The sequence below is a fragment of the Mesorhizobium sp. P2_E9 genome (assembly GCF_056403815.1).
Genome location: NZ_JBFUET010000019.1, coordinates 113,797 through 156,821, shown reverse-complemented (window position 1 = coordinate 156,821; position 43,025 = coordinate 113,797). Strand labels below are relative to the sequence as shown.

The following is a 43,025-nucleotide window of genomic DNA, read 5'->3' as shown; positions in this document are numbered from 1 at the left end:
AACGAGGTTGGAAAGGGCGGACAGGAGCTAATGCACAAAGCCGGTTGAAACCGCCGGATCAGGAAAACCCACTGGGGCCGTGCACTATAAGTGCGAGCTTTCGATCGGGACCTGAAACGCGCGAATGGCATTATGGCCAGCGGCACATGAAAGGCCGCACCTACAGGTCGGATACATGGCCGCACCAACCAGCAACTGCAAAAGCTCACAAATCCCTTGCCAACGGAGAGCCGTCCATACACGGCCCCATTCCTGACATCAGCAACCAGTCGATTTGAGCCCACCCCCTTCCTCCTCAAGTCACCCGCACCCTGCCCCCAAAACTCCGCATCAGCCTCTTCGGCAGAAACAGCATCGCCAGGATAATGGTCAGCCCCGAAATCACCGGGTGATAATTCGGGACCACTATCCGCGCCAGGTCGAACACCGCTACATCACGAAGGCACCCAGGATCGGCCCCTACACAGATTGCCGCCCGAAAACCCGGGCGCAGTGCACCGTCGCTCCATCGGTATCGCGGAGCCGCGAATCTATGCTAAGCCGCCGCCCAATCAACCAACAAGAGGACGACACCTGTGAGCGAACTGACCGTGGCCGAGGCGACCGAAAATATCTATGCCTCGCTCCGAGCGGACAATGCCGACCTCGACGCCCATATCGCGGCACTTAAGGCGGCGCTGGCACGCGAGGGGATAAAACAGGCGGTGTTCGATCCGACCAAGTTGGCGCAGGGCAACCGCTCGGGCCGCAAGTTGATGCAGGCTTATTTTCGCCAGCGCGGCGTGAGCGTGAGTTTTTCGGAGTAGGAGAAGCCCGCGCGCGATCTCGAGCCATTTGGGAATGAGCAGTGGCGGGGATCAAGGGCGTGCCGATAATGCGCTCCTGCTGGAGCGAGCCACCAAGGACTGGCGCAAGGTTGCACGGGTCGTCGCCGAGACCATGGGACACAATAGGGAGCCGTATATCCAGGTCGGCGACTTGATGTTGCTGAGCCGTATCGTGGCTCTTGTCGATCAGGGAAAGCTCATGGCCCACGGTGATCCCTGGCTGATGCGAAAATGCGAAGTACGGCTGCCTGAGGCGATACACCCGCCGTCTCAGCGACCCTGAAAGCCTTGTCGAAAAGGCGCGCCCGGCCGCCTCAGGACTTATTTTACCAAGTTTTGTCGCCTCATGCGCGAGTGCTAACAAATCAACCGCCCGTAAACCAACGCTCCGTCATATCCGTAGCAGTCGAGGGGTGGGTCATGGTCATCAATAGGTTCTGGCGGTCGGAAGCCGGCAATTTCGCCTTGTTGTTTGCGTTGGCGGCGCCTGCAATCCTGGCGGCTGTCGGTTTCGCAGTGGACGTATCCACCGTCATGCGAGCAAAGGTCAATCTGCAGAACTCTCTGGACGCTGCGACGCTATCCTCGTCGCACCTGTCAGACGGCGAAGCGAACCGCAGACTTGCATTTGATGGCTATTTTCAAGCCAACGTCGCAAATCACCCTGAACTCTCCAATGCGAAAGTGACCTTGTCCGTCGACAAGGGCTTCAACTACGTCAAGACCAGGGCCGTCGCTTCCGCGGACGTGAACCTCAATTTTGCTTTCCTGTTCGGTGACAACCAGCACATCGAAGTGGATTCCGGTGGCGTGGAGGCGACGAACAACCTCGAAGTCGTGCTCGTGCTGGACAACACCGGCTCGATGGCCGGCGCCAAGATCAAGGCTCTCAGGGACGCCACCAAAGCGCTCCTCGATAATCTGGATGGAGCAAAGTCACCCGATCGCAAGGTGACCGCGGCTATTGTGCCGTTCGTCACCGCCGTTAACGTGAATGGCGATGAATTTGACCCTTCTTGGATAGACATGGAAGGCAAATCGCCGAACAACGGCGCGAATTTCCCTCTGCTGCCCGATGGCAAGCGCGTAAATCACATGGACCTGTTCAAGGACCTGGCACAGGGGACCGGTTGGAAAGGCACGGGATGGAAGGGCTGCGTGGAGGCACGCCCTGGAAGCGCTGCCATTTCTGACGTAGCGCCGGACCAGGCTGACGGTAACACCTTGTTCGTGCCTTACTTCGCTCCGGACGACCCCGGCGATGCGACCGGCCCATCCGCGAGCTATGGCAACGACGCCAAGGTCTATAACAACTCATATCTTTCCGATGACGTTATGGACGGCGCGGACACGAAGGGAAAAGATAAGAAGATCGCGAAATACGAGAACCCCAAGGCGAAAAAGATCAACGACAAATATGCGCCCCTGACGGTCGGCCCAAACCGGGCCTGCCCGACTCCAGTGGTGCCGTTGACCACTGATTTGGACAAGTTGCGCACGGCCGCCGCTCAGATGCAGGAGTGGAACGGATCTGGCACCAATGTCTCCGAAGGGCTCTCTTGGGGCATGCGGGTGCTTTCACCAGACGCGCCCTACACCGACGGCGCCCCCTGGAAGACCCCGAATACGAGCAAGATCGTCGTTCTGCTTACCGATGGCGAGAATGTCGTTTATGGCGCGAGCGCCGAACCGGAAAAGTCGGATTACACGTCCTATGGCTACCTCGCTTCCGGCCGGTTCGGCACGAGCAACCAGACGGACGCCGCGCGCGCCGTGGATCGATGGACGCTTGACGTTTGCGATAAATTAAAGGCGCAGCAGGTTCAAATCTACACCATCACGCTGCAATCCGACACGGCCGCGAACCGGACACTCTACGGCAAATGCGCGACGAACCCGACCGACTACTACGCTGTCAACGATCCCAGCAAATTGCCGAACGTGTTCCAGACAATCGCTGGAAAGTTCACGACACTCCACCTGGTTAACTAGGTGGGGATCAGAACCCTGAAGAATGCACGGGAATTTAGCGGTCATTCGCACGGCCTTTGGCGACGACGACTCTGGCGACCTCGGATGCGCTAAATCCTCAAGCTGTCCTTGCCCTGCCGCGGAAACTCCGCATCAGCCCCTTCGGCAAGAACAGCATCGCCAGGATGATCGTCAGCCCCGAAATGACAGGGTGATAATCCGGCACCACGATCCGTGCCAGATCAAACACCGCATACATCACCAAGGCGCCGAGGATCGGGCCGAGCAGCGTGCCGGTGCCGCCGACCACGGTCATCATCAGGGGCAACAGCATCCAGTCGAGGTCGAACACCGAGTCCGGACCGACATGGAAGATGTAGTAGGTGTAGAGGCTGCCGGCGATGCCGGCGATGAAGGCGCTGCCGGCGAAGGCGGCGACCTTGACCTTGAGCACGTCGATGCCGTTGGCCGACGCCGCCATCTCGTCGTCGCGCACCGCGATCAGCGCCAGCCCGTAGCGCGAGCGCATCAGCAAGTGGATGGCAAATGCGGTGCCCACCATCAGGCCGAGGCCGACCAGATAGTGCGGCAACAGCGTGTCGAAGGTGCCGGCGGGGGCGACGACGCCGAAGGCGCCGCCGGTGAAGTCGCCGCCATTGATAAACATCACCTTGACGATCTCGCCGAAGCCCAGCGTGCCCAGCGCGAAATAGTCGCCGCGCAGTTTGGACAAAAGCGGCAGGCCGATGATGATGGCGGCGACCGCCGCGACCAGCCCGCCCAGCACCATCGTCACCGGATCGAAATAATAGATGCGCGGATACACATCATAGAGCGAGCCCCAGAGATAGTTGCCGCTCCACAGGATGGCGGTGGTGTAGGCGCCGAGGCCGAAGAAAGCGTGATTGCCGAGGCTGATCTGGCCGCCGAAACCGGCCACCAGGTTCCAGCCCTGCGCCATGATGGCGTAGATGAAGACGAAGAACAGGAAGGAGAAGGCGTAGCTGTCGATCGCGCCGGGCAGCAGCGGCAGCAGCGCGAGGGCTGCTACGACAGCGACGGCTATCCATGCCCAGCCTTGTTTCGGCCAGGCCCATTCCAAAAATTCTTGCTTCACCATGGTGCTCAAGCCTTCTTGTACGGCCGGCTGAACAGGCCTTCCGGCTTGAACATCAGCACCGCCAGGAACACGCCGTAAGCGATGGCGTTGGTCCAGCCGCCGGAGATGAAATACTGCACATAGGCTTCGATCAGGCCGAGGATGATGCCGCCGGCGAGCGCGCCCGCGACATTGCCGATGCCGCCCAGCGCTAGCGCCACCAGCGCCTTCAGGCTGAAGATGAAGCCGGCGAAGGGATTGAACGGGAAGGTGGTCGCCACCGCCACGCCGGCGGCTCCCGCCAGCGCGATGCCGATGGCGAAAGCGATCGCGTTGACGCGGTGCGGGCTGATGCCCATCAGCGTCGCCGCTTCCATGTCCTCGGAGGCAGCGCGCACCGCCTTGCCGACAATCGTCTTGCGCAAAAACAGCACCACCAGCCCGGTGCCGGCGAGCGCGATCAAAAAGCCCATCGAGCGCGTGAACGAAGTGCGCACGCCCAAAATCTCGATGCCGCTTGCCGTGTAGGAGGTGACGATCGCCGCGGTGTTGCCGCCCCAGATAACCGTCATCAAATTCTGGACCAGGAACATCAGGCCGACCGCGATCAAGAGCGAGATGTTGCGGTCCTCGGCGGCCGCCGCGCGGCGGAACAGGCCCTGGTAGATCAGCCAGCCAACGACGAGCCCGACCGGAATGACGATCAGCAGCGACAGGAACGGGTCGATGCCCAGCCCGTAGAACAGCGCCCGTACGAAATAGGCGGCGAGGATGATCATGGCGCCCTGCGCCAGGAAGATCAGCCGCATGGTGCCGAAGATGAGGCTCAAGCCCACGGCGGCGACGCCATACATGGCGCCGCCCAGCGCGCCATTGAGCGACAGCTGCAGCAGGATTTCGGGAGGCGGAATGGCCTGCATTATTGCACCTCCAACACGCCCATATAGGCCTTCTGGATTTCGGGGTCGGCGATGAGCTCGGCGCCAGTGCCTTGCATGGCAAGCTCGCCGGTCTTCAGCACGAAGCCATAGTCGGCAACCTTCAGCGCCTGGTGGATGTTCTGCTCGACCAGAAGGATGGTGACGCCCTGTTTGTACAGCGTCTCGATCAGCGCGAACATCTGCTGCACCACGATCGGGCTGAGGCCCAGCGACGGCTCGTCGAGGATGAGCAGCGATGGCTCCGACATGGTGGCGCGCGCGATGGCCAGCATCTGCTGCTCGCCGCCGGAGAGCGAGCCGGCCTTCTGCCCTGCCCGCTCCTGCAGCCGCGGAAACAGCGTGTAGGCTTTCTCCAGCGACTGCTTGAAGTGTTTTCGCACCTTGGGCCGGTAGGCGCCGAGCTCGAGGTTTTCCAGCACCGTCATCTGCCGAAACAGGCCGCGCCCCTCCGGCACATGCGCGATGCCCATGCCGGCGATCTCCTCCGGCGCCTTGCCGGCCAGCGGCACGCCCGAGAGAAAGATCTCGCCGCGCTTCGGCTTCAGCAGGCCGGAGATCGTCTTCAAAAGCGTCGTCTTGCCGGCGCCATTGGCGCCGACGATGGCGACGATGCTGCCGGGGTCGACATGGATCGACACGCCCCACAGCGCGCCGACATCGCCATAGGCGACTTCGAGATTGGTGACTTCAAGCAGCCGGTTCGCCAAGATAGGCCTCGATCACTTTGCGGTTGGCGACGATTTCGCGCGGGCTGCCGTCGGCGATCTTCTCGCCATGGTCGAGCACGATCACCCGGCTACAGACTTTCATGATGGCATCGACCTTGTGCTCAACCCACAGGATCGAGACGCCACGTTCACTGCGCACCCGGCGGATGACATCGACCATGCGCTGGATCTCGGTCGGGTTCAGCCCGGCCATCGGCTCGTCGAGCAAAAGCAGCGCCGGGCTGGAGGCGACGGCCCGGGCGATCTCCAGGAGGCGTCGGTCGGATAGCGTCATATGCGCGGTGCGGACATCGCGCTTGGCGGTCAGCCCGACCAGCTCAAGCGCTTCCTCGGCGGCAGCCGTCGCATGCCTGACACGCCCGCCCGAGCCATAGACGGCGCCGACCATGATGTTCTCGAACGCGGTCATGGTGAGGAAGGTGCGCACCAGCTGGAAGGTGCGCGCAATGCCGAGCCGGCAGATACGGTGCGGTGCCGTGCCGGTGATGTCCTGGCCCCGGAAGTGAATGCGCCCTTGCGTCGGCGTGTAGAGCGCGGTGATGAGGTTGAACAGCGTCGACTTGCCGGCGCCGTTCGGGCCGATCAGCCCGATCAGCTCATTGGTGCCGACGGCGACGTCGATATTGTCCAGCACGACAAGCCCGCCGAACCGCTTCTGGACCGCCTCGAGGCGAAGCAGGGTTTCGTCAGGCTGCATCGTGTTTCCGTTTCTCCGATCAGGTTTCGCAGGTCGGCAGGCGGGCGCCCGGCTTCGCAATCAGGCGTCCGCCTCCCCCGCCCGCTGTTTTCAGCCGCTCAGCGCTTGTCCCAGGCCGGCGCCGGTCTGTATGTCCAGTTGCCGTCCGGGAAGATCAGCTGGTGCTTGCCTTGCCACCATTGCGTGGCGACGCTGGGGATGAGCGCAAAGCCGGTCTGGTCGAATTTCAGATCGCCGACCACGGTATCCCTGAACTCCTGGCCGAAGATCGCGTCATGCAGCGCGCCGGCATCGGTAGAGCCCGCCTTCTCGATCGCCTGCGCCAACACCTGTGCATTGGCGTAGAAGGCGCCGACGGTCACCGAGTCCTTCTTGAACTCGGCCTCGTAGCGGTCGCCGAGTTCCTTGGCGCCCTTATAGGGATAGCTCGCCGACCAGAAACCGTCGGTCAGGATGTAGTCGGAATCCGCCCCGAGCGCTTCGTGGAACTCGCCCGTCCAGGTGCCCTTCCAGCCATGCAGGTAAGGCACGGAGAAACCGAGCTCCTTCATTTGGCGCAGCAGCGTCACCGTATCGGCCGGCGAGCCGAACACCAGCATGGCGTCGACATCTGCCGCCTTGAGCTTGGTGATCAGCGCCGAGTAATCGGTGGCGCCGATGGCCCAGGGATCGTCGACGGCGAAGGTGTAGCCATACTTCTTGGCCGCCGCCTCGAAGGCGCCGCCAAAGCCCTTGCCGTCCGGCGAATCCTCGGAGACCAGCGCCGGGTTCTTCGGCTTCTCATTGGCCGGCAGCTTATCCCAGATCTCGAACGGCACTTCCGCGCCCGGCCCCGGATGGAAGAAGAACAGCGCCGAATATTTCAGCTTCAACGGCTGCCATTCGAACGGGAAGGCCGTCGTGATCATGTAGAATTTCTTGTATTTTTCCGCGACGATGGCACCCGCTATGTTCATCGGTCCGGAATGGGTCGACAGCAGCGCGTCGACCTTCTGCACCTTGATCAGGTTTTCCAGCGCCGACGCCACTTTGCCTTCGGAGCTTTCGTCGTCGGCGACGACGAGGCGCACCGGCAGCTTCTTGCCGGCCGCCTTGACCATGATGCCGCCGGCCTTGTTGATGTCGGCGACCGCCTGCTCATAGGCCCATTTCTGCTCCTTGCCGTCGCCGGCCAACGGCCCGGTCAAGGAGATCGGCGCGCCGATGACGATCTCGGTATCGCCGGCATTCGCCATACCGGTGCCGGCCGCGAACGCGGCCGACAGGGCCAGACCCGCCAGCATTGCCTTCAGACTGTTTCCCATTTCATCCTCCCAGGTTTTTCGATCGAGCGGGCGGTGCCCGCGGGCATGCCTCAGACCGTCGCTGCCGCGACCAGCCTGGTGTCGGTGAACTGCTCGAAACTGAGCGCCTTGCCGTCCTCCATTTCCCAGACATGGACGACACGCGCCGACATCGCCTTGCCGGTCTTTTTGTAGGTGCCCGAATAGGTGCCGATGCCGACAATGGTGGCGCCGCCATCGACCAGTTTTTCCAGCTTCAAGGCGTAACCGTCCCACTCCTCGCCGATGCGCTTGAAGACGCCTTCGATGATGGCTTCCGGGCCGACATAGGTGCCGGCATAGGGAAAGCCCGCCATCTCGGTCCAGGCCGTGCGGCTGGTAACCGGCGCCATCATCGCCGAGAGATCCTTGGTGTCGGAGCCGGCGTAGTGCGCCTTGATCGCTTCGTAGTTCTTGCCCATAGCGTTCTCCCGCGCGGTCAGACCGGCGCCTTGCCTTCGTCGTAGACGGTTCTGGATTTCTTCTCGATGTGAGCGCCGGCCGGCTTGTTCTCGATCTTGCCCTGGCTGGTGACGCCGAGGAATTTCCCCGTCGAGCGCATGACGTCCCAATTGTAGAAGAACAGCGAGGCGACCGGGATGATGAACTCGCGGAAGCCGAACACATACTGGTTGTCGGCGAACTTCCAGGTCGTCGCCAGGTCGACGTCGCCATGGCCGCGCTGGATGCCGACGAGGTTCTGCCAGGCATAGCGCTCGGAGGAGAGATAGATGTGCTCGTAGACGTGATTGGGGCTGTATGTGTAGTGCGCGGTGAGCCCGATCAGATCGCGGGTCGGCGCCGGCGCGATGCCGGTCGGCGCGACCGAGGGATCGCCGAGCACGCCGGCCGACCAGGTCTGCGCCACGCGCGGCTCGCCGGGCGCTTCACTGGCATCACGCACCTTTTCGCGCACCGACAGAACGCGGCGCGTGCTGGTGTTGACGATGAAGGCCTCGTCCTCGTTCAGTCGGGCCGAGAAAATCATGTTGATGAAGTACACGCTGGAGGCGATTTCCAGCGCCTCGTACCAGTCGGCACCCGCTTCCGTGCCTTCGCTCCACGCCACCGTGTCGAGCGATGTGAAGGCGAGGTCGATGGTACGGCCGGTGTCGAGCGTGATCTTGAAGGTCTGGCCGCGTAGCGCATCCGTCGTCGCCAGCCGGTTGGTGGCGATGCCGGCGGCGAAATCGTCAAAATGCTTCCAGTCCGCCGGTCTGTTCTGGTCGTTCATCGCACTCTCCACATCAATCGACAAAAGCTCCAATCAATCCACGAAGGCCAATGTCGGCAGGTCGACGACGGTGGCGCCGCCATCGACTGTCAGGATCGAACCGTTCATCATCGCCGCCTCGCCGGAGGCGACGAAGCAGATGACGTTGGACACTTCTTCCGGTGTCGCCGGCCGCCCGAGCGGCACGTCCTTGGTGACCAGCCGGTAGGCCTCGTCGATCGAGCCAAGCCCATGCTTTTCGACGATCACCTCCATCTGCTCGTCGGCCATGTCGGTCGACACCCAGCCCGGGCAGATGATGTTGGTGCGCACGCCCTTGCGGCCATAGTCGCGCGCCAGCGATTTGCCGAAGCCGATGCAGGCATGTTTCATGGTGACGTAGCCGGCCGCGTCCGGCCCGGCGAACAGGCCGGCGATCGAGGCGACGACGACGATGTTGCCCTTTTGCGCAATCAGATCCGGCAGGCATTCGCGGGCGCAGACGAAGGCGGTATCGAGATTGCTGCGTGTCGCGAGAGCCCATGTCTCGTCGCTCATCGAGATCGTCGGGCCGACGCCATGGCCGCCGGCATTGGCGACGAGAATGTCGACCGGTCCGATCTTGTCATGCACTTCGGCCAGCGCCGCACGCACCGCCTGGGGATCAGCGGCATCGCCCTGCACCACCAGCCCGCCAATGTCTTTGGTCACCGCTTCCAGCGGCTCGCGCCGCCGGCCCATCAGCACCACCTTGGCGCCGTCGGCCGCCATGCGCCTGGCGACCGCCGCACCGATGCCGGTGCCGCCGCCGGTGATGAAAGCCGTCTTTCCAAGAAATCGCATGGTTCCATCCCGATTACTGAGCGCGCCGGCTATGCGCCGATCTTCGCTGGGGATAGTGCGGCATCGGCCATTTCGCGTCTTGTCCGAGCGGGAACTTTGTTTTGACTGAGCGCGCACTTTGCGCCTTCGGTAGAAGTGCCGCGCGACCCTTGCGAGCCACGCGGCGACCGCCAAGCCCCCGTACTGCCGGCGACCTATTTCTTCATTGCTTCGAGATCGATGACGATGTCGACATCCGGGCCGAGGCCGAAGCCGGCGGCGGCCTTGGCCATCGGGAAGTCCGCGGTGCTCACCTTTCCCGTGGCGGTGAACGCCGCCTTGGTCAGCGTCGCGTCCCAGGGTGCGGGCGCTTCGTTGACCAGCGTCACGTCGAGCGTGATCTCCTTGGACACGCCGCTGATGGTGAGATTGCCCGTGACCTTGCCGGTCTTGTCGCTGACCTTCTCGACCTTGGTGCTTTCGAACGAGATCGCCGGGAATTCGGCGGCGTTGAAGAAGTCGGGGCCTTTCAGATCGCTGTCGCGCTGGTCATAGGCGGTGTGCACCGAGCCGACATCGAGCTCGGCCTTGACGCTGCTCTTCGACGGATCGGCCTTGTCCATCACGATGGCGCCCTTCACGGCATCGAACTGGCCATGCGCGGTGCCGTAGATGCCGTGCTTGATGGTGAAGGTAACCCAGGCGTGCTGGCCGTCGATCTCGTAATTATCGGCGTATGCCGCCGATGCGAAGGCGCACATCGAGGCAAAGGCAAGGGCGGCCGTCAGTTTTCTCATCGTCACGTAACTCTCCCCATTGTTGGTTGTCGTTCCCTGGCTCAGGAAAAGCCAAGCGCGGCTCCGTGCGGCGCAAACAGGATCGCCGTCAGGATGGCCAATATCGCCGGACTGGCGATCAGCAGGCCGGCAACCAGCGGCCGCAACGGCCGGGCACCGGGAACAAGGCCCTGCAACGGACCGGGCATCAAAGCAGCCACGGCAAGCGGCAAGGGCGAAAGCATAAGCGCTAACGGATTGGCCTTCGGCGCCAGCAGCGCCACCTGGATCAGCACCGTGGCGGCGGCGTAGGTGAGGATCAACTCGGTGCCCTTGCTCCAGGCAGTGGCCGATCCGCCGCGCAGCACCACGATGTACTGGACGAGGCACCAGCCGCCGGCGAGCGCGGCAAGCGATCCCAGCAACTGCCCGGTGACGATCGAGGCGCCGAGCACCGAGATGATGGCGCCGGCCAGGCATAGAGCGAGCATGGCCGCCGGCACCAGGAACGGCTCCTCTGCCGAAGGCGATGGCGAAGCTTTCAGGGACAGCAGCATCGCGGCGCCGACGATCGCCAGCAGGCCGGCGATGAGGGCGGCGATCATCTGCAGGTCGAGCGAGCCGCCGGCGATACGACGCCAGCCGAGCCACAGCAGCGCCGCCGCAAGAGCGGCAGCGACAAGCCTGCCCGCGACCGCAGCGCTGAGCAGGCGCTCCGGCAACAGGCCCGCGACAATCCCGGCAAAGGCGAGATAGATCAGCTTCTGACTGGCGGCGACGGGCGGCACCGCCGGCGGGCCAAGCGTTTCCCAATAGAAGAACAGCAGCAGCGCGGCCGACACCAGCGAAAGCACGGGCGAGAACGGCGGCAGGACAACCCTTGCCAGCAGCGCCATCACCATACCGAGCACAAGCGGTAGCGCCGCCGTGGTGACCATCGGATTGCCCAGCAATGCGCTCAATGGCCAACACCTCTTCGACGTCAGGGAGACTCGCGCAAAACGCGCGGCTCGATGCGATCCTGATCTTGGCCAGCCGATCGCGGGACGTCTTGTCCGAGCGGGAACTTTGTTTTGACTGAGCGCGCACTCGCGCCTTGGGTGGCTTGAAGCTCGCCGATGCGCTCCATAACCCTCGCTGCACAATGCTCATCAGCAATCGAGGAGGATGGCGTGAACGAGAGAACCGTGCCGCCGATCAGCGCCGCTGCAGCCGCCTTCCTGGCACGTTCGCATCGGCCCTTCATCAATGGCCGCTTCGTCGATGGTCTTGCTGGTGAAGGCCTTGCCGTCGACGATTCCGCTTCCGGCGAGATCGTCGCCCGTGTCCCCGAAAGCGGCCCCGAACTGGTCGACCAGGCGGTGCGCGCGGCGCGTGCAGCCCTTGAAGGCCCCTGGGCGTCGATGCGGCCGGTCGATCGCCAGAACCTGATGCTGAAACTCGCCGACGCGATCGAGGCCGACGCCGACCTCTTGGCCGAGATCGAAAGCATCGAGAACGGCAAATCGCTCGGCGTCGCCCGTATGCTGAGTGCCGGCGGCACTGTCGACTGGCTGCGTTATTACGCCGGCTGGGCGACCAAGATCGAGGGCTCGACCTTCCAGGTGTCCATCCCCGTGCCGCCGGGCGCCAAACACCAGGCGATGACGGTGATGGAACCGGTCGGCGTCGTCGGCGCCATCGTGCCGTGGAATTTTCCGCTGCTGATCGGCATGTGGAAGATCGCGCCGGCGCTGGCGTGCGGCTGCACGGTGGTGCTGAAGCCGCCGCAGGAAACGCCGCTCGGCCTGCTCCGGCTCGCCGAACTGATCGAGGCATCAGGCTTCCCGCCCGGCGTCGTCAACATCGTCACCGGCAGCGGGTCAGTCACCGGCGAAGCGTTGATCCGCCATCCCGGCATCGACAAGCTGACCTTCACCGGCTCGACGGAGGTCGGCAAGCGCGTCGGTCATGCGGCCGTCGACCGCGTCGCCCGCTTCACGCTGGAGCTTGGCTCGAAATCGCCGATGATCCTGCTTGCCGACATGGAGGAAGGCATCGAGCCGCTCATCGCCGGGCTCGGCATGTTCTTCAACCAGGGCCAGGTCTGCACCTCGGCCTCCAGGCTCTTGATCGAGAAGTCGATCTACGACCGCACGCTTTCGCGGCTGGCCGAGATCGCCGACGGCATGACGCTGGGCGCCGGCCGCGATGCGGCCGCACAGATCAATCCGCTGGTCTCGGCCAAGCACCGAAGAAGCGTCGAAGGTTTCGTCGAGCGCAGTCTGGCGGCCGGCGGCGAACGGGTCAGCGGCGCGCGGCCGGTGCCGGCCAGGGGGCATTATGTGGCACCGACCATCCTGCACAATGTCAGCCCCGACATGGAAATCGCCAGCGAGGAGGTGTTCGGCCCGGTGGTGGCGGCAATGCCGGTCGCCGATCTCGACGAGGCGATCCGCATCGCCAACGACACGCGCTACGGCCTGTCGGCCTCGATCTGGACCCGCGACATGGGCAAGGCGATGACCGCCATCCATGGCCTCAAGGCCGGCACGGTATGGGTCAATTCGCACAACACGCTCGACCCTGCGGCACCGTTCGGCGGCTTCAAGCAGTCCGGCATCGGCCGCGAGCATGGCCGTGCCGCCATCGACGGCTACCTCGAGACCAAGACCGTCATCATGCGCTACGCCTGACATGAGTGCTGCGTTCGACTACATCATCGCCGGCGCCGGCTCGGCCGGCTGCGCGCTGGCCAACCGGCTGGTCAATGCCGGCAAGCGCGTGCTGGTCGTCGAGGCCGGTCCGGCCGACAACACGCGCCTCATCGACATGCCGGCCACCTTTGCCAAGGTGATCGGCACGGCACGCAGCTGGATCTACGAATCCGAGCCGGAGCCGAGCGTCGGCGGCCGCCGGCTGCCGGTGCCGCAGGGCCGCACGCTGGGCGGCGGCTCGTCGATCAACGCCATGCTCTACATCAGGGGCCAGCCGCAGGATTACGACGGCTGGCGCGACCTCGGCTGCCCCGGCTGGGGTTGGGACGAGGTGCTGCCGGTGTTCCGGCGGCTGGAGCGCAATGAGCGCCTTGCCAGCGAGTGCCACGGCACCGAGGGACCGCTGCCGGTCTCCGATCCGCGCCATCGCCACCCGCTGTCACTGGCCTATATCAAGGCCGCGCAGCAGGCCGGCTACCGCTACAATGACGACTTCAACGGCGCCGCGCAGGAAGGCGTCGGCTTCTATCAGACGACGACTGCCAACGGCGAACGCCAGTCGGCGGCAAAAGTCTTCCTGCGACCGCTGGCCGGCAATGCCAACCTCACCGTGATCACCGATGCGCTGGTCACCGGCGTGACCCTGGAAAACGGGGCGGCGAGCGGCCTCGCCTACACCACCTCGGATGGCCAGAACCATGCGGCGACGGCAAAGGCCGAGGTGATCCTCGCCGCCGGTGCGCTGGCGACGCCGAAGCTGATGATGCTGTCGGGCCTGGGGCTAGCCGAACACCTGACCGAACTCGGCATTCCCGTCATCCGCGACATGCCCGCGGTCGGCCGCGACCTGCAGGACCATGTCGCCGCCCCCGTCTATGCGCTGACACGCCAGCCGATCTCGTTGCTGGGCGAAGATCGCGGCTTGCGAGCGTTGCGCCACGGCCTGCAATACCTGATGTTCCGGACCGGCCTGCTCACCTCCAACGTCGTCGAGAGCGGTGGCTTCTTCGACACCGATGGCGACGGCCGGCCCGATATCCAGTTCCACGTCCTGCCGGTGATGATCGAAAGCGCCGAGCACGGCTCGATCGAGCGCCACGGCATGGAGCTCAACCCTTGTGTGCTGCGGCCAAAATCGCGCGGCACGGTCGGCCTGCGCTCGCGCGACGCCGCCGACCCGATTCGCTTCACCACCGGCTTCCTGTCCGACCCGGACGATCTCGCTTTGCTGCTCGCCGGTATGAAGATCGCCCGCAATATCCTGCGCCAGCCGGCGCTGCGGGCGGTGATCGCCGAGGAGCTATCGCCGGGCGAAGACGCCGATCTTTCCGATCAATCCATCGTCGACCACATCCTCGAACACGCCAAGACCGTCTATCACCCCTGCGGCACCTGCCGGATGGGCAGCGACGACGATGCGGTTGTCGATCCGCAGCTGCGTGTGTGCGGCGTCCCGCGCCTGCGCATCTGCGATGCCTCGATCATGCCACGCCTGATCAGCGGCAACACCAACGCCCCGGTGATCATGATCGCCGACCGCTGCGCAGATTTTATTCTAGGGGTGTAGCGCCCGGCTGTTCATTCCTTGGCGTCGGCCGCCTGCGCCAGACCGCTGAGCAACTGGCCACACGCCAGCTGGCGCTCCGATGGCCGCCGCCAGCCTGCTGTCCTTGGTGCCGGTCATAGTGCTAAGCCTGCTCGCGCAGCGCTTCATCGTCGATGCGCCGCGCGAAAAAGCAGGGACCATGAACACAGTCATCGTTGTCGGCCATGTCAACTACGACCAGGTCTGGTCGCTGTCCTCACCCCTCGCCTCGGGCGCGCGCATTGTCTATTCCAACCGCAACGTCAGGCTCGGCGGCGGCGGCTTCCACACCGGCACCCAGTTGGCCAGGCTCGGCAACCATGTCCGGCTGGTCGGCAATCTGCTGGACGACGACCATGGCCGGGCAGCGCTTGCCACATTGCAGGCGAGCGGCATCGATACCGGCTACGTCACCATCTGGGCCGGCGAAACCCGGTTCACCGAAATCCTGCTCGAGCCCAATGGCGAGCGCACCATTTTGAACCCCGGCGGCCAGATGCGCCCGCCCTTCGCCGCATCGGAGCCTGTTTCCGGCGATGCCGCCTATCTCAACGCCCTGGTGCTCGATGCCGGCCTCGTCGCCTCGCTGCGGACGATCCCGCTGGTGATTTCGCAATTTCCGCTGCGCAGCGCCTCGCCGCGCCCGGCCGACGTCGTCATCGGATCGCGCGCCGACTTTCCCGGCGAGGACACGCGAGCGATCTGGGAGCGAGCAACAGGGATCGCCGGGCCTCGTCTGAGGACGCTGGTACTGACCGACGGAACACGCCCGATCTCGCTCTATGACGGCAAGGTGCTGAACCACGTCACGCCGTTGAGGCAGGTTTCCGTGCCCGACACGATCGGCGCCGGCGACTGTTTCACCGGGATATTCCTGCACGGCCTGCTGCAGGGACTGAGCCTCGAGCTCTCCGCCGAACAGGCAAGCCAGCAGACCGCCGAATGGCTGTCGGAACGATCCCGCACCGGCTGAATCATACGCTGCGGCAAGGCGGGCTTTCATGAAAATGTCATAAAAATCAAATGGAAACCGACGTTCGAGTGAACTAGAAAAACGTCCGAATGTCTTGGAGAAATCAGGATCGAGGCGACGGCAGGCCGGCGCATCATGATTCCAGTCTTTCATCACCCCGACGATGTCGCCGGCCTTGTCGACCGCGACTTGAAACCGCTTCCTTGCAAGAGACCTGTCATGTGGCTGAGTGAATTCGAAATTGTCCTGCGCGACCGCGTCATCCCGAACGGCGCGATCAGGATCGAGAACGGCCGGATTGCCGAAATCCGCGACAAGCCTGTCGAGAATGCCGATATCGAAGGCGGCGGCCGTCTGCTGCTGCCCGGCTTCATCGACATGCATGGCGACATGGTGGAGAGGGAAGTCGAGCCGCGCACCGGCGTCCACGTGCCGATGCGGATCGGCATCGCCGAGCTCGACAAGAAGCTCGCCTCCTGCGGCGTCACCACGGCCTATGCCGCGCTTTCCTTCATCGGCGCCAGCGTCACCAGCGGCGTGCTGCGCTCGGAAGATCATACGACTGCGATCATCGACACCATTGCCGGCATGAAGGACGACCTTTTGGTCGATCACCGCATCCATGCCCGCTTCGAAGTGACCTTCACCCCGGCGATTCCCAAGCTGCAGAAGTTGATGGACGCCGGCAGGCTGCATTTGATCTCGCTGATGGATCATACGCCTGGCCAGGGGCAGTACCGCGACGTCGAGCTCTACATCGCCCGCATCGCCAAGGAGCGCGGCATGTCGGTCGCGGACGCATCCGAAGTCGTCGGCAAGCGCATGGCCGGCCGCAACGGCCAGGGTGATGTGCTGAACGCCCTGCAGGACCTGTCGGCCCGTGCGCAGGCCGCCGGCATCGTGCTTGCCTCGCATGACGACGACACGCTGGAGAAGGTGGAACTGGTCCATGGCCTCGGTGCCGCCCTCTCAGAATTCCCGGTGACCCTGGAAGCCGCGCAGGAAGCCCGCAGGCTCGGCATGCACACCGCCATGGGTGCGCCCAACGCACTGCGCGGCGAATCCTATTCGGGCAATCTTTCCGCCCGCCAGGCCTACGAGGCCGGGCTGCTCGACATGCTGGCCAGCGACTACCATCCGGCCTCGATCCTGCCGGCCGTGCTCGGTCTGTCGGAGCTCCGCGACGGCGGCTTGGTGGCAGCGGTGGCACTGACGGGCGCCAACCCGGCCCGCGCCCTGGGGCTCACCGATCGCGGCGCTATCGAGACCGGCTTTCTGGCCGATCTCGTCGTCGCCGACCGCCATCCCGTGCCACGTGTGCGTGCCACCTTCCGCGCCGGTCGCATGATCTACGGCGACGGCACACTGAGGCTGGCAGGGAAAGTAGAACGCCCTGCCCCGGCCGTGGCTGAACGGCTACCGGCTGCCTCCCGGGAAAGCGCGTAGCGCTTTCCGTTGCGATTTGCGTCAAAACCGTCAAAACAAAGAGTTAAAGCAGCTCGTCGTTTCCGTGAAACGGTCAGCTGCCCTAGACGTCGAGCGCGACCATCATGCCGCGCACTTCGGCCATTTCCAACAGCATGTCCTGCAGTGTTTCGACGGCCAGCGTCGCACCGGTTATGGCCAGTAGCTCGGTGATACTCTCTCTCATGGAAATGACCGCCATTCCGGTTTTCTCGGAAAGCAGCCGGCCGATGGCCGCTCGGATAAGGGCATTCTGGTCAGACATGATTCCCCCTTCATGCTGGATGACGATCTAAGTTTTCTCCAACGGTATGCTTTTTGCGCAACTTCTGCGAGCTTTAGCTCACGCTTGCAAGCCGTTTGGTGTATCGGATCTGTATTATTTGGCTGACAGTTGCTCAGCGACGACAGCGCCCAAAGCGGTCCAATACAAACCTCGTGTTCCCCCCTTTAGGAAGGCAGTACCGCAAACCGCCCGCCGAAAGTTGCAATGGATGATGCTTTTTTTATGACCATGGAACGGATGTGCCACGGGCTCAGGTAGCCAAATCACTGCGCACCATTTTAAATCTTGACGCGTGTCAATTTTTTCTAAAACATGCGCAAACGTCGGCAAGGCATCAGCCGGCGCTCTGGGAGGAGCAATACCTGACACGAAGGAGCACCCGGACCGGGGCCACGAGCCGCATGTCCAGCGGCCGCGGCGTGTCGGCAGTTCGTGACACCAAGCGTTGGGGTCGCTTGCGTCCTGTCGGCCACTTCGTTCGCCGAACACCGAAACTGATGCGACGGCACATCAAACAATAAGGAGGAGGAAAACCATGAGCGTATTTAATGGCTTGAAGCTCGGCACAGGCCTGCTTGGCGCGGGCCTGCTGGCAACCATCGTCTCGGCCCATGCCGAGGACGCGGCGAAGGTCGCGGCCATTGTCAAAGGCCTCGACAACCCCTTCTTCCAAACCATGCAGAAGGGCATCGAGGAGCAGGGCAAGGCCAACGGCGTCAATGTCAGCGTCCAGGCAGCCGCCAATATGGGCGACGCCACCGGCCAGGCCGACCGCCTGACCGCAATGGCCATGCAGGACTTCGATTGCTATCTGGTCAACCCGATCAGCGTCTCCAACCTCGTCCAGGCACTGGTGCCGGTCGCCCAGAAGAAGAAGCCGATCGTCAACATCGACTCGACCATCGACGCCGAACAGGCCAAGGCCGCCGGCTTTGCCGTCTCCACCTATATCGGCACCGACAATGTCGCCGCCGGCGCGCTGGCCGGCGAGGAAATGCTGAAGCTGGTGCCGAAGGGCGGCAAGGTCGCGCTGATCGCCGGTATCGTCGGCGATGTCGGCTCCAATGCCCGCATCAAGGGCTTCAAGCAGGCCGTCGAAGGCAAGCTCGAAGTGGTGGTGATGGTGAGTGCCGACTGGGATCGTGAGAAGGCGTTGACCGCCGCCACCGACATCCTGGCCGCCCACCCCGATCTCGCTGGCTTCTTCGCCGCCAACGACATCATGGCGCTCGGCGTCGAACGCGCCGTGCAGACCTCCGGCAAGGACGTCAAGGTGATCGGCCTCGACGGCATTGTCGACGCGCTGAAGTCGATCGCCGCTGGCGAACTCACGGCCACCGTGGCGCAATATCCCTATGTCGTCGGCGCCATGGGCGTGGAAGCCTGTGCGTTGGCCGCCAAGGGCAAGGAACTGCCCGCTAACGTGCCCGCGCCCGTGCTCCTGATCAACAAGGCCAATGCCGATGCCTCGCTGAAGAATTTTCCGCGCCCCGGCGGCGATTATCCCGATCCTTTCCGCGAGATGTTGAAGTGAGCAATTCCACAGACAACGCGCCCGTCGCCCATTCGGCGGGCGCGGCGGAGGAGAGCCGCCCCTCCCTGTCGGCTCTCCTCCTGGATCCTTCCTTCTGGGCCGACTGGGCATCCGTCGTCGGCCTGGTCGGTCTCGTCATCGTCTTCGGCATCGCCCAGCCGGTCTTCCTCAGCATCGCCAACCTCCAGGCATTGCTGCTGGCGGCTGCGATCCTGACGGTGCTGTCGATCGGCCAGACCTTCGTCGTCGCGACCTCAGGCATCGACCTGTCGCTGGCGGCAGCCGTCATGCTTGGCGCCATCGTGCTTGGCCTCGTCAATGCGGCGGGCTACGGCATCTTCATCGCCTGTGTGCTCGCGGTACTCGCCACCAGCGCCATCGGCTTCCTCAACGGCCTCATCATCACCGTTGGAAAGATTCCTGACTTCGTGGTGACGCTCGGCACGCTGTCGGCCATCACCGGGCTTGGTCTCATCATGTCGGGCGGCGAACCGACCATGGTCGGCTCCACCTTCCTGCTGAAGCTCGCCTCCGGCTCGTTCGGGCCGTTCGGCTATCCGGTCTGGGTGGCGATTGCGGCCGTCATTGCAGCGCATATCGCGCTCTACCACACGCGCTTCGGCGTGCATCTGCTGGCGACCGGCGGCCAGGTCGAGAGCGCCGGCGCTCTCGGCATCCGCACCAACCGGGTCAAGATCGCCGCCTACACCATTTCTGGTTTCTGCGCCGGCCTCGCGGCCATCCTTCTGGTCGCCCGCATCGGCTCGGCCGAGCCGCAGATCAACACCAGCCTGCTCCTGAATTCCGTGGCGGCGGTGGTGCTTGGCGGCGTCAGCCTGTTCGGCGGCCGCGCCAGCATATTGGGCCCGGCCATCGGCGCGCTGATGCTGACGGCGCTGGTCAACGGCCTGACCTTGCTCAACGTCTCGGCCTTTTACCAACCGCTTGCCGTGGGCGCCATCGTGGTGCTGGCAGCGCTGATCATGCGGTACCAGAAATGAGCGCCGTCAGCCCCTCCCCGGCCTCCGACGCCATCATCGCCTGCGACGGCCTGAGCAAGCATTTCGGCGGCGTGCGCGCCTTCACCGATGTCGCCTTCCAGGCCCGTCGCGGCGAGGTCACCGCCGTCATCGGCGACAATGGCGCCGGTAAGTCGACGCTGATCCGCTGCCTGGTCGGCGTGCATGTGCCGGATGCCGGCTCGATCGTCTTCGACCGCCGGGAACATCCCTTCTCCAACCCGGACGGCGCGCGCAAGGCCGGCATCGAGACCGTGCACCAGAACCTGGCGCTGATCGACGAGCTGACGGTGGCGCAGAACCTGTTTCTCAACCGCGAACTCGTGCGCCGCATCGGCCCCTTCGCGTTCCTCGACCGCAAGGCGATGAAACGCGAGGCGCGCGCCATGCTGTCGCGCCTGTCGATCAACGTGCCGTCGATCAACCAGCGTGTGCGCCGCCTGTCGGGCGGCCAGCGGCAGGCGATCTCGATCTGCCGCGCCGTCGGCTCCGGCGCCAAGCTGGTGGTGATGGACGAACCGACGGCAGCGCTCGGCGTGCAGGAGACCGCCAATGTCGAGGCGCTGATCCGGCGCCTGCGCGAACAGTCGGTCTCGGTCATCCTGGTCAGCCACAATTTCGATCAGGTGCGGCGCCTGTCCGACCAGATCTGGGTGATGCGGGCGGGAAAGATGGCTGCGACCGTGCGCGCCTCCGAGACCACGGGCAACGAACTCGTCGCGCTGGTCACCGGCGCGGCGTGACCGCCCAATCGTGAAATCAACCGTTGGCCGCCTAGGCCGGAAATGAAATCAGGGAGTTTTAGAGTGGCACCACTTCGTGTCGGGCTTGTGGGTCTTGGAGAAGTCGCGCAGTCGATCCATCTGCCGGTTCTGGCCGACCAGCGTGATCGCTGGGTAATCGCGGGCGTGTATGATGTTTCGCCAAGTCTGGTGTCGCTCATCACCTCGCAACATGCGACGGCAAAAGCCTTCGAAACCGCCGAGGCGCTGATCAACTCACCCGATATCGATGTGGTCTTCGTGCTGTCGTCCGACGACACCCACAGCCGCTTCGTGCGCGCGGCCATGCAAGCCGACAAGCACATCCTGCTGGAAAAGCCCGCTTGTCTCACGGTGCGCGAGATCGACGAGCTGCTGGCGCTGATGCCGGCCTACAAGAAGACCCTGTTCGTCGGCTATATGCGCCGTTACGCGCCAGCCTATCTGGCGGCCAGGGGCGAATTGCCCGACCACGCCGACATCACCCATGTCCGCATCTTCGATCTGATTTCGGAAGGCCGGCATTTCCTCAAGCAGAGCCAGAATGTCCTTTATCCCCGGGACATCGACCCAGCCCTGCTGGCACACGGCGCCAAGGAGCGGGATGCGCTGATCCGCGAGGTGGTGGGCCCTGACGCGCCCGCCGACCTGGTGCGCGCCTATCGCGGGCTGACGGCGCTGTCGTCGCACCATATCTCGGCGATGCGCGGGCTCATCGGCGAGCCCAAAGGCGTGGTGGCCGCGCACCGCACCAATGGCGGCGCCAACACGTCGGTCACCTTCGACTACGGCCATTTCGCCTGCCTCTATGACGCTGTGGTCGATGATCTCGGCCTGTTCGACGCCATGATCGAAGTGCGCTCCAACACCAGGCGCGTGCGCATCATCTACGACACGCCCTATATCCGCAGCCTGCCGACCCGGCTGGAGGTGACCGAAGCCGGCCCGCTCGGCCCGGTGACCAAAAGCTTCGGGCCGCTCTATGGCGACGCCTTCTCCAACGAGCTGGAGATTTTGCACCGCCACATCGCGGAAGGCACCAAACCGCTGACCGACCTCGCCGACTCGCGGCGCGACCTGGCGCTGATGGCCGAAATCATCGAGCGCATGAAAGAGCGCGGCTGAACCAAACCGAAAGGACGGCTACAGAAACAAAGACTGCTGATTGGCTCTTGCCGAAGCCGGCAGCCTCGCTCATCCATGGCGGGCGACAACAGCCCTGGATTCATGATGACCGATGCCAGCCTTCATCTCGTCGAAGCAACGATCGGCCAACTGCGCCGCGCGCTGGACGACGGCCTCGTCACCAGCGTCGAGCTGGTCGGTGCGTATCTCAGGCGGATTGCGCATTTCGACCGTCACGGCATCGCCCTCAACGCCGTCCCGGTGCTCAATCCTGACATGTTCGCGGAAGCGGCCGTCTCCGACGAGCGGCGTCGCACCGATGCTACACTAGGGCCGCTCGACGGCATCCCCTACACCGCCAAGGACAGCTACAAGGTATCAGGCCTGACGGTCGCGGCCGGCTCGCCGGCCTTCGAACATCTCGTCGCCAATGAGGATGCCTTCACCATCGCCCGCCTGCGCGCCGGTGGTGCCGTGCTGATCGGCCTCACCAACATGCCGCCCATGGCCAATGGCGGCATGCAGCGCGGCGTTTATGGCCGCGCCGAAAGCCCCTACAATGCCGACTATCTCACCGCCGCCTTCGCGTCAGGTTCGTCGAACGGCTCCGGCACAGCGACTTCAGCCAGCTTCTGCGCCTTCGGGCTCGGCGAGGAAACCTGGTCGTCCGGCCGCGCGCCGGCCAGCAACAACGCATTGGTCGCCTACACGCCGTCGCGCGGCGTCATCTCGGTGCGCGGCAACTGGCCGCTGGTGCCGACCATGGATGTCGTCGTACCGCACACGCGCAGCGTGCCCGACATGCTCGAACTGCTCGATGTGATCGTTGCCGACGATCCCGAAACGCGAGGCGATTTCTGGCGCGCGCAGCCCTGGGTCGCCCTGCCGAAAAGCTCTCAAGTGCGGCCGCAACGCTATGCCGATCTGGCGCTTCCAGGATCGTTGAAAGGCAAACGGCTTGGCGTGCCAGGAATGTATATCGGCAGGGACACCGAAGCCGACTGGCCGATCGAAACCCGCGCCTCGGTTATTGCGCTATGGGAACAGGCGGCGGCCGACCTCAAACGGCTTGGCGCCGAAGTGGTGGAGGTCGATTTCCCCGTGGTCTCCAACTATGAGCGCGACCGCCCCGGTGCCCACACCATGGTCGAGCGCGGGCTGGTTCCGCAAGAATTCGCAGACCGCGAACTCTGGGATCTCTGCATCTGGGGCTGGGACGATTTTTTGCGTGCCAATGCCGACCCGACTTTGCCTGATCTCGCCTCGGTCGACGGCCCGAAAATCTTCCCGCAGCCGCCGGGCACGCTGCCCGACCGCTATGAAGGCGGCTTCGACCTGGCGGAATATGTCGAGCGGGCCAAATCCGGCGTCACGCCCTTCAAGGAAATCCCGACGCTTGAAGACGGCCTGAAGGGGCTGGAGGCGACAAGGCGGATCGATTTTGAGGAGTGGCTCGACGCGCAAGGCATCGACGCCGTGGTGCTGCCCGCCGCCGCGGATGTCGGCTCGGCCGATGCCGACATCAACGAGGCGTCTGCGGCACTCGCCTGGCGCAACGGCACCTGGGTCGCCAACGGCAATCTGGTCTGGCGCCATTTCGGCATCCCGACCGTCACCGTGCCGATGGGCACCATGGCCGACATCGGCATGCCGGTCGGCCTCACCTTCGCCGGCAAGGCCTATGACGATGAAAGGCTGCTGCGCATGGCCGGCGATTACGAACGGTCGACCCAGCGGCGCACGCGCCCACCGCGCACGCCGGAGCTGGCCGATGATGCGTTTTCAGGACGGTCCAGTCATGCCAGTGGCAGCGCGGCGCCACCGCTTGCTTTCGCACTTGCCGCCGAGACACGAGCCTCCGGCGATCAGAACGAGATCACCATCACGCTGGACTTGCCCGGCGACGCGGAGGCGGAGAACGCCAGCGTCAAGGTGCATGTCAACGGAGAGCCCGTCGCGATGCAGCGAAGCGGCACGCGCTTCAGCGCGAGTACCCTCGTTCCGGCCGCAGAGCACAAGCGGTTCCACAGCGTCTGGCGCGACTCGTACGGCTCGATCGTGACAGCGGTGGTGCGGCTGGCGGATGGGCGCACCGGTGGCGGCTATGTGGTTACCGGTGGGATCGGGTAAGGGAGCTGCCGCATGAACCAGCCACGTCTTCCCCGCCATTACAGGGCACTGGTTACCGCCAATCTCGCGGTTGGAATTGCGGGCATTCTGTTGCGGCCCTTCTACCCTAAAAGCATCTTTGTAGCGATGTTCATTATGGCCACCATCCTTGCCGTTTTCTGTGGATGGACGCTGCTTCAGGAGAAGCTGAAACCCTCGACTTCGAGTGTCGAAAAACGCCTGGTAATTGTGGTCTTTGGAGTGGGTATCGGCGCAGGTGTTTGGGGCATGTACATCACCCTTCGCTCCATCCTTGAATGACCAAGCGCAGCGGAGACGACTGCATCGCCGACTGGTAACGAGGCACGGTTCCGCCACAGCCTTGCAAAAGGCGACAGGCGGCTGCTACCCCCGCGCCGCCCAAAGCAAACCGCGCTCCACAATCAAGGCCATTTCCGGCACCGCGAACTCATCCGCCGTGTGCCCAAGCGAACTGTAAAATACCTTCCCAGCGCCGTACCGCCGCTTCCAGACCACTGGCATGACAACACCATCGATCCCGGGAAAATGCGCGTCGGTGAAAGTCGTCGTCGCCAGCACCTCGTTGCTTGGGTCGACATGCATGTAATACTGCTCCGACCGGTAGGCGAAATCACTGACGCCTTTGGTGATCGGATCGTCCCGCCGGGTGACGGTTACCTGATAGTCGATGATATTGCCGGGATGCGCTACCCATTGGCCGCCGGTCATGAACTGATAGTCGGGCTCGTTGCGAAAACTGTCGCCCATCGTGCCGTGAAAGCCGCCGAGCCCGCTTCCTCCGCGAACCGCCTGCGTCAGGTTCTGCAGCTCGCCCTTCTCGATCGTCGACATGGTGATGACCGGCACGATGAGATCGTAGGACGGCAATTCCGGGTCGCCAAATAGCGCCGTGCCTTCGCCCAGCGTGACATCAAACCCGTTGCGCTCGAGCAAGGCTCGGATGACATTGGCGCTGCGCTCGGGCGTATGGCCTTCCCAGCCGCCCCAGGCAATCAGGGCCTTCTTTGGCATGCTGTGAACCTCCTGAATCGCCCGCCGCGGTCGATGGTTACACGGCGCGGCCGTCAGCGCCAGCCCAGCGCCGGCGCGGCCGTCAGCGCCAGCCCAGCGCCGGCGCGACGTGGGTCAGGATCGCCTCGATGACATGGGCGTTGTAGTCGACGCCGAGCTGGTTGGGCACGGTGAGCAGCAGTGTGTCGGCTTCGGCGATCGCCTCGTCCTGCGCCAGTTCCTTGATCAGCACGTCCGGCTCGGCAGCATAGCTGCGCCCGAAGATCGCCCTGGTGTTTTCTTCGATGAAGCCGATCTGGTCGCGGCTCTCATTGCCACGGCCGAAATAGGCGCGGTCGCGGTCATCGACCAGCGCGAAGATGCTGCGGCTGACCGAGACGCGCGGCTCGCGCGCGTGGCCGGCCGCCTTCCAAGCCTCGCGATAGACGCGGATCTGTTCGGCCTGCTGGATGTGGAAGGGTTTGCCGGTCTCGTCGAATTTGAGCGTCGAGCTTTGCAAATTCATGCCGAGCTTTGCCGCCCATTCCGAAGTGGCGTTGGTGGCGGCCCCCCACCAGATGCGCTCGCGCAGGCCTTCCGAATGCGGCTCGAGCCGCAGCAGCCCGGGCGGGTTGGGGAACATCGGCCGTGGATTGGGCTGCGCGAAGCCCTCGCCGCGCAGCGTGTCGAGAAAAACCTCGGCATGATGCCGCGCCATGTCGGCGTCGCTTTTGCCTTCCTGCGGCTGGTAGCCGAAATAGCGCCAGCCATCGATCACCTGTTCGGGCGAACCACGGCTGATGCCAAGTTGCAACCGCCCGCCGGCGATGATGTCGGCCGCACCCGCATCCTCGGCCATGTAGAGCGGATTCTCATAGCGCATGTCGATGACCGCCGTGCCGATCTCGATGCGGCTGGTCTTGGCGCCTACCGCCGCCAAAAGCGGGAATGGCGAGGCGAGCTGGCGGGCAAAATGATGCACGCGGAAATAGGCGCCGTCGGCGCCCAATTGCTCGGCGGCGACGGCGAGATCGATGGATTGCAGCAGCGCGTCGGAAGCCGAGCGCACTTGCGATTGCGACGAGGGCGTCCAGTGCCCGAATGACAGGAAACCGATTTTTTTCATGGCCCTGAAGTATATGCGAGCGGCACGTGCTTCAATGCCCAAACAGCGGGGTTACACACCGTCGCCCTGCGCGATACCAAAGTGCGCCATACCAGGGGTTGAACGCCGTGGAGGGTGGAATGCTGAAGGGGACGCGAATCGTCGAGATCGAGGCGCTCGGGCCGGCGCCCTTCGCCGGCATGCTGCTCGCCGATCTCGGCGCCGAAATCATCGTCGTCCATCGCAAGCAGGCGCCCGTGCCAGGCCTCCCCGAACGCTCGCTGCTCGATCGCGGCAAGCGCTCCATCGCGCTCGATCTCAGGGATGCCGACGATGTCGCCTTGCTGATGCACCTGATCGCCACCGCCGATGGGCTGATCGAAGGGTTCCGGCCCGGCGTCATGGAGCGTCTCGGCCTCAGCCCGGATGTCTGCCGCGCGGCCAACAAGCGGCTGGTCTACGGCCGCATGACCGGCTGGGGCCAGGACGGTCCGCTGGCCCGCACCGCCGGCCATGACATCAATTATACCGGCGTGTCGGGCGCGCTCTGGTATGCCTCCTTGCCGGGAGAGCCGCCAATGGCGCCGCCGACGCTGGTCGGTGACATCGGTGGTGGCGCGCTCTATCTGGTGATCGGCATGCTGGCAGCCATCATCAACGCGCGCGTAAGCGGTGAAGGCACCGTGGTCGACGCGGCGATTGTCGACGGTTCGGCCCACATGATGAACCTGTTGATGGCGCTTGGCCAACTCGACGGGCTTGCCGCCGAGCGCGGCAAAAGCCTTCTCGACGGGCCGCATTGGTGCCGCGTCTACCGCACCTCCGACGGCGGCTTCATCAGCGTCCAGTGCATCGAGCCGAAATTCTATGCGCTGTTCCTCGACCGGCTTGACCTCGCCGCCGATCAGCAATTCGCCAACCAATTCGATCGCAATCTCTGGCCAAACCTCGGCAACCGTCTGGCGGCGATCTTCGCCGCAAAAACCCGCGACGAGTGGACCAGCCTGTTCGAGGGCTCGGACGCTTGCGTCTCCCCAGTGCTCGATCCATGGCAGGCGGCGCTGCATCCGCACATGGCCGCGCGCGGCTCGTGGCTGAAGGTGGACGGCATCTTGCAGGCCGCCGCCGCTCCACGTTTTTCCGGATGGGCGCAAAAGACGCCGGCGAAGAGCCCCGCACGCGACGAACATGGCGCGGAGATTCGCGTCGAACTGGCGGATTCAGCCAAAAGCCATTGAAATCAAGCAGACAGCGCCGGGATCAGCGAACACGCAGCCCTTGCGCGTCGAAGATGCGTGTGCGGTTGGGCAGGAAGCGCAGCGTGATCGTCTCGCCGAAACGCGGCTGGTCCTCGCGCCGTTCGGCGACCACCGTTTCGCCGCTCGGCAGAACGCCATGCACATAGGAGGTCGATCCCAGGCGCTCGGTGACATCGACGGCAAGCGCGAGCTCAACGCCCTGCTTTTCGTCGAGATGCTCCGGCCTGATGCCCAGCGTGACCTGCTGGCCGCCGACGAGCTTCGCGACAAGATGCGAGACGTCGACCCTGGCATCACCGACGAGCACGGCTTTGCCGTCTTCAACCACGCTTGCCCTGAGGAAGTTCATGCGCGGCGAACCGATGAAGCCGGCGACGAAGGCATTGTCTGGATCGTCATAAAGCGACAGCGGCGTGCCGATCTGCTCGATCTTGCCGGCCTTGAGCACGACGATCTTGTCGGCGAGCGTCAGCGCCTCGGTCTGATCATGCGTCACATAGACCATGGTGCGGCGAATCGACTGGTGCAGGCGCTTGATCTCGGCGCGCAACTCGGTGCGCAGCGCCGCGTCGAGATTGGACAACGGCTCGTCGAACAGGAACAGCCTGGGATCGCGCACCAGCGCCCGGCCGATGGCGACGCGCTGGCGCTGACCGCCGGACAACTCGCGTGGTTTGCGACCCAGCAGGGGTTCGATCTGCAGCAGCTTCGCCACCGCATCGACCTTCTCGCCTGACGTCTTGCGGTCGAGCCCGCGCATCTTCAACGGAAAGGCGATGTTCTCGGCCACAGACATGGTCGGATAGAGCGCGTAGGACTGAAACACCATCGCCACGTCGCGCTCCCGCGCGGGAAGATTGGTAACGTTGCGGTCGCCGATGACGATGGTGCCGGAATCTATCGGGTTCAGCCCGGCAATCGCATGCAGCAGCGTCGACTTCCCGCATCCCGACGGCCCGAGCAGCACGACGAAGGAGCCCTCATCGACCTCGACCGAGACATCGTCGAGCACGTTGACCGCACCGTAGGATTTCGACACCGACCGTATAGACAAATTCGCCATCGTATCCCCTCAGCCCTTCACGCTGCCCAGCGTCATGCCGCGCACGATCTGCCCCTGCACCAGAACGCCAAGCACGATCATCGGCAGCATGATGAGCGTGGCGGCGGCCGTCAGCGCGCCCCACTGGATGCCCTGGAAGGTCAGGAACGAGGTGATGGAGACCGGCAAGGTCTGCGTGTCGCGGCCGGTCAGCACCAGGGCGACGAAGAATTCGTTCCAGGTGAACAGCACGCACAGGATCAGTGTCGCCACCATGCCGCCGCGCGCCGCAGGCAAATAGACATGCCAGAAAACGCTGAACTCGCGCGCGCCGTCGACACGGGCCGCATCGCGCAATTCCTTCGGGATGTCGTCGAAGAAGGTGATCAGCAGCGATATGGCGAACGGCACATTGACGAAGGCGTAGGCGGCGATCAGCAGCCAGTGCTGGTTGAGCGCGCCGATGCGCGTCGCCAGATAGTACATCGGAATAACGAACAGCAGCGCCGGCGCGATGCGCAGGCTGAGGATGAACTTTTCCTTGGAGCGGCGCAGGTCGCCCGGCTGCTGCGCCAGCCCATAGGCGGCGACCGAGCCGATGGCCACTGCCAGCGCGCTGGACAGGATGGAGATGATGAAGGAGTTGGCGAAGGCGCTGAGGAAGCCACGATTGGCAAACACCGTGCGGTAATTGTCGAGCGTCGGGCTGAACAGCCAGACCGGCGGGATGGCGAAGGCATCGCGCGTCGTCTTGAACGAGGTCACCACCACCCAGTAGAGCGGGAACAGCACTGCCAGCAAAAGCATGAGCAGCCCGATATAGAAAACCGCGCGCCGGCCCATCAGCGCTCTCCCGCTTTCGGAAACAGAACACTGTACATGGTCAGCAGCGCGACATTGGTGAAGATGGTCAGGATGACGGCGATGGCCAGCGCATAGGAAATGTCGAAATTGGTGAAGGCGACGATGTAGCCGTAATAGTTCAGCGTTTCGGTCGACAGCGCCGGCCCGCCGCGCGTCATGATGTAGAACAGGTCGAAGGCCTTGATGCTGTCGATCGCCCGGATCAGCGCGACGATGGCCAGCGCCCGGCGCAGCATCGGCAGCAGCACATACCAGGTCACCTGCCATTCGCGCGCGCCGTCCACGCGGGCTGCATTGAGCGGATCGGTGGGCGCTGATTCCAACGCCGCCATGACCAGCAGGATGACGAAGGGCGTCCACTGCCAGATGTCGGCGATCAGCACCGAAAACAACGCCAGTTGAGGACTGCCCAGCCAGTCAACCTGGGATATGCCGGCCAGCGACAAGAGATAATTCGCCATGCCGGTGGCGGGATCGAACAGGAAGCGCCAGGTCAGGCCGACCACCACCGGCGTCATGATGATGGGGACCAGGAGCAGCGTCCGCACCAGCCGCTTCATGGCGAAGTCGCGGTCGAGGAAGAGCACGACGCCAAGCCCGAGCGCGATCTCGATCACCGTCGCCAGCGTCGTGAACAGCACCGTGCGCCACAGTGCGGCCATGGCGCGGGGATCGCCGAAGAAGCGCAGGTAATTGTCGAGGCCGACAAACTTCTCACGCCCGGCGCGCATCAGCGACAGATCGTGCAGCGAAATCCAGATCACGAACAGCGTCAGCGCGACCGATGCCACGGTCAGGCAGACGATGATCGGCTGGAAGAAATGCTTCGTCGGATCCGACACTGTTGTCGCCACGGTCTCAATCCATCAGTTGAGGATTTCGCCCTGCCGCGCACAGGGAGCGCACGCGGCAGGGCACGCCTGCCCGCCTAGCGGGCGAGCGCGGCGTTGTTGGCCTCGTCCGCCTCCTTCAAGGCGTCAGTGGCGCTGGCCGTGCCGGCAAGCGCCTTGGAGACGGCGATGCCGGTGTTGTTGATGATCTCGTTGGCCTGTTCGACCGTCGGCAGATATTGCGGATTGCCGGCGTTGATGGCCGCGATCATGCCATCCTTGAAGGCGCCGTAGCGCTTGCCGAACGCGTCGCTGTTCAGCACAGAAAGCGAGGTCACGCCGGAATTGGGATCGGTCTCGATCGCCTTCAGCTGCTGCTCCTTGGCGGTCGCCCAGGCGGCGAACAGTGCTGCCGCTTCCTGGTTCTTGGATTCGGCCGAGACATACATCGAATGCACGGCGAGCGAGGACGAACCGCCCTTCGGCGAGGCGGACTTCATCGGCACCGGCACGTAGCCGACCTTGCCGACAACCGTCGAGACGGTCGGGTCCTCATTGTAGGCGCCGTTGACGGTGGCATCGAGCGTGATTGCCGCTTTGCCCTGCTGGAACAGCAGCCGGTTTTCTTCCCAGCCAAAATTGGCGACGCCGACCGGACCGTAATCCTTCAGCAGCTTGGTGAAGGCATCGAGTGCGGCGATGCCCTCAGGCGTTGCCAGCGCCGACTTGCCGTTGGCATCGAGGAACGAGCCACCAAAACCCCAGAGATAGGCAGCCCAGACATAGACACCCTGGATGCCTTGCTGGCCGCGCATGGTGATGCCGGCGACCTGCTTGTTGGTTTTTTCGGAAATGGTCTTGGCCGCGGTCGCGATGTCGTCGAAGGTCTTCGGCGCGGCAAGCCCGTACTGTTCGAACAGATCCTTGCGGTACATGACGAAAGTGCTCTCGCCATAGACCGGAAGCCCGTAGACCTTGCCGTCGACAACATTGGTGTTGAAGTAGCCGGGCACGAAATCGGCCTTGTCGAAGTTCTCCTTGTGCTTGGCCAGGAAATCGTCGAGCGGCACGACATAGCCTGACTTCACGAAGCCCGGCAGGTAGATGATGTTATTCTGGACGACATCGTAGCGCCCGGATTTGGACGAGAATTCAAGCAGTTCCTTAGCTGTGATGTCCTGCTCGGGCACGACTTCAAGCGCCACGTCGATGCCGGTCACCTGCTTGAATTCCGGCAGCAGCTTTTGGATGGCGTCGGTCGTCGGATGGCCTTCGAGCAGCGCCGACAATTGCACCCCGTCGAACGGCTTGTCCTGTGCCAGGGCCGGCAGGGCCGTGGCAAGCGCGGCGGCAGCCACGCCAAGCATCAATAGATTGCGTCTGTTAAGCATTTTTCGTCTCCCATTGTTGGGCCGCTTTGGCCTCGTTTCAAATTCTCTGCGTTTGTCCGAGCACCGCGCTCTAGCCGAGGCGCACGATTTCGCCGCTCTCAGCCGACTGCATCATCGCCAGTGTGAGTTCGAGCGAACGAAGACCATCGCGGCCGCTGGCGATCGGCATGTCGGCGCCGTCCAGCCAGGCAAGCAGGCTGCTGAGCTGACGCGCCAGGTCGCCGTCGAGACGGCCGTTGACGACAGGCCAGTGCTGGGTGTCGATCTCACGCGAAGTCTCATGGCTGGCGTAGTAAAGGCCGCTGTCGCCGCACTGCACCTCGAACGACCCTTCGGTGCCGATCAGCTCCATGCGGGCATCGATCATGTGGCGGGCGCCAGCCGGCAGCGACCAGGCGCTTTCGAAATTCACCACCGTGCCGCCGGAGAAGCGCACGATCGCCGCCAGGCTGTCCTGCGTGCCCGACGCGCCGAGCAGAATGTCGGTCTGCTGGGCATAGACGGAAACCGGGTGTTGCCCTTCGAGCATCCACAGCACCATGTCGACATCGTGCACGGTGACATGCAGCGCCAGCGGCAGTCTGCCGCCATAGCGCTTGGGGCCTTCGGTGCGGGCGCTGTTGCGCCGGGCATAGATGTGGATCGGGTCGCCGATCTTGCCTGAAGTCATCAGCTCCTTGGCGGCGGCGTAGCGCGGGTCGAAGCGCAGGAGATAGCCGATGCCGAGCTTGACCTTGGCCGCCTCGCAGGCCGCGATGATGGCGCGCGCATCCTCGACGGTGGAGGAGATCGGCTTTTCTACGAAGATGTTGATGCCGGCCTTGGCCACGTCAACCGCCGGCGCCAGGTGCAGATTGTCGGGCGTGCAGATCGAGACGAGGTCGAGATCGCGCTCCCCCGCCAGCAGCGCCTCATGGCTGGCGTAGACCTTGCAGCCCGGCGCCTTGGCGGCAACGGCGCCGGCCAGCTCCAGATTGGGATCGACGATCGCCGCCAGTTCGCAGCCGACCATATTGCCGAAGATCGCGGCATGCATGGAGCCCATGAAGCCCGCACCGATAACGGCGACGCGGCGGCGCTTGATCATGACTGGTTCCTCTTCAATTGCGGATTGGCGCTCCACGAAGCGACCTGGTCGACGAAGCCGCGGGTGACGGCGTCGGGCCGCGTGATAGCGCCGCCGACGACGATGAAACGGGCGCCGAGTTCGAAGCAGCGGACAGCCTCCTGCGGCGTCCAGATGCGACCTTCGGCGACAAACGGCAGGCCGGCGCCGGCAAGCTGTTCCATGAGCTGGAAATCCGGCCCGCGCTGCTGGTTGGAGTAAGGCGTGTAGCCGGCCATTGTGGTGCTGATGAGCGAAGCGCCGGCATCGAGCGCGCGCTTGCCTTCATCGAGCGTGCTGACGTCGCCCATCGACAGGCGTCCCCTCTGCGCGATCGCACCGAACATCGTCGTGAGGTCCGTCGGGCGTGGCCGGTTGGTGGCGTCGAGCGCCACGATGTCGGCGCCGGCCTCGATGACCGCCGCGACGTTGGCGAGCGTCGGGGTGATGTAGATCTCGGTGTCGCCGCGACGCGCCTTGATCAGGCCGATGATGGGAACGCCGACCTGCCTGCGGACGGCCTCTATATTCGCGGCACCCTCGATGCGCACAGCGGTGGCGCCGCCGAGGACGACCGACCGGGCAATGGCGGCAATGTGCTCGGGAGCGTCGAGCGGCATGTGGGATTCAGCCTGGCACGAGACGACCAGCGTTCCATCGAGCTGAGCGAGCACATCGCCTTGCACCTGGGGTTTCTCCTTCGAGCGTTACCCCTGCAATCAAGCGTGGATGAAACTTTTTGTCAATAAACTATTTTCGATGAAAGTTTCCGTCAGAGAGCAGCGCGACCCCCAACAGTCCCGCATCTGCGCCGGCCTGCGCGGCAACGATCGGGCGCTGGAAAACCGCCGGAAGCTTCAAGGAACGCGCCTGCAGGGCCTGGATAAAACCCTCCGCCAGCCCGACGCCGCCGCCGACCGCGAAACAGTCGATGTCGACGGAAGCCGTCAGGTCAGCGAAGCCGTCGACCAGCGCGTCGACGGCGGAAGCGATCAACTCGGCAGCCATTCCATCGCCTTGCCTGGCGGCCGCGAACAGGTCGGGCGCGCCAACCGGGCGGCCGAGCCGCTCACCGCCGCGACGGGCGAGTGCCGTGCCCGAGGCGATCGTCTCCAGGCAGCCGCGCCGGCCGCAGCCGCAGATCACGCCGCCGGGGTCGGACATCATATGCCCGGCATGGCCGGCAAGCCCGGTGGCGCCGGTCTGCAGGCGGCCGTCGATCACCAAGCCACAGCCAATGCCTGTCGAAACCGTGAAGAACGCAAAATTGCGAAAGCCGCGGCCGGCGCCGACGCTGAATTCGGCCCAGGCCGCCGCCTGCGCATCGTTGACGACCAGCGGCGCTAGGCCAAGCGCCGTTTCGAGCGCCCGGGCCAGCGGATAGCCATTCTCGATCGGCAAGGTCTGCGGATTGAGCGCGGTCAGTGCACCGTCGCGGACGATGCCGGTGGTGGCAACGGCGACAGCGTCAAGCGCATGCTTAGGCGCAAGCCCGGCAATCGCCGCGACCAGATCGTCGCCCCTGCCCGTTCTCGGCGTCGCCGTCTGGCGCCTGTCGTGCAACCGGCCGCCGCGCACTTCGGCGGCGGCGATCTTGGTCCCGCCAATGTCGATGGCGAAGACCGCACGATCAGAAGCTGCGGTCACTCACGACCTCCGCCGTGCGGCCGAGCAGCGTGAGCCGCGCCGGATCCTGCCGCATCATCTCGGCCGCCAGCGCATCGACGATCAGAAGCTGGCTGATCTTCGACGGAAACGCGCCGCCGGTCAGCGGCGTTTCCGGCCAGGACGCGATCAGGGCCAAGTCGCAGGCCGCGACCAGCGGGCTTTTCGAGCGGTTGGAAATGCCGATGACGAAGGCGCCTTGCGAGCGGGCAAGCTCCGCGATGCGTACCGCGTCGATGGTCGAGCCCGAACTCGAGATCACCACCTGCACGGCGCCCTTCTGCGTGGTTCCCGCCGCCATGACAGCCAGATGCGCGTCACCCAGCGCGCGGCTGAGCTTGCCGATGCGGGTCATCTTGTAGGCGAGGTACTGCGCCGTGATGGCGGAAGCGGCGATGCCGAAACAGTCGATTGCCGTCGCCGCCAGCAGCTGGCGCGAGGCGGTGGCGATATCTTCGCGGACGATCAGCTGTTCGGTCTCGCGCAGCGAGATGATGGCGGTTTCCACCAGCCGCTGGATGTCGTCGGTCGGCAAGCCGATGTCACGCGCCCGCTCGTCGGTCGCCAGTTCCTTGGCCAGCGCCAGCTTGAAATCCTGGAAGCCGGTAAAGCCCTGGTCGCGGCAGAAGCGCATGACGCTGGCCTCGGACGAGGCGGAGGCCTCGGCAAGCTCGGTAATGCTCTGGCGCAAGGTGGCGTCGGGCTGCGCCAGCACCGTCTCGGCGACGCGCGCCAAGGCCGGCGTCATGTCTCCGGCCGCCGCCCTCAGCGACGCTATCAGCGCATGTGTCATGAATTTCCTTTTCCCTAAAAGTGCTCCGCCACCCAGGGCGGCGGTCCGGCAAACAGCTGGTCACACAGACGTATGGCAGCCGCATCACCGATCACCTGGCCATACTGCGCCAGTTTCGAGGCATTGCGAAAGCCCGTGAATATCTGCACGAAGGCCGGCGCCTGCAGGGCAACCGTCGGACAGCCGCCGGCAGACTCGCGAACCTCGACCGCGCCACCGCTGATCGCGACCTCCAGCGCCGCCTCCGCTGGCCCGATCCGCAGTGCCAGCCTGGTGTCGTCGGCATGATAGCCGCGCTGGCGCAGCGCCGCCGCCGGGTCAAGCACCCGCAACAGCCATTCCTCCTGATGCGCGAGACGCCAGCCTTTGTCCGGCATCGCGGCCACCAGATCGTCCTGCGGCCCGCCATGCCAGCGCACGACCGGGTAGACCGAGCGGAACCTGGCCAGGAACGACAGCAGCCCTTGCGCGGCGTCCGGGGAAGCGGCGTACCAGTCACGGACATCGAGACGGGCCTCGTCGCCCATATCGAGGATCAGATAGGCCGCATCGCCTTCCGCCAGATAGGCAGCAAGCGCATCGGTCGGTTCGCGCCGCAACGCGTTCCAATGCGCCGAGCCACGGCTGAGCAGCCCGGCCTCGCGGCTCGCCTTGATGGCGTAGGCATCGGCAAGCCGTGGATCGTCCAGCTCGACGCTTTCGAAGGCGAGCCTGCTCGCCGCCGGCAGGCTGCCCGTCTCGGCTTCATAGATGATCTCATGACCGGCAAGCTCGAAACCGCTCTTGCGATAGACCGGCCGCGTCGAAGCAAACAGCGTAGCGATAGCAGCGCCTTTGCCCTGCGCCTCCGCGCACAACGCGTCGACGAAAGGCACCGCCAGCCCCTGGCCGCGACGGTCCGGCGCAATCGCCACATGCGCGATGTTGGCCGCCCGCACCGGGCTGCCGTGAAAGACATGCGCCGTCTCGAGCAGTGCCGCGCAGGCTTCCGGACGCCCACTTTCGCCGCGCAGCAGCCTGAGCGAGCCAAGCCCGACACTGGCGATATATTCCTCGGATCGTGCCTTGCTGAAGCCGAAAGCCCAGCTCAGCAGGCGCCCGATTTCGGGCGCATCCCTGGCCGTTGCCACTTCAACGGTGACAGATTTGGAGTTTTTTTTCATATTTCTCTCACGATTGGCGATTTTCATCATAGCTTGAAATCGCCAATGCGCAATGGTCGGCAACACAGCTGCGGCATCGAGCCGTCGCTTATGTCCGCAAGCTCTCGTGAGGAGACCGGCCTAAAGGCAGATCAATCTTCCACTGCCTTGACCAGCGCTTCAGTGATTTTTCTCGCTGAATAGCATCGGTGATATCGAAATATTCCTCATACCAGACCAGCCGCTGCACGCCGTAGCGACTCGTGAACTGCGACCCTTGCCCGGATTTGTGTTCGGGCATGCGACGGCCAAGATCATTGGTGACGCCGATATAGATCGTGCCGCGCTGTTTGCTCGAGGTCATGTAGACATAGCCGGTCATGGATGGACGTTAGCTGTCAAAACGAGCGCCTTCTATCCTCGACCGCTGCATTTCCGACTGACGTCACGGAATGGATCCTAGGGTCTCCGCGACGCCGCTTCGCGGCTGCTCCGCCCTAGGATGACGAAGTCAGGGGCGTTTGCGTACCCGCCATTCGCAGGCCGGCCTCCCCTGAATATCGGCATAGCCCTAGTCGGTCTGGATCCAGACTGACTTCGTCTCCAGATACTCATGCAGGTGCTCGATGCCGCCTTCGCGGCCGTAGCCGGACATCTTCATGCCGCCGAACGGCACCGCCGGGTCGATGGCATGGTACATGTTGACCCAGACCGAGCCGGCCTTGATGCGCCGCGCCAGCTTGTGCGCGGTGCCCAGATGCGTGGTGAAGATGCCGGCCGCCAGCCCGTAGGGCGTGGCATTGGCGCGCGTCACCGCCTCGTCGAGCGTATCGAACGGCATCGCTGAAATGACCGGCCCGAAAATCTCTTCGCGCGCGATGGTCATCTTGTCCGACACCGCGCCGAAGACGGTCGGCGCAATGAAATTGCCGCCGTCATAAAGCGCGCCCGTCAGCCGCGAGCCGCCGGCGACCAGTTCCGCGCCCTCATCGCGGCCGGCCTTGATATAGCCCTCCACCTTACCGGCCTGCCTGGCATTGATCAGCGGCCCGATTTCGGTCTCCGCCTCGATGCCATGGCCGATGCGCAATTTGCCGGCAAATTCGGCGACCCGGCGCACGAACTCGTCATGGATTTCGCGCGCCACGAACAGCCGCGAGCCGGCGATGCAGATCTGGCCCGAATGCACGAACACCGCCATCGCCGCGACGGGAACCGCCTTGTCGATGTCGGCGTCGCGGGAGACGATGATCGGCGACTTGCCGCCAAGCTCCAGCGAAACGCGCTTGAGGTTGGTCACGCCCGCCCGCGCGATCGCTTGTCCGGTCAGCGTCGAGCCGGTGAAGACGATCTTGTTGACGTCGGGATGTTCGGCGAGCCGCGCGCCGGCCTCGGCGCCGGTGCCAGTGACGATGTTGACGACGCCGTCGGGAACGCCGGCTTCCTGCATCAGCCGCGCGATCAAAAGCGGCGTCAGCGATGCGTCCTCGGAAGGCTTCAGCACGACGGTGCAGCCGGTGGCGAGCGCCGGCGCGATCTTCCAGATCGAGGCGGCGGTCGGCGCGTTCCATGGAATGATCGCGCCGACGACGCCGACGGGCTCGCGCCTTGTGAAGGAGACGATCTCGCCAGGGATCGAATTGTCGATGGATTCGCCATGCAACGCGGTCGCCATGCCGGCATAGAAGCGCAGCATGCCGATGACCCGGCGCCGGTTGGCCAGCGTGCGCGTGATCGGCAGGCCCATGTCGAGCGTGTCGGAAACGCTGAGCTCTTCCCAATGCGTTTCGAACAGATCGGCGATGCGCAACAGCACGCACTGCCGCTCATAGGGCGAGAATTTCGACCACGGCCCTTCGAAGGCCGCGCGCGCTGCGGCCACCGCCGCGTCAACGTCGGCGGCCGCGCCACGCGGCACCGTCGCCAACACCTCGCCCGTCGCCGGGTTGAGCGCCTGCATCTCCTCGCCGGACTGCGCCGGAACCCATTTGCCGCCGATGAACATCGGCCGGAATTCGCCGTGATAAAGCGTCGTGGCCTTCGCCCTCGGGTCGAAGCTCAGCGTCATCTCTTCCTCCTCACGAATTCCGTAGCGACTATTGCTCCAAGGCGACGCCAGCCGGTTTGCGCGCCAGCACGAAATCCCAGTTCACCGCCCAATAGGGAGACGTGAAACCAAGCTCCGCAGCACTGGTCGGGTCCGTGACCGCCTGGAAATCCGCGACCAGCGAATCCTTCACGCCAAAGACCGCGTCTTCGGCGAGATACCGGCAATCGGGCGTGAAGATATGGGTGATGACCGGGTCATAGCCCGGCGCGCTGATGATGAAATGGATATGGGCGGCCCGGTTGGGGTGGCGTCCGAGCGCCGCAAGCATCTTGCCCACGGGGCCGTCGTCCGGGATCGGGTAGTAGCGTGGCTTGACGGCCCGGTACCAGTAGTCGCCGTTCTCGCCGCTGGTGAACACGCCGCGCAGGTTCCAGTCCGGCTGCAGCCCTTTCTGCTGGACGTCGTAGAAGCCATCGTCATTGGTCTGCCAGACGTCGATCAGCGCACCGGCGACCGGTTTGCCTTCGGTATCCACCACGCGTCCGCGCACCACCAGCGGCTCGCCCTTGCCGTCCAGACAGATATTCGCACCGTGCTCGTAGCGCGGCGCCTCGGGCACATAGAATGGCCCCAGAATGGTGTTCTCCGTCGCGCCGTTCGGCCGCCGGTGATTGATGGCGTCGACCAGCATCGAGACGCCGAGCGTGTCGGACAAAAGGATGAATTCCTGCCGCCAGTCCGAACACATCTGGCCGACTTCGGTCAGGAAGGTGATGCCCTTGAGCCATTCCTCATGGGTGGGCTCGATTTCCTTGATGGCGGCGTGCAGTTGCTTGATCAGCACGCTCATCACCTCGCGCAGGCGCGGATCGACATCGGGCCCCATGCGCGCGTTGACGACATCGACCGAGGTTTCCTCCTCGAAATACGGATATTTCGGCGGCTCGGCGCGCCTGGCCTCGACTTTGCCCAAGATGATCCTCCTCCATATGTCGCCGCGCCTCACGGGCGCGGCCGTTGCCCGGCATAGGCCCGGGCGATCAGGCCCTTGATCGCTTCGCGCTCCAGCGGGCGCGGGTTCCAGTAAGGGTTGGACAGCGCCCTGTCCGTCGCAAGCTCGATGCCGCTTTGCGGCATGCCGATGTCGGCAAGCGCGCGCCGCGCGCCGACCCTTCCGGCGAGATCGTAGAGCGCCATGGCCGGGTCGTCCGTGCCGAGCACCTCGCTCAGCCTGTGCATCACATCGGGCACCGCCGGCGCATTGTAGGCAAGCGCGTGCGGAAGCACGATCGCATGCGTTTCGGCATGCGGCAGGTCGAAGCTGCCGCCGAGCGTATGGCAAAGCTTGTGATGCAGCGCCATGCCCACCGAGCCAAGGCAGATGCCGCAAAGCCAGGCGCCGTACAGCGCCTTTGCGCGCGCTTCCCGGTCCCCGGGATCGCCGGCGATGATCGGCAGGGCGGCGGCGAGCGCGCCGATTGCCTCTGCCGCCATCAGGCTGATGACCGGGTTGCGCTCGCGTGCATAAAGCGCCTCGACCGCATGTGCGACCGCATTCAAGCCGCTGGTGCCGGACATGGCCGCGGGCAGCGACAGAGTGAGGTCGATGTCGTAGATCACCACCTCCGGCAGCACTTTGGGGCTCGATTGGGTGACTTTCACCCCATCCCTGGTCTCGCCGAGGATCGGCGTCATTTCCGAGCCGGCATAGGTGGTCGGCACCACGACCTGCGGCAGGTCGGTGCGCAGCGCAATGGCCTTGGCCAGACCCGTGGTCGAGCCGCCGCCCACGGCAACGAGCCCGTCGGCCTTGAGGTCCAGGATGACGCGCAGCGCGTCCTCGGTGATCTCCACCGGCGTGTGCATCGTCGCCCGCGCATAGACGCCGGCGGCACGGCCGCCGAGCTGTTCGACGAGGCGTCGCGCCTCCAGCTCTTGCGGCGGTGTTGCCAGCACGGCGACCCGTTTCAAACCCAGCCGATCGAGTTCCGCGGGCAGCTGCTTGATGGTGCCGGATCCGAAAATGACGCGGGCCGGCTGGGCGTTGTAGACGAAGGGTTCCATGAATTCGCCTCGAGCCTAAAGCAATTCCAGGAAAAGTGTGAAACGGTTTTCCCACAGGAATTGCGTCAAAACAAATAGTTAGAGCAGTTCGCCGTTTCCGTGAAACGGTGAACTGCTCTAGCTCCGGTTGTCGACGCGCATCAGGAACGGATTGATGCTGACCGACTGCCAGACATTGGCCGCGTTGAAGGGATCGGCGGCATTGAATGCCCTGACATCCTCGATCTTTTCGGCGGAAAACACAAAGAGCGAGCCGATCATCGTCTCGCCGTCCCGGGCCAGCAGCGGACCCGAGATGACGGTCTTCACCTGTCCCAGGGCAAGATGCGCCTTGTGCGCGTCATAATTGGCCAGGCGCCTGGGCAGGGCGTCGGCATGGTCCAGGCAGTGGACGGCAAACAGTGTCACGATATTCCTCCCAAAGTGCCCGACAGACCGTTGCCGGCGATCTGAACGCAGCGCTCCCCAAAAGGGGTCGAGCGGCCTTCGAGGCTGGCGACAGGCGAGCAGAAGGTAGCCCTAAATATGGCTGACTGGTTTCAAGATCTGTCCAATTTGGACAAATACGATCGTGTTGTGAACCATGCGAACCGCCCGCCCCGACGCCATCGCACCGGCTCTCCTTTTCGGATAGATCCCTGCGCCGATGCGTTGGGCCATTGCGTTCTGCAATATCAGCGAATATGCTTGTTGTACGATCGTTCAACAAGCGTGTTTGCGAAGCCCCAATGACCTGCAACCCCCGCTATGAAATCCTGTTCGAGCCGATGCGCATCGGGCCGGTCACCGCGCCGAACCGCTTCTATCAGGTGCCGCATGCCAGCGGCATGACCAACGCGCTGCCGCGTGTTCGTGCAGCCTTTCGCGAAGCCAAGGCCGAGGGCGGCTGGGGCGTGATCTGCACCGGCGCCTGTTCGATCGACCCCAGTTCGGACGACGCGCCGCTGCCTTTCGCCACGCTGTGGGACGACAACGACATCCGCGCCCATGCGCTGATGACGGAAGCCGTGCACCGCCACGGCTCGCTGGCCGGCGTGGAACTGTGGCATGGCGGCGCGTCCGTCATGAACCGGACAAGCCGCCTGCCGCCGCTGTCGCCATCGGGAATTCCCTGGATGGCCACGCATGTCGGCTTCATGGGCAATTTGCGGCCGAAGACAATGGACAAGGCCGATATCCGCGAGGTGCTGCGATGCCAGGCCGAAGCGGCGCGCAAGGCGCGCACCGCCGGCTTCGACGTCGTCTATGTCTATGCCGGCATGGGCTATCTCGGCTACGAATTCCTGCTGCCCGAATACAATCATCGCGCCGACGAATATGGCGGATCAATCGAGAACCGCGTGCGCTTCGTGCGCGAGATGATCGAGGTCACCAAGGACGCCGTCGGCAAGGATTGCGGCGTCGCCTTGCGCGTCAGCCTCGAGGAACTGCGCGGCCGTCCCGGCCGACATCAGCCCTCCGAAGCGCACGAACTGATCGAGCTGCTGGCCGACCTGCCCGACCTGTTCGACGTCAAGATGGATTCCAGTCCGACCGACTGTTCGGCCTCGCGCTTCACCGGAGAAGGCAGCCACGAGCCGGTGATCGATTTCGTCAAATCGCTGACCAAAAAACCGGTGGTCGGCGTCGGCCGCTTCACCTCGCCGGACACCATGGTGTCGCAGATCAAACGCGGCGTGCTCGACTTCATCGGCGGCGCGCGGCCCTCCATCGCCGACCCCTTCCTGCCGGCCAAGATCCGCGAGGGCCGCGAGGCCGAGATTCGCGAATGCATCGGCTGCAACATCTGCATTTCCAGCTGGCATGACGGCGTGCCGGTGCGCTGCACCCAGAACCCGACAGCCGGCGAGGAATGGCGGCGCGGTTGGCATCCCGAGCGGGTCGAGCGCACCGATGCGCCGGAACGCATCCTGATTGTCGGCGGCGGACCGGCCGGGCTTGAATGCGCCCTGACCCTCGGCCGCCGCGGCCACGAGGTGACGCTCGCCGACAGCAGCCGCAGCTTCGGCGGGCGGCTGACTTTTGAGAAGACGCTGCCCGGCCTGTCGGCATGGAACCGCGTCGTCGAGTACCGCCTCGGCCGCCTCGACGAGATGACCAATGTCTCGCTCTATCCCGAAAGCACTCTGGGCGTGGACGAGATCATCGATCTGGCGCCGGAGCGTGTGGTGGTCGCGACCGGCGCCCACTGGACCAACATGCTCTATTCCGCGATGGAGATTCCGGTCGGCACGCTCGACCACCCGGAAGTGTTCACACCCGACGACATCGCTGCCGGTCGGCTTCCGCAGGGACCGACGCTGGTCTTCGATTTCGACAATTACTACATGGGCGGCGTCCTTACCGAGCATCTGGCGGCACATGGCATTCCGGTCAGCTATGTGACCCCCGCCGGCCAGGCGTCGGCCTGGACGATCATGACCAATGAATTGCCGCTGGTGCATCGCGCGCTTGCACGGCGCAAGGTGCCGGTGACGACGCTGCATCTGCTGAAAGCCTTCGACGGCGAGACAGCGACGCTGGCGCATCTGTTCACCGGCGAAGAGACCCGTGTGGCCTGCCGCTCCGTGCTGGTCGTCGGGCTTCGGCTGCCGCGCAACGAGCTGTTCGAGGCGCTGACGGAACGCAGCAACGATCTTGCGACCGCCGGCATAAGCAGCGTCGATCGCATCGGCGACACCCTGGCGCCGGGCGCCATCGCCCACGCCGTGCACAGCGGCCACAAGCTGGCTCGG

At 64.3% G+C, this 43,025-nt stretch carries 42 protein-coding genes (1 of these 42 running past the window's edge); 15 read left to right on the top strand and 27 right to left on the bottom strand.

Going from position 1 to position 43,025, the window contains the following annotated elements; translation table 11 throughout:
• Positions 1–575: 575 nt before the first annotated feature.
• From AC1D05_RS29690 to AC1D05_RS29680, 3 genes are all read left to right on the top strand, one after another.
• Positions 576–806, top strand: coding sequence for a hypothetical protein (locus AC1D05_RS29690; protein ID WP_477445626.1), 231 nt, complete (start codon positions 576–578; stop codon positions 804–806).
• A gap of 34 nt (positions 807–840) precedes the next feature.
• Entirely contained in the window at positions 841–1,110 is a 270-nt protein-coding gene (locus AC1D05_RS29685; RefSeq protein WP_477445624.1) for a DUF3658 domain-containing protein, read from the top strand.
• A 137-nt stretch (positions 1,111–1,247) separates the two neighbouring features.
• A complete protein-coding gene (locus AC1D05_RS29680) occupies positions 1,248–2,819 on the top strand; it encodes a pilus assembly protein TadG-related protein (protein ID WP_477445622.1) in 1,572 nt (523 codons plus the stop codon).
• A 97-nt stretch (positions 2,820–2,916) separates the two neighbouring features.
• Here AC1D05_RS29680 and AC1D05_RS29675 read toward each other — a convergent pair whose 3' ends face one another.
• The 10 genes from AC1D05_RS29675 to AC1D05_RS29630 all read right to left on the bottom strand — a co-directional run bounded on the left by AC1D05_RS29675 (position 2,917) and on the right by AC1D05_RS29630 (position 11,358).
• The gene (locus AC1D05_RS29675; RefSeq protein WP_477445620.1) at positions 2,917–3,918 is read right to left on the bottom strand and encodes a branched-chain amino acid ABC transporter permease; all 1,002 of its coding nucleotides are present in this window, start codon (positions 3,916–3,918) and stop codon (positions 2,917–2,919) included.
• A 5-nt stretch (positions 3,919–3,923) separates the two neighbouring features.
• The gene (locus AC1D05_RS29670) at positions 3,924–4,817 is read right to left on the bottom strand and encodes a branched-chain amino acid ABC transporter permease (protein WP_477445618.1); all 894 of its coding nucleotides are present in this window, start codon (positions 4,815–4,817) and stop codon (positions 3,924–3,926) included.
• Positions 4,817–5,545 (bottom strand): ABC transporter ATP-binding protein, encoded by a 729-nt coding sequence (locus AC1D05_RS29665; RefSeq protein WP_477445616.1) that lies wholly within the window; start codon positions 5,543–5,545, stop codon positions 4,817–4,819. The genes AC1D05_RS29670 and AC1D05_RS29665 overlap by 1 nt, the downstream gene beginning before the upstream one ends.
• Positions 5,526–6,263: an ABC transporter ATP-binding protein gene (locus AC1D05_RS29660; protein ID WP_477445614.1), complete on the bottom strand. Its 738-nt coding sequence runs from the start codon at positions 6,261–6,263 to the stop codon at positions 5,526–5,528. Before AC1D05_RS29660 ends, AC1D05_RS29665 begins: the two co-directional genes overlap by 20 nt.
• Positions 6,264–6,361: 98 nt before the next feature.
• Positions 6,362–7,567, bottom strand: a complete 1,206-nt coding sequence (locus AC1D05_RS29655; protein WP_477445612.1) for an amino acid ABC transporter substrate-binding protein — start codon at positions 7,565–7,567, stop codon at positions 6,362–6,364.
• Positions 7,568–7,617: 50 nt separating this feature from the next.
• Positions 7,618–8,007 (bottom strand): nuclear transport factor 2 family protein, encoded by a 390-nt coding sequence (locus tag AC1D05_RS29650; protein WP_477445610.1) that lies wholly within the window; start codon positions 8,005–8,007, stop codon positions 7,618–7,620.
• Between the two features lie 17 nt (positions 8,008–8,024).
• Entirely contained in the window at positions 8,025–8,819 is a 795-nt protein-coding gene (locus AC1D05_RS29645; protein ID WP_477445608.1) for a MoaF C-terminal domain-containing protein, read from the bottom strand.
• Positions 8,820–8,852: 33 nt separating this feature from the next.
• Positions 8,853–9,641 carry an SDR family NAD(P)-dependent oxidoreductase gene (locus AC1D05_RS29640; protein ID WP_477445606.1) on the bottom strand — a complete coding sequence of 263 codons (789 nt, stop codon included), beginning with the start codon at positions 9,639–9,641 and terminating at the stop codon, positions 8,853–8,855.
• A 194-nt stretch (positions 9,642–9,835) separates the two neighbouring features.
• A complete protein-coding gene (locus tag AC1D05_RS29635) occupies positions 9,836–10,417 on the bottom strand; it encodes a YceI family protein (protein ID WP_477445636.1) in 582 nt (193 codons plus the stop codon).
• Between the two features lie 41 nt (positions 10,418–10,458).
• Positions 10,459–11,358: a hypothetical protein gene (locus AC1D05_RS29630; protein WP_477445604.1), complete on the bottom strand. Its 900-nt coding sequence runs from the start codon at positions 11,356–11,358 to the stop codon at positions 10,459–10,461.
• Between the two features lie 210 nt (positions 11,359–11,568).
• On the opposite strand from AC1D05_RS29630, the gene AC1D05_RS29625 reads away from it, so the two are divergent.
• The 4 genes from AC1D05_RS29625 (at position 11,569) to AC1D05_RS29610 (ending at position 17,096) form a co-directional block, all read left to right on the top strand.
• Positions 11,569–13,071: an aldehyde dehydrogenase family protein gene (locus tag AC1D05_RS29625; protein ID WP_477445602.1), complete on the top strand. Its 1,503-nt coding sequence runs from the start codon at positions 11,569–11,571 to the stop codon at positions 13,069–13,071.
• 1 nt (position 13,072) lies between these two features.
• Complete coding sequence (locus AC1D05_RS29620; protein WP_477445600.1) at positions 13,073–14,659, top strand: GMC family oxidoreductase; 1,587 nt, start codon at positions 13,073–13,075, stop codon at positions 14,657–14,659.
• 79 nt (positions 14,660–14,738) lie between these two features.
• On the top strand, positions 14,739–15,650 hold the full coding sequence (locus AC1D05_RS29615; RefSeq protein ID WP_477445598.1) for a PfkB family carbohydrate kinase: 912 nt from the start codon (positions 14,739–14,741) through the stop codon (positions 15,648–15,650).
• A 219-nt stretch (positions 15,651–15,869) separates the two neighbouring features.
• Complete coding sequence (locus tag AC1D05_RS29610) at positions 15,870–17,096, top strand: alpha-D-ribose 1-methylphosphonate 5-triphosphate diphosphatase (protein WP_477445596.1); 1,227 nt, start codon at positions 15,870–15,872, stop codon at positions 17,094–17,096.
• An 82-nt stretch (positions 17,097–17,178) separates the two neighbouring features.
• Here the strand turns inward: AC1D05_RS29610 and AC1D05_RS29605 are convergent, their stop codons facing one another.
• A complete protein-coding gene (locus AC1D05_RS29605; protein WP_477445594.1) occupies positions 17,179–17,379 on the bottom strand; it encodes a hypothetical protein in 201 nt (66 codons plus the stop codon).
• Positions 17,380–17,935: 556 nt separating this feature from the next.
• Here AC1D05_RS29605 and AC1D05_RS29600 point away from each other — a divergent pair.
• The 6 genes from AC1D05_RS29600 (at position 17,936) to AC1D05_RS29575 (ending at position 24,269) form a co-directional block, all read left to right on the top strand.
• Complete coding sequence (locus tag AC1D05_RS29600) at positions 17,936–18,934, top strand: sugar ABC transporter substrate-binding protein (protein WP_477445592.1); 999 nt, start codon at positions 17,936–17,938, stop codon at positions 18,932–18,934.
• Entirely contained in the window at positions 18,931–19,935 is a 1,005-nt protein-coding gene (locus AC1D05_RS29595) for an ABC transporter permease (protein WP_477445590.1), read from the top strand. Before AC1D05_RS29600 ends, AC1D05_RS29595 begins: the two co-directional genes overlap by 4 nt.
• Positions 19,932–20,696: an ATP-binding cassette domain-containing protein gene (locus AC1D05_RS29590; RefSeq protein WP_477445588.1), complete on the top strand. Its 765-nt coding sequence runs from the start codon at positions 19,932–19,934 to the stop codon at positions 20,694–20,696. Before AC1D05_RS29595 ends, AC1D05_RS29590 begins: the two co-directional genes overlap by 4 nt.
• A gap of 63 nt (positions 20,697–20,759) precedes the next feature.
• Entirely contained in the window at positions 20,760–21,839 is a 1,080-nt protein-coding gene (locus AC1D05_RS29585) for a Gfo/Idh/MocA family protein (RefSeq protein ID WP_477445586.1), read from the top strand.
• A gap of 105 nt (positions 21,840–21,944) precedes the next feature.
• On the top strand, positions 21,945–23,969 hold the full coding sequence (locus AC1D05_RS29580; RefSeq protein WP_477445634.1) for an amidase: 2,025 nt from the start codon (positions 21,945–21,947) through the stop codon (positions 23,967–23,969).
• A gap of 12 nt (positions 23,970–23,981) precedes the next feature.
• Entirely contained in the window at positions 23,982–24,269 is a 288-nt protein-coding gene (locus AC1D05_RS29575; RefSeq protein WP_477445584.1) for a hypothetical protein, read from the top strand.
• A gap of 84 nt (positions 24,270–24,353) precedes the next feature.
• Here the strand turns inward: AC1D05_RS29575 and AC1D05_RS29570 are convergent, their stop codons facing one another.
• Positions 24,354–25,001: a ThuA domain-containing protein gene (locus AC1D05_RS29570; protein WP_477445582.1), complete on the bottom strand. Its 648-nt coding sequence runs from the start codon at positions 24,999–25,001 to the stop codon at positions 24,354–24,356.
• A gap of 82 nt (positions 25,002–25,083) precedes the next feature.
• Complete coding sequence (locus AC1D05_RS29565) at positions 25,084–26,106, bottom strand: LLM class flavin-dependent oxidoreductase (protein WP_172349288.1); 1,023 nt, start codon at positions 26,104–26,106, stop codon at positions 25,084–25,086.
• Between the two features lie 119 nt (positions 26,107–26,225).
• Here AC1D05_RS29565 and AC1D05_RS29560 point away from each other — a divergent pair, with 119 nt between their 5' ends.
• Positions 26,226–27,323, top strand: coding sequence for a CaiB/BaiF CoA transferase family protein (locus tag AC1D05_RS29560; RefSeq protein WP_477445580.1), 1,098 nt, complete (start codon positions 26,226–26,228; stop codon positions 27,321–27,323).
• A gap of 22 nt (positions 27,324–27,345) precedes the next feature.
• Here the strand turns inward: AC1D05_RS29560 and AC1D05_RS29555 are convergent, their stop codons facing one another.
• From AC1D05_RS29555 to AC1D05_RS29490, 14 genes are all read right to left on the bottom strand, one after another.
• Complete coding sequence (locus AC1D05_RS29555) at positions 27,346–28,407, bottom strand: ABC transporter ATP-binding protein (RefSeq protein WP_477445578.1); 1,062 nt, start codon at positions 28,405–28,407, stop codon at positions 27,346–27,348.
• A gap of 9 nt (positions 28,408–28,416) precedes the next feature.
• A complete protein-coding gene (locus AC1D05_RS29550) occupies positions 28,417–29,229 on the bottom strand; it encodes a carbohydrate ABC transporter permease (protein WP_477445576.1) in 813 nt (270 codons plus the stop codon).
• A complete protein-coding gene (locus tag AC1D05_RS29545) occupies positions 29,229–30,092 on the bottom strand; it encodes a carbohydrate ABC transporter permease (RefSeq protein WP_477445574.1) in 864 nt (287 codons plus the stop codon). The genes AC1D05_RS29550 and AC1D05_RS29545 overlap by 1 nt, the downstream gene beginning before the upstream one ends.
• A gap of 86 nt (positions 30,093–30,178) precedes the next feature.
• Complete coding sequence (locus tag AC1D05_RS29540; RefSeq protein ID WP_477445572.1) at positions 30,179–31,471, bottom strand: ABC transporter substrate-binding protein; 1,293 nt, start codon at positions 31,469–31,471, stop codon at positions 30,179–30,181.
• Between the two features lie 70 nt (positions 31,472–31,541).
• Positions 31,542–32,558, bottom strand: coding sequence for a Gfo/Idh/MocA family protein (locus AC1D05_RS29535; protein WP_477445570.1), 1,017 nt, complete (start codon positions 32,556–32,558; stop codon positions 31,542–31,544).
• A complete protein-coding gene (locus AC1D05_RS29530; RefSeq protein ID WP_477445568.1) occupies positions 32,555–33,262 on the bottom strand; it encodes an N-acetylmannosamine-6-phosphate 2-epimerase in 708 nt (235 codons plus the stop codon). The genes AC1D05_RS29535 and AC1D05_RS29530 overlap by 4 nt, the downstream gene beginning before the upstream one ends.
• Before the next feature lie 64 nt (positions 33,263–33,326).
• The gene (locus AC1D05_RS29525; protein WP_477445566.1) at positions 33,327–34,223 is read right to left on the bottom strand and encodes an N-acetylmannosamine kinase; all 897 of its coding nucleotides are present in this window, start codon (positions 34,221–34,223) and stop codon (positions 33,327–33,329) included.
• Positions 34,207–35,034, bottom strand: a complete 828-nt coding sequence (locus AC1D05_RS29520; RefSeq protein WP_140710033.1) for a MurR/RpiR family transcriptional regulator — start codon at positions 35,032–35,034, stop codon at positions 34,207–34,209. The genes AC1D05_RS29525 and AC1D05_RS29520 overlap by 17 nt, the downstream gene beginning before the upstream one ends.
• Positions 35,035–35,048: 14 nt before the next feature.
• Positions 35,049–36,197, bottom strand: a complete 1,149-nt coding sequence (locus tag AC1D05_RS29515; protein ID WP_477445564.1) for a GNAT family N-acetyltransferase — start codon at positions 36,195–36,197, stop codon at positions 35,049–35,051.
• A gap of 88 nt (positions 36,198–36,285) precedes the next feature.
• The gene (locus AC1D05_RS29510) at positions 36,286–36,558 is read right to left on the bottom strand and encodes a GIY-YIG nuclease family protein (RefSeq protein ID WP_477445562.1); all 273 of its coding nucleotides are present in this window, start codon (positions 36,556–36,558) and stop codon (positions 36,286–36,288) included.
• 189 nt (positions 36,559–36,747) lie between these two features.
• Positions 36,748–38,244, bottom strand: coding sequence for an aldehyde dehydrogenase family protein (locus AC1D05_RS29505; RefSeq protein ID WP_477445560.1), 1,497 nt, complete (start codon positions 38,242–38,244; stop codon positions 36,748–36,750).
• Positions 38,245–38,272: 28 nt separating this feature from the next.
• Complete coding sequence (locus tag AC1D05_RS29500; RefSeq protein WP_477445558.1) at positions 38,273–39,199, bottom strand: intradiol ring-cleavage dioxygenase; 927 nt, start codon at positions 39,197–39,199, stop codon at positions 38,273–38,275.
• A 29-nt stretch (positions 39,200–39,228) separates the two neighbouring features.
• Entirely contained in the window at positions 39,229–40,290 is a 1,062-nt protein-coding gene (locus AC1D05_RS29495; protein WP_477445556.1) for a maleylacetate reductase, read from the bottom strand.
• A gap of 117 nt (positions 40,291–40,407) precedes the next feature.
• On the bottom strand, positions 40,408–40,698 hold the full coding sequence (locus tag AC1D05_RS29490; RefSeq protein ID WP_477445554.1) for a YciI family protein: 291 nt from the start codon (positions 40,696–40,698) through the stop codon (positions 40,408–40,410).
• A gap of 320 nt (positions 40,699–41,018) precedes the next feature.
• On the opposite strand from AC1D05_RS29490, the gene AC1D05_RS29485 reads away from it, so the two are divergent.
• On the top strand, positions 41,019–43,025 hold the 5' portion of the coding sequence (locus AC1D05_RS29485; RefSeq protein WP_477445552.1) for an oxidoreductase. The gene runs 96 nt beyond the window's last position; 2,007 of the gene's 2,103 nt are visible here — the first part of the coding sequence; its start codon is at positions 41,019–41,021; its stop codon lies off the right edge, out of view.

Excerpts from the sequence above, each read along its gene's own strand:
- AC1D05_RS29685 (WP_477445624.1), top strand. The coding sequence starts at position 841 with ATGAGCAGTGGCGGGGATCAAGGGCGTGCCGATAATGCGCTCCTGCTG.
- AC1D05_RS29680 (WP_477445622.1), top strand. The coding sequence starts at position 1,248 with ATGGTCATCAATAGGTTCTGGCGGTCGGAAGCCGGCAATTTCGCCTTG.
- AC1D05_RS29675 (WP_477445620.1), bottom strand. The coding sequence starts at position 3,918 with ATGGTGAAGCAAGAATTTTTGGAATGGGCCTGGCCGAAACAAGGCTGG.
- AC1D05_RS29670 (WP_477445618.1), bottom strand. The coding sequence starts at position 4,817 with ATGCAGGCCATTCCGCCTCCCGAAATCCTGCTGCAGCTGTCGCTCAAT.
- AC1D05_RS29660 (WP_477445614.1), bottom strand. The coding sequence starts at position 6,263 with ATGCAGCCTGACGAAACCCTGCTTCGCCTCGAGGCGGTCCAGAAGCGG.
- AC1D05_RS29655 (WP_477445612.1), bottom strand. The coding sequence starts at position 7,567 with ATGGGAAACAGTCTGAAGGCAATGCTGGCGGGTCTGGCCCTGTCGGCC.
- AC1D05_RS29650 (WP_477445610.1), bottom strand. The coding sequence starts at position 8,007 with ATGGGCAAGAACTACGAAGCGATCAAGGCGCACTACGCCGGCTCCGAC.
- AC1D05_RS29645 (WP_477445608.1), bottom strand. The coding sequence starts at position 8,819 with ATGAACGACCAGAACAGACCGGCGGACTGGAAGCATTTTGACGATTTC.
- AC1D05_RS29640 (WP_477445606.1), bottom strand. The coding sequence starts at position 9,641 with ATGCGATTTCTTGGAAAGACGGCTTTCATCACCGGCGGCGGCACCGGC.
- AC1D05_RS29635 (WP_477445636.1), bottom strand. The coding sequence starts at position 10,417 with ATGAGAAAACTGACGGCCGCCCTTGCCTTTGCCTCGATGTGCGCCTTC.
- AC1D05_RS29620 (WP_477445600.1), top strand. The coding sequence starts at position 13,073 with ATGAGTGCTGCGTTCGACTACATCATCGCCGGCGCCGGCTCGGCCGGC.
- AC1D05_RS29615 (WP_477445598.1), top strand. The coding sequence starts at position 14,739 with ATGGCCGCCGCCAGCCTGCTGTCCTTGGTGCCGGTCATAGTGCTAAGC.
- AC1D05_RS29610 (WP_477445596.1), top strand. The coding sequence starts at position 15,870 with ATGTGGCTGAGTGAATTCGAAATTGTCCTGCGCGACCGCGTCATCCCG.
- AC1D05_RS29605 (WP_477445594.1), bottom strand. The coding sequence starts at position 17,379 with ATGTCTGACCAGAATGCCCTTATCCGAGCGGCCATCGGCCGGCTGCTT.
- AC1D05_RS29600 (WP_477445592.1), top strand. The coding sequence starts at position 17,936 with ATGAGCGTATTTAATGGCTTGAAGCTCGGCACAGGCCTGCTTGGCGCG.
- AC1D05_RS29590 (WP_477445588.1), top strand. The coding sequence starts at position 19,932 with ATGAGCGCCGTCAGCCCCTCCCCGGCCTCCGACGCCATCATCGCCTGC.
- AC1D05_RS29580 (WP_477445634.1), top strand. The coding sequence starts at position 21,945 with ATGACCGATGCCAGCCTTCATCTCGTCGAAGCAACGATCGGCCAACTG.
- AC1D05_RS29575 (WP_477445584.1), top strand. The coding sequence starts at position 23,982 with ATGAACCAGCCACGTCTTCCCCGCCATTACAGGGCACTGGTTACCGCC.
- AC1D05_RS29570 (WP_477445582.1), bottom strand. The coding sequence starts at position 25,001 with ATGCCAAAGAAGGCCCTGATTGCCTGGGGCGGCTGGGAAGGCCATACG.
- AC1D05_RS29565 (WP_172349288.1), bottom strand. The coding sequence starts at position 26,106 with ATGAAAAAAATCGGTTTCCTGTCATTCGGGCACTGGACGCCCTCGTCG.
- AC1D05_RS29560 (WP_477445580.1), top strand. The coding sequence starts at position 26,226 with ATGCTGAAGGGGACGCGAATCGTCGAGATCGAGGCGCTCGGGCCGGCG.
- AC1D05_RS29555 (WP_477445578.1), bottom strand. The coding sequence starts at position 28,407 with ATGGCGAATTTGTCTATACGGTCGGTGTCGAAATCCTACGGTGCGGTC.
- AC1D05_RS29550 (WP_477445576.1), bottom strand. The coding sequence starts at position 29,229 with ATGGGCCGGCGCGCGGTTTTCTATATCGGGCTGCTCATGCTTTTGCTG.
- AC1D05_RS29540 (WP_477445572.1), bottom strand. The coding sequence starts at position 31,471 with ATGCTTAACAGACGCAATCTATTGATGCTTGGCGTGGCTGCCGCCGCG.
- AC1D05_RS29535 (WP_477445570.1), bottom strand. The coding sequence starts at position 32,558 with ATGATCAAGCGCCGCCGCGTCGCCGTTATCGGTGCGGGCTTCATGGGC.
- AC1D05_RS29520 (WP_140710033.1), bottom strand. The coding sequence starts at position 35,034 with ATGACACATGCGCTGATAGCGTCGCTGAGGGCGGCGGCCGGAGACATG.
- AC1D05_RS29515 (WP_477445564.1), bottom strand. The coding sequence starts at position 36,197 with ATGAAAAAAAACTCCAAATCTGTCACCGTTGAAGTGGCAACGGCCAGG.
- AC1D05_RS29510 (WP_477445562.1), bottom strand. The coding sequence starts at position 36,558 with ATGACCGGCTATGTCTACATGACCTCGAGCAAACAGCGCGGCACGATC.
- AC1D05_RS29505 (WP_477445560.1), bottom strand. The coding sequence starts at position 38,244 with ATGACGCTGAGCTTCGACCCGAGGGCGAAGGCCACGACGCTTTATCAC.
- AC1D05_RS29495 (WP_477445556.1), bottom strand. The coding sequence starts at position 40,290 with ATGGAACCCTTCGTCTACAACGCCCAGCCGGCCCGCGTCATTTTCGGA.